At 43.9% G+C, this 57671-nt stretch carries 52 protein-coding genes (2 of these 52 cut by a window edge); 41 read left to right on the forward strand and 11 right to left on the reverse strand.

Annotated elements, in window-relative coordinates:
• The 24 genes from EP13_RS19195 to EP13_RS01585 all read left to right on the forward strand — a co-directional run.
• Nucleotides 1–701 carry the 3' portion of a hypothetical protein gene (locus EP13_RS19195; protein WP_044055652.1) on the forward strand. 145 nt of this gene lie to the left of the window's left edge, so only the last 701 of its 846 coding nucleotides appear in the window; the start codon falls outside the window, past its left edge; its stop codon occupies nucleotides 699–701.
• Nucleotides 698–2632: a 2Fe-2S iron-sulfur cluster-binding protein gene (locus tag EP13_RS01475; protein WP_044055653.1), complete on the forward strand. Its 1935-nt coding sequence runs from the start codon at nucleotides 698–700 to the stop codon at nucleotides 2630–2632. Before EP13_RS19195 ends, EP13_RS01475 begins: the two co-directional genes overlap by 4 nt.
• Complete coding sequence (locus EP13_RS01480) at nucleotides 2632–3390, forward strand: hypothetical protein (protein WP_044055654.1); 759 nt, start codon at nucleotides 2632–2634, stop codon at nucleotides 3388–3390. Before EP13_RS01475 ends, EP13_RS01480 begins: the two co-directional genes overlap by 1 nt.
• The gene (locus EP13_RS01485; RefSeq protein WP_044055655.1) at nucleotides 3387–4181 is read left to right on the forward strand and encodes a cytochrome c3 family protein; all 795 of its coding nucleotides are present in this window, start codon (nucleotides 3387–3389) and stop codon (nucleotides 4179–4181) included. Before EP13_RS01480 ends, EP13_RS01485 begins: the two co-directional genes overlap by 4 nt.
• 12 nt (nucleotides 4182–4193) lie before the next feature.
• Entirely contained in the window at nucleotides 4194–5417 is a 1224-nt protein-coding gene (locus EP13_RS01490) for a hypothetical protein (RefSeq protein ID WP_044055656.1), read from the forward strand.
• 14 nt (nucleotides 5418–5431) lie between these two features.
• Entirely contained in the window at nucleotides 5432–5986 is a 555-nt protein-coding gene (locus EP13_RS01495) for a HyaD/HybD family hydrogenase maturation endopeptidase (RefSeq protein ID WP_044055658.1), read from the forward strand.
• Entirely contained in the window at nucleotides 5983–6417 is a 435-nt protein-coding gene (locus EP13_RS01500) for a hydrogenase expression/formation C-terminal domain-containing protein (protein WP_006991848.1), read from the forward strand. The genes EP13_RS01495 and EP13_RS01500 overlap by 4 nt, the downstream gene beginning before the upstream one ends.
• A 1-nt stretch (nucleotide 6418) precedes the next feature.
• The gene (locus tag EP13_RS01505) at nucleotides 6419–7417 is read left to right on the forward strand and encodes a hydrogenase small subunit (protein ID WP_044055661.1); all 999 of its coding nucleotides are present in this window, start codon (nucleotides 6419–6421) and stop codon (nucleotides 7415–7417) included.
• 17 nt (nucleotides 7418–7434) lie between these two features.
• Nucleotides 7435–9312 carry a nickel-dependent hydrogenase large subunit gene (locus EP13_RS01510; protein ID WP_044055662.1) on the forward strand — a complete coding sequence of 626 codons (1878 nt, stop codon included), beginning with the start codon at nucleotides 7435–7437 and terminating at the stop codon, nucleotides 9310–9312.
• An 18-nt stretch (nucleotides 9313–9330) separates the two neighbouring features.
• A complete protein-coding gene (locus EP13_RS01515) occupies nucleotides 9331–9546 on the forward strand; it encodes a hypothetical protein (protein WP_012516859.1) in 216 nt (71 codons plus the stop codon).
• Nucleotides 9546–9773 (forward strand): HypC/HybG/HupF family hydrogenase formation chaperone, encoded by a 228-nt coding sequence (locus EP13_RS01520; protein WP_012516860.1) that lies wholly within the window; start codon nucleotides 9546–9548, stop codon nucleotides 9771–9773. Before EP13_RS01515 ends, EP13_RS01520 begins: the two co-directional genes overlap by 1 nt.
• Nucleotides 9766–10152: a hydrogenase maturation nickel metallochaperone HypA/HybF gene (locus EP13_RS01525; protein WP_012516861.1), complete on the forward strand. Its 387-nt coding sequence runs from the start codon at nucleotides 9766–9768 to the stop codon at nucleotides 10150–10152. Before EP13_RS01520 ends, EP13_RS01525 begins: the two co-directional genes overlap by 8 nt.
• The gene (gene hypB, locus EP13_RS01530; protein ID WP_020742696.1) at nucleotides 10142–10888 is read left to right on the forward strand and encodes a hydrogenase nickel incorporation protein HypB; all 747 of its coding nucleotides are present in this window, start codon (nucleotides 10142–10144) and stop codon (nucleotides 10886–10888) included. The genes EP13_RS01525 and hypB overlap by 11 nt, the downstream gene beginning before the upstream one ends.
• Before the next feature lie 6 nt (nucleotides 10889–10894).
• Nucleotides 10895–12028, forward strand: a complete 1134-nt coding sequence (gene hypD / locus EP13_RS01535; RefSeq protein WP_012516863.1) for a hydrogenase formation protein HypD — start codon at nucleotides 10895–10897, stop codon at nucleotides 12026–12028.
• Nucleotides 12028–14334, forward strand: a complete 2307-nt coding sequence (hypF, locus tag EP13_RS01540; protein WP_044055665.1) for a carbamoyltransferase HypF — start codon at nucleotides 12028–12030, stop codon at nucleotides 14332–14334. The genes hypD and hypF overlap by 1 nt, the downstream gene beginning before the upstream one ends.
• On the forward strand, nucleotides 14334–15386 hold the full coding sequence (gene hypE, locus EP13_RS01545) for a hydrogenase expression/formation protein HypE (RefSeq protein WP_052364238.1): 1053 nt from the start codon (nucleotides 14334–14336) through the stop codon (nucleotides 15384–15386). The genes hypF and hypE overlap by 1 nt, the downstream gene beginning before the upstream one ends.
• Before the next feature lie 118 nt (nucleotides 15387–15504).
• Nucleotides 15505–15915 (forward strand): MerR family transcriptional regulator, encoded by a 411-nt coding sequence (locus tag EP13_RS01550; RefSeq protein ID WP_044055666.1) that lies wholly within the window; start codon nucleotides 15505–15507, stop codon nucleotides 15913–15915.
• Between the two features lie 24 nt (nucleotides 15916–15939).
• Nucleotides 15940–18288: a heavy metal translocating P-type ATPase gene (locus EP13_RS01555; protein WP_197035941.1), complete on the forward strand. Its 2349-nt coding sequence runs from the start codon at nucleotides 15940–15942 to the stop codon at nucleotides 18286–18288.
• Between the two features lie 9 nt (nucleotides 18289–18297).
• Nucleotides 18298–18654 carry a cupredoxin domain-containing protein gene (locus tag EP13_RS01560; RefSeq protein WP_012516868.1) on the forward strand — a complete coding sequence of 119 codons (357 nt, stop codon included), beginning with the start codon at nucleotides 18298–18300 and terminating at the stop codon, nucleotides 18652–18654.
• 46 nt (nucleotides 18655–18700) lie between these two features.
• Nucleotides 18701–19024 (forward strand): DUF2933 domain-containing protein, encoded by a 324-nt coding sequence (locus EP13_RS01565; protein ID WP_044055667.1) that lies wholly within the window; start codon nucleotides 18701–18703, stop codon nucleotides 19022–19024.
• Nucleotides 19014–19667, forward strand: coding sequence for a methyltransferase family protein (locus EP13_RS01570; RefSeq protein ID WP_044055668.1), 654 nt, complete (start codon nucleotides 19014–19016; stop codon nucleotides 19665–19667). Before EP13_RS01565 ends, EP13_RS01570 begins: the two co-directional genes overlap by 11 nt.
• Before the next feature lie 10 nt (nucleotides 19668–19677).
• Entirely contained in the window at nucleotides 19678–20130 is a 453-nt protein-coding gene (locus EP13_RS01575) for a hypothetical protein (RefSeq protein WP_044055669.1), read from the forward strand.
• Nucleotides 20131–20179: 49 nt separating this feature from the next.
• Entirely contained in the window at nucleotides 20180–20548 is a 369-nt protein-coding gene (locus tag EP13_RS01580) for a hypothetical protein (RefSeq protein WP_044055670.1), read from the forward strand.
• 75 nt (nucleotides 20549–20623) lie between these two features.
• Nucleotides 20624–20806, forward strand: coding sequence for a hypothetical protein (locus EP13_RS01585; protein ID WP_044055672.1), 183 nt, complete (start codon nucleotides 20624–20626; stop codon nucleotides 20804–20806).
• A 187-nt stretch (nucleotides 20807–20993) separates the two neighbouring features.
• Here the strand turns inward: EP13_RS01585 and EP13_RS01590 are convergent, their stop codons facing one another.
• Nucleotides 20994–21359 carry a hypothetical protein gene (locus tag EP13_RS01590; RefSeq protein WP_231497907.1) on the reverse strand — a complete coding sequence of 122 codons (366 nt, stop codon included), beginning with the start codon at nucleotides 21357–21359 and terminating at the stop codon, nucleotides 20994–20996.
• Between the two features lie 61 nt (nucleotides 21360–21420).
• The gene (locus EP13_RS01595) at nucleotides 21421–21792 is read right to left on the reverse strand and encodes a hypothetical protein (protein WP_231497908.1); all 372 of its coding nucleotides are present in this window, start codon (nucleotides 21790–21792) and stop codon (nucleotides 21421–21423) included.
• A gap of 1198 nt (nucleotides 21793–22990) precedes the next feature.
• Between EP13_RS01595 and EP13_RS01600 the strand changes: the two genes are divergently transcribed.
• From EP13_RS01600 to EP13_RS19280, 8 genes are all read left to right on the forward strand, one after another.
• Nucleotides 22991–23347 (forward strand): hypothetical protein, encoded by a 357-nt coding sequence (locus tag EP13_RS01600; RefSeq protein WP_231497909.1) that lies wholly within the window; start codon nucleotides 22991–22993, stop codon nucleotides 23345–23347.
• Between the two features lie 44 nt (nucleotides 23348–23391).
• Nucleotides 23392–24672 carry a TolC family protein gene (locus EP13_RS01605; protein ID WP_014997014.1) on the forward strand — a complete coding sequence of 427 codons (1281 nt, stop codon included), beginning with the start codon at nucleotides 23392–23394 and terminating at the stop codon, nucleotides 24670–24672.
• A gap of 2 nt (nucleotides 24673–24674) precedes the next feature.
• Complete coding sequence (locus EP13_RS01610) at nucleotides 24675–25856, forward strand: efflux RND transporter periplasmic adaptor subunit (RefSeq protein WP_044055673.1); 1182 nt, start codon at nucleotides 24675–24677, stop codon at nucleotides 25854–25856.
• Between the two features lie 15 nt (nucleotides 25857–25871).
• A complete protein-coding gene (locus EP13_RS01615; RefSeq protein ID WP_014997016.1) occupies nucleotides 25872–28979 on the forward strand; it encodes an efflux RND transporter permease subunit in 3108 nt (1035 codons plus the stop codon).
• Between the two features lie 43 nt (nucleotides 28980–29022).
• Complete coding sequence (locus tag EP13_RS01620; RefSeq protein WP_014997017.1) at nucleotides 29023–29901, forward strand: cation diffusion facilitator family transporter; 879 nt, start codon at nucleotides 29023–29025, stop codon at nucleotides 29899–29901.
• Between the two features lie 100 nt (nucleotides 29902–30001).
• The gene (locus EP13_RS19400; RefSeq protein WP_157187942.1) at nucleotides 30002–30091 is read left to right on the forward strand and encodes a hypothetical protein; all 90 of its coding nucleotides are present in this window, start codon (nucleotides 30002–30004) and stop codon (nucleotides 30089–30091) included.
• Nucleotides 30092–30207: 116 nt separating this feature from the next.
• Nucleotides 30208–30423 carry a DUF3955 domain-containing protein gene (locus tag EP13_RS01625; protein WP_014997018.1) on the forward strand — a complete coding sequence of 72 codons (216 nt, stop codon included), beginning with the start codon at nucleotides 30208–30210 and terminating at the stop codon, nucleotides 30421–30423.
• Nucleotides 30424–31169: 746 nt separating this feature from the next.
• On the forward strand, nucleotides 31170–31325 hold the full coding sequence (locus EP13_RS19280; protein ID WP_014997019.1) for a hypothetical protein: 156 nt from the start codon (nucleotides 31170–31172) through the stop codon (nucleotides 31323–31325).
• A 155-nt stretch (nucleotides 31326–31480) separates the two neighbouring features.
• On the opposite strand, the gene EP13_RS01630 is transcribed toward EP13_RS19280, so the two are convergent.
• The 5 genes from EP13_RS01630 to EP13_RS01650 all read right to left on the reverse strand — a co-directional run bounded on the left by EP13_RS01630 (nucleotide 31481) and on the right by EP13_RS01650 (nucleotide 37454).
• Entirely contained in the window at nucleotides 31481–32806 is a 1326-nt protein-coding gene (locus EP13_RS01630; protein WP_044055675.1) for an APC family permease, read from the reverse strand.
• A gap of 157 nt (nucleotides 32807–32963) precedes the next feature.
• Entirely contained in the window at nucleotides 32964–33710 is a 747-nt protein-coding gene (locus tag EP13_RS01635; protein ID WP_044055676.1) for a copper resistance protein B, read from the reverse strand.
• A gap of 9 nt (nucleotides 33711–33719) precedes the next feature.
• A complete protein-coding gene (locus EP13_RS01640; RefSeq protein WP_044055678.1) occupies nucleotides 33720–35534 on the reverse strand; it encodes a copper resistance system multicopper oxidase in 1815 nt (604 codons plus the stop codon).
• Between the two features lie 665 nt (nucleotides 35535–36199).
• A complete protein-coding gene (locus tag EP13_RS01645) occupies nucleotides 36200–36931 on the reverse strand; it encodes a MauE/DoxX family redox-associated membrane protein (protein ID WP_044055680.1) in 732 nt (243 codons plus the stop codon).
• Complete coding sequence (locus tag EP13_RS01650; protein WP_044055682.1) at nucleotides 36924–37454, reverse strand: DUF305 domain-containing protein; 531 nt, start codon at nucleotides 37452–37454, stop codon at nucleotides 36924–36926. Before EP13_RS01650 ends, EP13_RS01645 begins: the two co-directional genes overlap by 8 nt.
• 121 nt (nucleotides 37455–37575) lie before the next feature.
• On the opposite strand from EP13_RS01650, the gene EP13_RS01655 reads away from it, so the two are divergent.
• Nucleotides 37576–37971 (forward strand): ion channel, encoded by a 396-nt coding sequence (locus EP13_RS01655; RefSeq protein WP_044055684.1) that lies wholly within the window; start codon nucleotides 37576–37578, stop codon nucleotides 37969–37971.
• Nucleotides 37972–38594: 623 nt separating this feature from the next.
• Here the strand turns inward: EP13_RS01655 and EP13_RS01660 are convergent.
• On the reverse strand, nucleotides 38595–39884 hold the full coding sequence (locus EP13_RS01660; protein WP_014978046.1) for a tyrosine-type recombinase/integrase: 1290 nt from the start codon (nucleotides 39882–39884) through the stop codon (nucleotides 38595–38597).
• A gap of 474 nt (nucleotides 39885–40358) precedes the next feature.
• Here EP13_RS01660 and EP13_RS01665 point away from each other — a divergent pair, with 474 nt between their 5' ends.
• From EP13_RS01665 to EP13_RS01685, 5 genes are all read left to right on the forward strand, one after another.
• A complete protein-coding gene (locus EP13_RS01665; protein WP_044055686.1) occupies nucleotides 40359–43040 on the forward strand; it encodes a TonB-dependent receptor in 2682 nt (893 codons plus the stop codon).
• A gap of 72 nt (nucleotides 43041–43112) precedes the next feature.
• Nucleotides 43113–44609 (forward strand): CehA/McbA family metallohydrolase domain-containing protein, encoded by a 1497-nt coding sequence (locus tag EP13_RS01670; protein ID WP_197035942.1) that lies wholly within the window; start codon nucleotides 43113–43115, stop codon nucleotides 44607–44609.
• Nucleotides 44599–45126 (forward strand): sigma-70 family RNA polymerase sigma factor, encoded by a 528-nt coding sequence (locus EP13_RS01675; RefSeq protein WP_052364239.1) that lies wholly within the window; start codon nucleotides 44599–44601, stop codon nucleotides 45124–45126. The genes EP13_RS01670 and EP13_RS01675 overlap by 11 nt, the downstream gene beginning before the upstream one ends.
• 3 nt (nucleotides 45127–45129) lie before the next feature.
• The gene (locus EP13_RS01680) at nucleotides 45130–46071 is read left to right on the forward strand and encodes a FecR family protein (RefSeq protein WP_044446006.1); all 942 of its coding nucleotides are present in this window, start codon (nucleotides 45130–45132) and stop codon (nucleotides 46069–46071) included.
• A gap of 6 nt (nucleotides 46072–46077) precedes the next feature.
• A complete protein-coding gene (locus tag EP13_RS01685) occupies nucleotides 46078–49035 on the forward strand; it encodes a TonB-dependent receptor (protein WP_052364240.1) in 2958 nt (985 codons plus the stop codon).
• Nucleotides 49036–49251: 216 nt separating this feature from the next.
• Here EP13_RS01685 and EP13_RS01690 read toward each other — a convergent pair whose 3' ends face one another.
• The 3 genes from EP13_RS01690 to EP13_RS01700 all read right to left on the reverse strand — a co-directional run bounded on the left by EP13_RS01690 (nucleotide 49252) and on the right by EP13_RS01700 (nucleotide 54061).
• Nucleotides 49252–51048, reverse strand: a complete 1797-nt coding sequence (locus EP13_RS01690; protein WP_156026715.1) for a tetratricopeptide repeat protein — start codon at nucleotides 51046–51048, stop codon at nucleotides 49252–49254.
• Nucleotides 51049–51520: 472 nt separating this feature from the next.
• Nucleotides 51521–53317: a polysaccharide lyase family 7 protein gene (locus EP13_RS01695; protein ID WP_044055688.1), complete on the reverse strand. Its 1797-nt coding sequence runs from the start codon at nucleotides 53315–53317 to the stop codon at nucleotides 51521–51523.
• Between the two features lie 357 nt (nucleotides 53318–53674).
• Nucleotides 53675–54061, reverse strand: coding sequence for a VOC family protein (locus tag EP13_RS01700; protein ID WP_044055689.1), 387 nt, complete (start codon nucleotides 54059–54061; stop codon nucleotides 53675–53677).
• A 130-nt stretch (nucleotides 54062–54191) separates the two neighbouring features.
• Here EP13_RS01700 and EP13_RS01705 point away from each other — a divergent pair, with 130 nt between their 5' ends.
• From EP13_RS01705 to EP13_RS01715, 3 genes are all read left to right on the forward strand, one after another.
• Nucleotides 54192–54881: a helix-turn-helix transcriptional regulator gene (locus EP13_RS01705; RefSeq protein WP_044055690.1), complete on the forward strand. Its 690-nt coding sequence runs from the start codon at nucleotides 54192–54194 to the stop codon at nucleotides 54879–54881.
• Nucleotides 54882–54998: 117 nt separating this feature from the next.
• Complete coding sequence (locus EP13_RS01710; RefSeq protein WP_044055691.1) at nucleotides 54999–56129, forward strand: FAD-dependent oxidoreductase; 1131 nt, start codon at nucleotides 54999–55001, stop codon at nucleotides 56127–56129.
• A 138-nt stretch (nucleotides 56130–56267) separates the two neighbouring features.
• Nucleotides 56268–57671 carry the 5' portion of a TonB-dependent receptor domain-containing protein gene (locus EP13_RS01715; RefSeq protein WP_044055692.1) on the forward strand. The gene runs 636 nt beyond the window's last position, so only the first 1404 of its 2040 coding nucleotides appear in the window; the start codon lies at nucleotides 56268–56270; its stop codon lies beyond the right edge, outside the window.

Consider the following 57671-nt stretch of genomic DNA (forward strand, 5'->3'; position numbering starts at 1 on the left):
AAACTCAGCCTGAGTTAAACGTTGATGACTTCGCTAAAATCCAAACCGCTTTGCACTCGTTAGACAATTCATTAGCGACCCAGCCAAAAAGCAATGAGAGTGTAAATCCGAGTGATACCAGTGTTTCACTCAATACATCATCAATGCCACTTTCAGCAACAAACACAATGAAAATGGGAAAGAGTAAGAATAAAGGCATGATGCCAATGCGCGGGAAATCGTGCATGGGAATGATGTGCAAAATGATGATGAAAAACAGCTCAATGATGGGTACACCACCTGAACAAAATAAAACACAGATATCTGGTTCTCCATTAAATGAAAGCTTACCCGGTGTCAGTGGAGCGCTGCATTTATACCACGTTGGAGAGCAAGCTTTTTTCTTAAACCACAAAGAGACACTCGAATTGACCGATGGTCAGTACCAAACGCTTCTCACGATCCGAACTGAATGGGAGTCTACTCAACAAAGCTTTACGCTGCAGCGAAGTGCGTTAGAAGCATCGTTGTGGGAATTGACCGCTCAGGGGCTACCTCAATACGACAATATCAAAGACACCATTGCTGAAATAGAAGCCACAAACAGCGCCTTGCGGTTGCAGTTTATTACATCGGTAGGGAAAGCGGTATCAGTATTAACGCCCTCTCAGATCGCTAAGATAAATAGCCTGTGGATGGCCGAACAAACAGGTGAGTTATGAGCATGTGGTGGCCACACACATCATTTTTTCTGCGTTACGCCGTCATTTTGAACGTTATGCTGTTATTCGCAACGACGAGCAGTTACGCACAGCAACAGCCAGAGGATAGTGAGCATGCGAGCCACCATCCTGAAGCTACCAATGATCCCACTGTCAACGCTAATACGGATGTTTTGCCGACTGCTACACAAGGTAAAGGACCGCTGGGCAATGCTGGCGCCATGATGGGACCCGGTATGGCAAAAGGCATGGATAAAATGATGGAGAAAATGGGTGCACCCAAACCTAAAGATCTCTATCCCACGCTAATGCGCATGCATTCAGCTACACCCGAACAAAGAGAGACTGTTCTGATTAAAGCAACCGCAAGAATGCAACAAGGAAGTGAGCAACTTGCTACAGGTTTTGATTGGCTTGCCCGCGCAGCTGCCACTGATGACTATTCCCAAATGCAAATGGCTGTTGAAACAGTTAAAGAGGGTATAGCCCATTTTGACAGTGGTCTTGCTGCGAAACGTGCCATACAAGACGGGCAAGAACCACGAAGAGTGGCATTAACCTGGTTCAAGTCACAAATGAATTTGCTTCCCAGTGCGCCGGAAAAAGGTACTTCAACCCTATTTGGTATGACACCGTTTCACAGCGCAGTGATGCTCGTTTTACTCATATTTACAATTGTTATGGTGTATGTGTATGGATTTAAGATGCGCAGAGCTGCCGCGCTGCTCGAAGAGCTTAAGTCTACTGACACCGCAAGCACATCTGCGCCAACGACAAAAGTTTCCTCTGTTGTCGAATCTAATCCGGCTGCCCAGCAGCATGCTTCGGCACCTGCGCAAAGTAGCGAGCCAGCATTGTCATCCACTGCCTCATCGCGCAAGGGCACGTTTAGTGGCGATATGGTAGTAACCGCGATTTTTAATGAAACCCATGATGTTAAAACGTTACGTCTAGCCAGCCCAGATGGACAAACCATTCCATTTGATTTCGAACCAGGTCAATTTGTCACGTTCACACTGAACATCGATGGTTTTGAAAAGCCAGTTAAGCGCTCATACACCATTGCATCATCGCCCACTGAACAGTATTACTTTGAAGTTACGATAAAGCGAGAGGAGTTCGGTGTGGTTTCTCGTTATATGCATGACGCGGTTGAGGTAGGAAATACGCTTTCAATTAAAGCCCCCGGCGGTAAATTTTATTTCAATGGTCATGGTTCAAACAGCGTGGTGTTGATTTCTGGGGGAGTGGGGATCACACCGATGATGAGCGCTGTCCGCTACTTAACGACGACGTGCTGGGACGGTGATATTTATTTTCTGTTTTGTACGCGAACGTCCAACGACTTTATTTTTGAACAGGAATTAAAATATCTGCAAGCACGTCATCCTCGGTTAAAAGTACTGGTCAGTATGACTCAAGCAGAGGGTACATCCTGGATGGGGCCCCAAGGCCGCTTCTCATCCGCAATGATAAACGAATTTGTGCCAGATATTGCCTCAAAAACTGCGCATATTTGTGGGCCTCCTGCAATGATGGATGCTACGAAAAAAATGCTAGCCGAATTGGGTATGCCTAACACGCATATTAAAACCGAAGCGTTTGGGGCTGCTAAACCAGAGCCCGCTCCCGTTAAACCTCAATTAGCCACTAACACCAACGCAGGCGACAACAGACAAGTACGGTTTAGTCTTTCAGACGTCGAAGCCCACGCGGGTCCGGATGAGACCGTATTAGACGTCGCTGATGGACTCGATGTAGATATAGAGAATTCATGCAGAGCGGGTTCGTGCGGGAGTTGTAAGGTGAAACTGCTACGTGGTGACGTCGATATGGAGGTTGATGATGGGCTGGAACCTGAAGATAAGCTCAGTGGGTATATTCTGGCGTGCCAAGCTATCCCTAAATCTGATGTGGAGGTTGAGGCTTAATGAATTCTCAAGAGCGCACAATTGTAAGCAGCTTGGTTGTCCTAATGATCCTGCTATGGCTAGGTTTTGTATGGCATAGAGACCCAGCATTCCCAGGCAGTTTTATTGGATTTGGCGTGGGTTTAAGCGCTTCGGTATTAATGCTTATCCCATTGGTATACATGATCATTAAGCGTAACAAATCACTTAAGAAAGTCGTGACGAAGCACATCGCTATGCCAACGCTCCTGCGTATACATATCTATGCTGGTGTGCTGGGGCCTATTCTAGCGCTGATCCATAGCGCCCATCGTTTTGATAGTGCTACCGGAGTTTCGCTTGTTATCTTTATGATGGTCGTTGTGATCAGTGGGTTTGTGGGTCGATATGTACTCGGTCTTATTTCATCGAATTTGAAAGAGAAAAAGCGCCAAGTAAATGAACTCCACGTTGCGCTTTCTAACGCAAAACAGGCGTTGAAAGACGCAGTCTGTGATGTCAGATATTCGACGTTTGCCCAAACATCCGCACGACATATTCCTTACATCACGTTAAATGTGCCTACTTCAGCACAAAGTAAATTGTTCAAACAAGAAAGCCAGGTTCTTTCCATCATTGATACAATTTCCGATGTTGAGTACAGCATTCTCATTCATGACACCGCGAAGGTGTGGTTTGCTCGCTGGTTAAAATTTCACATCGTGATTTCAATGACACTTTATGTAGTCCTGTTTTTTCACATTTTCAGTGCAGTTTACTTTGGACTGCGCTGGTTATGATGAAATGGATAATAATCGTTCTTGGCTTAGTTGCTGCTGGCTTTGGCGTCAGTCATTTCATTCATATGCCTGAAGATAGCGCACAAATTCCATGGGAAAAAATGGTTGAACCCGGTTCACTCAATAAAGCACATGCCTTTCTCGCGGATGACTGTTTGAGTTGTCACACACCGGTGAAGGGCGTTGAGCGTGACAAATGTGTGGCGTGTCATGCAAATGATACGCATATCGTTGCGCGTCAACCCACTGCATTTCATACCGACATCAAAGAATGTGCAAGTTGCCATGTAGAGCACAAAGGTGAATCGGCCAACATTTCGCTCATGAGCCATATAGCGTTAGTCGACATTGGTTTCAATATGCTCCCCAACCCAAATGTCCCGTTTGACGAGGGCGCTGCCACCATGGCGTTTTTGGAGAACATACTAGCGAATAAACAGACTCCTGATCCCTTGTTTGTGCACCCTGAGGTCAGTGATAAAGAAGCCTTATTAAATTGTACGCAATGTCACAGCAACGATGATCGCCATTTAGGTCTATTTGGAGAGGATTGCGTGCAGTGTCACAGCACAGACAAATGGTCACTGCCAAAGTTTATTCACCCGTCGAGTCAATCACGTGATTGCAATCAATGTCATGAAGCGCCGCCCAGTCACTATATGCAGCATTTTAAAATGATTTCCGCCAAAGTGGCAGGCGAGCCTAAAGCTAAAGTTGAGGAATGCTATGCCTGTCATCAATCTACGTCCTGGAACGATATTAAGCGTGCCGGATGGTATAAACACCATTAAGGGGTACAAACTGTGATCACAAATTCCATTGCGCTCGCAACCTCGGTGCTGATCGCAATAGTATTGTTTCTGCCTCGCTTACGACAATCTGTCCAATGGCGGGCAACAGTCACACCGTTGGCTTCCATTATTGGTAGCGGCTTTTTGATCATTGCACCACTGCTGCATTCGGTAATGGGGAAATGGGCACTGCTTGGAATAGCGTTGTTGTCCATTCTGGCATATGCGCTGGGGTCGGTTATTCGCTTCAATATACGCCATGCAGAACCTGAGCTAGCTAGCAATCAACAAAGCAGTATTGTGACGCTTGAAAAAGCAAGTCAATGGGCGCTTGGTGCGGCATATGCCATTTCCGTGGCGTTTTATATTAGTTTGTTTGCAGCGTTTGTTTTTGATCGTTTATCAATCTCTGATACGACGTACATCAAACTGTTTACCAGTGGGTTGCTTGTCATCATTATGGTGGTCGCTTGGCTCCGTGGTGCTAGGGGGCTAGAGACCATTGAGCTATTCGCCGTGACAATAAAGTTGGCTATTATAGTAGGTGTGCTCGCAGCGCTGGCAACCTACGACATACAAGTACAAAGTGCTTGGTTTCAACATGAAGCGATACAGGCATTGAGCCATTTTGAAACGGTTAGCATGCTCGCAGGCATGCTCATGGTAACGCAAGGGTTCGAGACAACCCGTTTTATGGGGAATAACTACACGCCAGAACAGCGCATTAAAGCGAGTCGTTATGCTCAGTGGATCGCTATTTTTCTCTATGTTGTTTTTATCGGTCTAACGTGTCCTATTTTTCTGGATTTTCCGATCACGGGATTAAACGAAACAACGATTAGTTACACCCTAGGGCAAGCAATATGGGTATTGCCGATTTTATTACTGGTTGCCGCCACGGCAAGTCAATTAAGTGCAGCATTAGCCGATACTATCGGTGGCGGAGGCCTCTTAAAAGAGCTTTTCCATTTACCTATCTCCCCGCAATTTTACTACGTTTTAGTCATCGCCATCGCAGGTATATTAGTTTGGTCATCCAACGTATTTGAAATTATTAATCTCGCTTCAAAAGGGTTTGCACTTTATTACCTGATCCAAACAATAATCGCGGTCAAACTCGTGATGCGTCAAAGCACAGGTCAACGCATTAGGTCAACAAAATTACTTGGTCTATCGGTGATCGTTCTCTGTTTATTCTTTGTGATTGGCTGGTCAATTCCAGCACCTCATAGCTAATAAGGAAAATACCGATGCTATCAGTAGAAACTACACCACCAATTGACCAAATCAAAAACGCGGCTAAGCGCTACGCTATCATTGGTGTTGGAAATCTATTGCAGCGAGATGATGGCGTTGGTGTGCACGCGGTTCGTGCTATGCAACCCCTGCTAAAGTCTTATTCAAATGTATCTTGCATTGACGCTGGGACACTGAGCTATGAACTTTTGGAGTGGGTCGCGAGTTCCGATCATACGATAGTCATCGACGCGGCCTACATGCGCTGTTCGCCTGGTACGGTGAGAGTGTTTGAGGACGAGGCAATTGCGGATCAGTTTAAGCAAGCGACGACCCATTCCGTTCACCAGATCACGTTACGCGATACATTGTTGACCAGCCAAACGTTATATTCTAAACCTTCTGCGGTGACGTTAATTGGCGTAGAGCCTGAGGCGATAGAGTGGGGAACCTCTTTGAGTCCAAAGGTAAATGCAGCGTTATCATCGATCATCGATATCGTATTTGCTTGCTTATCAAGCGATGACGTTCAGGCCTATAAACCGGCAACCCAAAAGGAGGCACGATGACCGAAGAACTCATTTTTATGACATCCAATGCTGAAAAAACGGGCAACGTAATGCCGCTTTTGCATCAGATACGTCATGCGTTGTCTCAGTTAATTGAACGACAAGAACAAACCACGATTGATCTGCGACGATTGCCTTTAAGCGCTAGCGAAGAAGCGCAGTTAGAAGCCTTTCTTGGGCATGGAGAGGTTAAAGCTGATATTCAGGCGCTGGGTGATACGGTGCTAATCGAATCACGCTACGCAGGCGTTTGGCTTGAAATTCACTATAACGAAGATGTGGAGATCATGGGCAAATACGTTCATATCTGTACCTGTCCACCAATCATAAAATCTCAGCCAGAAGATATGGTGTTATCGCTCAGTAATATAGTGTCTGACATCCATTCGTTGTCTCATCAATCTTCTGATGAAACGGCTAAGGAGGATTGAAATGGCGCTACCAACATTAAACAAGCAGTTACAAGCGTCCGGTATCTCAAGACGCACATTTCTTAAGTTTTGCGCTACAACGGCGTCTTTACTGGCATTGCCGCAAAGCGCTGTTGCCGATTTGGCGACTGCCCTTGGCAATGCGAGAAGACCCTCTGTGATTTGGCTGCCCTTTCAAGAGTGCACAGGGTGTACCGAAGCAATATTACGCTCTCATGCTCCCACATTGGAAAGCCTTATTTTCGATCATATTTCGTTGGACTATCAGCATACGATAATGGCTGCTGCGGGAGAGCAAGCTGAAGACGCTAGGCGTGCGGCGATGAAGGCGCACAAAGGGCAATATTTGTTGTTGGTTGATGGTTCGGTTCCGATGGGTAACCCAGGATACTCAACGATCAGTGGCATGAGTAATGTCGATATGTTGCGTGAATCGGCAAAAGACGCTGCGGGTATTATTGCCATCGGTACCTGCGCGTCTTTTGGCGGGATCCCTAAAGCAAACCCAAATCCGACGGGGGCAGTGGCAGTAAGCGACATTATTACAGACAAGCCAATCGTAAACATTTCAGGCTGTCCGCCACTGCCTATCGCGATTACAGCTGTGTTGGTTCATTACCTGACGTTTAAGCGTTTCCCTGATCTCGACGAATTACAACGCCCACTCGCTTTTTTTGGTGAAAGCATCCATGACAGATGTTATCGACGCCCATTTTTTGAACAACGTAAATTTGCAAAATCGTTTGATGATGAGGGGGCAAAAAATGGGTGGTGTTTGTTCGAACTTGGTTGTAAAGGGCCCGAAACCTTTAACGCATGTGCAACGGTTAAATGGAATCAAGGCACGAGTTTTCCTATCGAATCTGGTCATCCGTGTCTTGGTTGCTCTGAGCCCGATTTCTGGGATAAAAGCAGCTTTTACCAAGCCTTGGGTCCATGGGAGTGGTACAAATCAAAACCCGGCAAAGGTGCACAGAAGCATGCTGGGAAAAACTCATAAGATAATAGGCAAGGCTCATGGAAAATACAGCAAGTAACAACCGGTTAGTCGTCGATCCTATCACTCGAATTGAAGGGCATCTTCGAATAGAAGCTGAAATGGATGGGAATACCATCAAACAGGCGTTCTCATCAGGCACATCTGTTCGGGGAATTGAACTGATTTTACAAGGCAGAGATCCGCGTGACGCTTGGGCTTTTGCGCAACGTATCTGTGGCGTCTGCACGCTGGTGCATGGTATGGCATCGGTGCGTGCTGTCGAAGATGCAATTAGAAAAGCTTGGCGGTCAAACGCAAAATTAGGGGTTGCCATTGGAAAGCCCTCCATGACATCTATGCCAAAAGGACCGATGCAACATGGTAAAAAAGGGCACCGACAGTCACGTACTTCAATAGGCGTACTGAGTGAAGCAGAAATGGCTATCCCTCAAAATGCACAACTGATAAGAAACATCATGATTGCAACCCAATATGTGCATGATCACGTGATGCATTTTTATCACTTGCATGCCCTAGATTGGGTTGACGTTGTTTCTGCACTAGATGCAGATCCAACGAGAACCGCTGCGCTCGCCGGTCAATTGAGTGATTATCCTCGTTCATCGCCGGGATATTTCAAAGATATGAAGCAAAAAGTCAAAACGCTGGTTGAGTCTGGACAGCTAGGGATATTCAGTAACGCGTATTGGGGGCATCCTGGCTATAAACTGCCACCTGAAGTTAACTTGATGGCATTAGCACATTATTTAGATGCGCTAACGTGGCAGCGTGAAGTTGTAAAAGTTCACACCATATTTGGAGGGAAAAACCCTCATCCTAATTTTGTCGTTGGCGGCGTGCCTTCACCGATTAATCTCAATGCGTCAACGGGTATTAACACGAGTCGATTAGTGCAACTACAAGATGCTATCACGCAAATGAAGAGCTTTGTCGATCAGGTGTATTACCCCGATATTGTGGCGATTGCGGGTTATTACAAAGAGTGGGGGACACGAGGGGAAGGGCTGGGTAACTTTCTTACCTATGGAGACTTACCCATGACATCAATGGATGACCCTGATTCTTTCTTGTTTCCACGAGGTGCAATACTTGGTCGAGACTTGAGTAAAGTGCATGACCTTGATCTAGATGATCCCTCTGAAATTCAAGAATTCGTCTCTTCCTCCTGGTATCGATATAGTGGAGGGAACGCAAGTGGTTTACACCCTTTTAATGGACAAACAACACTCGAGTATACTGGTCCGAAACCGCCTTACAAGCACCTAAATGTAGGGGCTGAATATTCATGGTTGAAAAGTCCGCGTTGGAAAGGCCATGCGATGGAGGTGGGACCGCTGGCTCGCGTGCTAATGATGTATGCTAAAAAAGATGCCGCTGCGCAAGACATCGTTAATCGATCTCTTTCTATCTTGGATTTAGAGACCTCTGCACTTTTCTCCACACTCGGTAGGACGCTCGCCAGAGCAGTGGAAACAAAAATTGTGGTTAACCAGCTACAGTCTTGGTATGACCAACTATTGGATAATATCGCAAAGGGCGATACCGATACGTTTAACCCTCTGTATTTTGACCCTACCAATTGGCCAATTAAAGGCCAGGGGGTAGGCGTGATGGAAGCGCCTCGTGGCGCGTTGGGGCATTGGTTGGTCATGCAAAATGGCAAAATTGAGAATTACCAATGTGTCGTGCCTACGACATGGAACGCTGGACCTCGAGATCCCAACTCACAGGCAGGTGCTTATGAAGCCGCTCTGCAAGATAAACATACGCTACATGATCCTGACCAACCTTTAGAGATTTTGCGAACACTTCATAGTTTTGACCCCTGCTTAGCATGTGCCGTGCACGTAATGGACGAAACAGGGGAAGAGCGTTTGCGTCTAAAAGTTCGTTAACCTTACTTGAGGAATATTATGAAAATCAAAAATAGTATTAGAAAGTCAGTTACTTCTTTAATTGCCTTTTTTTATCTGGTGGTAGGTTCACCCGTTAGTTATGCGCACCCGGGTCATCAAGGCGATCATTCACTACTTTTGGGATCGCTGGTGTCAACAATCGTGCTTGTCACCGTTGCGCTGTTTATTTATCGAGCTAGAGCAAGTAGGCCCTATCAACGGGTAAAACAGTAATGTGTCTCGCTATCCCCATGAAAGTCATTGCAATTAAAGGCTTTAACGCAACGTGTGAAGCGAAAGGTGTCTCTCGCGAGGTGAGTTTACATTTAGTGCAAGGGCTAGAGGTCAAAGTTGGCGACTATGTGATGGTACATGTTGGTTATGCTCTCCAAGTGATCACCTATGATGAAGCGCAGGTGACATGGGAGATGCTCGATCAGGTCATTGCTTACGATGCATGAAATTAGTCTTTGCTATAGCTTGCTTGACACAGTCGCTGTTCACCAGCGAGCAAACATGAATAAGTCTGTCAGTCTGGTTCACGTCAAAGTCGGCCCACTGTCAGGTGTTGAGCCTGACTTGCTGCACCATGCGTTCTTGGCGTGTAGAACTCACACCATTGGCGATCAGGCAACGCTTAGAATTGACACAAGCGCTATCAAGATACGCTGTAAATTGTGTGGCGAATTCAGCCGAGTTTCGGTGAATAGCATCCTATGTGCAAGTTGCGGTGCTTGGCAAACCGACCTCATTGAGGGCGATGAATTTATATTGCAACGAATAGAGTTTATCGCACCTGACAATTTTACAGAATCAAAGGAGAGAAAACATGTGCGGTAACTGTGGTTGCGAAACGCAAGTAAAATCAGAGAAAACTGACAAGCCATCAGCAAATATCGTTGAGGTTCACGCAAATTTAAAAAGCAACAATGACAGCCAAGCGATAGCAAACCGTGCTTTATTTGACGCACATAATGTACTAGTGATTAATTTGATGTCATCCCCAGGCAGTGGAAAAACCCGGCTACTCGAAGAAACGATACGTGCGCTTAAGTCGCAATACGCGATGGCGGTGATTGAAGGCGACCTCGAAACTGAAAATGACGCAAATAGAATTAGACGTCATGGTGTGCAGGCGGAGCAAATCGCCACGGGCCAAGGGTGTCACTTGGACGCCAGTATGGTGCAAAAGGTACTTGGAAGATTTAGCTTACAAAAACTAGACGTTTTGTTTATAGAGAATGTTGGCAATTTGATTTGTCCAGCGTGTTTTGATTTAGGACAGCACTTAAACATTATTTTGCTGTCCGTGCCAGAAGGTGATGATAAGCCTGAAAAGTACCCAGTGATGTTTCGTGCCGCGGACGTCATGCTTATTTCTAAGACCGATTACTTGCAATTTCACGATGAATTCAATGTACCCCGCGCGATTGAATCATTTCGTAAAGTGGGCAACGATGCGCCCGTTCTCGAAGTGTCTTCATTGAAAAGTCAACATCTAGAGCGTTGGTTTTCTTATTTTACGCACGCCATTACAGCTCATCAGTCTCAGTCGTTACAAAATAGCGGAGTCTAAAGTCTTATGTACAGTGTTGAATCGTTGCTAAGAGACATTAAGAATACCTCGCTTTCAAAACCGTTTCGTATTCTTAATGTTTGCGGTGGCCATGAGCGTGCGATTACGCGCGCTGGATTTAGAACGTTGTTTCAGCACAATATTCATCTGATACCTGGGCCAGGGTGCCCCGTTTGTATTTGCCCCGAAGAGGATATTGCATACGCGATACACTTAGCCATTAACGAAAATGTCGTTATCGTTAGTTTTGGTGACATGCTCCGCGTCCCAGTCGAACACGAAATGGGTGGCTGTAGCTCATTGATAGACGCAAAAAATCAAGGGGCCGATATCCGTCCGATATCTTCTCCTCAAGAAGCGGTATCTATAGCATTGGAAGAACCTCGTAAGGTTATTGTGTTTTTTGCTGTTGGTTTTGAAACGACTATGGCACCGATTGCAGCAACACTGCTTAATGATTTACCCAATAACTTTAAAGTTTTATTGTCTGGACGACTTACTTGGCCAGCAGTTGCCCATGTGCTTGAGAGTCAACCGAATACTTTTGATGCACTGATTGCGCCAGGCCACGTTGCGACAATTATGGGTAGTGAAGAATGGCAGTTTGCAATCGACCATCATAATTTGCCTGTCAGTATTGCTGGTTTTCATCCAGAAAGTTTGCTGTTGTCGCTCCAAACGCTGCTCGGTAATTGTTCAAATAAAGTCGTCACACTGAGTAACCGCTATCCCGAAGTGGTAAAGCAAAACGGCAATGCAGCAGCTAAAGCAATAATCAATAAAGCGTTCACTATCGTTGACGCACATTGGCGAGGAATTGGTGTTATTCCTGGTTCTGGATTTTCCTTTGCTTCGAGACTATCGCACCTAGACGCCACAAACGATTATGCGCCAGTCGATTTCCCTTCGCAATGTGCGCAAAACGTTCCTGAAACCACATCGCCCTGTGAAAAAGTGATCCTCGGAAAAATGGCACCTGATGCGTGCCCGTTTTTTGGTCAGGAATGCAAACCAGCATCCCCTAAAGGCGCATGTATGGTGTCTGATGAGGGGGCTTGCCGAATTTGGTATAGCTCTGGTGAGCGCTCGATAACAAATGTTATCAAAAAGGGGAATACGCTAAAGGTGGAGATGAAGTGATGACAACTGCCCGCACATATGTTGCCAATACGAATAAGAGTAAAACTATCGCCTATGAGTTGAACATTACTGGAGTCATCCAGGGGGTTGGGTTCAGACCGTTAGTTTACTGCTTAGCGTATGAAAAAAGTATTGTTGGTTGGGTACAAAACGACTGTGGATGTGTGCGAATACACGCTGAAGGCACTGAGCTAGACGTTGAACAATTTGTATTCGACTTACTGAACAATGGGTCGCTAGTTTCCATATCCTTGCTGGAAAAGAAGCAGGTTAAACTGAGTAATGTAGACTCGTTCACGATAAAAGAAAGCGGTCATGATATAGCGTGCGGGGCGATATCAATCCCCAAAGATGTCTATTTGTGTGGAGCGTGTAAAGCTGAGTTACTGTCAAATACTAACCGGCGTGGCACTTATAGCTTTATCGCTTGCAGTGAATGTGGTCCACGATTTTCTATGCTGCGAGCAATGCCATACGACAGAAAGAACATGAGTATGTCAGCATTTCCAATGTGTGAGTTATGTCGTAAAGAATATCAATCGCCAACTGATAGGCGCTTTCATGCTCAACCAATAAGCTGTCGCGTATGCGGGCCTGAAGTATTTTGTTCAACTGTCGGCGGGCGCGTGGTCTCGCAAGGCGATGTTGATGTTGTAGCAACGGTTGTCGCGTATTTGAATCAAGGCAAAATTGTCGCGTTAAAAAGTATAGGCGGTTATCACTTGCTCTGTGACGCACAAAGCACTGAAGCGGTAGACCTTTTACGCCAGCGTAAAAATAGACCAGATAAACCTTTCGCGGTCATGCTCCCAGAGCCTCGTGCAGACGAAACAAGTGAGGATTGGTTAGATAAATGCGTTGCTGTAGACAGTCATCAAAGAGCGCTCTTACTAAGCCCCGTGCGACCCATTTTACTTGCAAAAAAGCAATCGAATGTACCCATTGCGGATAACGTAGCGCCCATGCTTCGTGATTTGGGGGTGATGTTGCCGTGCAGCGGACTGCATTTACTCATTATGCAGCAATTCAATCGCCCCATGGTGGCTACGTCAGGAAATATGTACGGTGAACCGATGGTCACATCGACGTCATCTGCACAGCAACACCTTACGATGGTGGCAGACATCTTCGTGCACCATAATCGAGACATTTTTCACAAACTGGATGATTCTGTGCTGCGAACGCTTAAGTCAGGCACCATTCCAATTCGCCTGGGGCGGGGTATAAGTCCGATAGAATTATCATTGCCATATACCGTGCAGGAACCAATGCTTGCTGTTGGCGCGAATCAGAAAAATACAGTCGCAATAGCTTTGAACAATCGACTTATCGTAACACCGCATATTGGCGACCTCGATTCTCCGATAATGCAAGCGCACTTTGAAAAATGTATCAGTGACTTTCAAGCTCTCTATCATGTTCATCCACAGCGTATTCTTTGCGATAGCCATCCTGGCTATATCAGTTCCCGTTGGGCCAAAGGCAGCGAACTACCGACTACTAAAGTTTTACATCACCACGCTCACGCATCAGCGTGGGCATTAGCTGCTGAAATATCGACACCAAGCTTAGTTTTCGTGTGGGATGGAACGGGATTAGGCGAGAATGGCGAGATGTGGGGAGGGGAAGTTTTTTGGGGGACGCCGGGCAATTGGAAACGCGTTGCCTCATTAGCGCCTATGAAGTTGCAAGGCGGCAACAAGGTTCCAAATCAACCATGGCGAAGTGCAGCATCACTAGTGTGGGGTACTAATTTCACCGGCATTGATTTTAAACCATTTGATCCACAACAATTAAGCTACAACGCATGGCAAAACGAACTCAATTGTCATGTTAGTAGTTCAATGGGAAGACTGTTCGACGCGGCGGCATTTGCCTGCTGTGAACAGAGCGAAGTCTCTTATGAAGGGCAGGCGCCCATGATGTTGGAAAGCGTTGCGTCGACGCCCTCTAAGGTTATGCCGTTATCGTTGGTCCAGAAAAACGACGAATTTATTCAAATGGATTGGCGAACACTGGTACCGGAACTATTTGATTTCAAAGTGTCTCCTCAAACTCGTGCTGCAAATTTCCACGCTTCGTTAATTGAAACGGTATGGGAGGTGACCCTACATTGCCGTAAAAAGTTTAATTTTGATCACATTGGATTGGCAGGAGGCGTCTTCCAAAATCGCATTTTGTGTGACGGAATATCACAACGGTTTTTACAATCAGACATTCCTGTGGTTATTCCAAGTAGTTTGCCATTAAACGATGCCGCCATAAGCGTTGGGCAAATCCACGAATACTGTTCACGGAGGTCATAATGAAAAGCGCAGAGGGCAATAATCATCCATCATCAGAGCCGTTGGGCACGGAATCTATTCAATTAGCTCAGGGGAACGGCGGAACACTGACAAAAAGGCTCATTGATCATGTTTTTAAAAATAAAGCGAACAAAGATCTAGATCTGCTTCATGATGCCGCCACAGTAACTTTTGATGGTCCTTATCTGAGTATAACAACGGATAGCTTCGTTGTATCCCCCCCAACATTTCCAGGCGGCAATGTAGGCGCGTTGAGTGTTTACGGTACCGTCAATGATCTAGCAGTCGTTGGGGCAACACCACGGTACATCAGTACTGCATTTATTATTGAAGAAGGCTTTTCCCTTTCAACATTGAAACAAATCGTTAATGGAATGCATCAAGCTGCCGCAGAAACGAAGGTCGCCATTGTAACAGGTGATACGAAAGTTGTCCCGAAAGGCAGTGGTGGCGGCGTTTATATCAATACAACGGGTGTTGGAGACAGCCAAGATGCGCCGATTTGGGATACCAGTCTTATAAAGGCAGGCGATCATGTACTGGTTAGTGGTTCTGTAGGTGATCACGGTGCGTGTGTCCTGCTTGCTCGCGAGGACTATGGTTTGCAAGGTCAGCTAAAGTCTGATTGTGGAAGCGTTGTTCCTCTTATTGATCCAATCAAGCATTTGGAAGGTGTTCGTTTTGTGCGTGACCCAACTCGTGGAGGGTTGTCAGTATTACTCCATGACGTTGCTAATGAAACAGGCTTCGATATCGAGTTAATTGAAAATAATATTCCGGTGCGACCTGAAGTGGCAAGCGTGTGTGAAATATTAGGCTTTGATCCGTTTGTTTTAGCGTGTGAGGGACGCATTGTTGCTGTTGTTGCCCCTGACATAAGCGGTAAGGTGCTAGAACACTGGCGGAGCATTCGAAACGGGGAGCAGGCCGAACACATTGGTGTAATAGTAAAAAACACCGAATCAAAAGGGCGCGTGACCATTGTTACGCCAATGGGAGGAAGACGTTTCATGAATGAACTCGAAGATGAGCCGCTTCCAAGGATCTGCTGAAAGAATAGGTGTTGACCTGTGAGCAACACATAGGTTTACCCTAGTAACGTGAGAGTAGAACATAGGATTAAAGGCGTGCTTAACCGCATATCTATGTTGCTAAAAGAGGAGCGTTAAAATGCGCGTTAAACAAATTGCAGATGCACTAGAGATTAGCGCGGACAGCGTACGGTATTACACGCGCATTGGGTTTTTGGTGCCAAGTAAATCGCACAATGGTTACAAGTATTACAGGCCCGCTGATGTGACACGACTACGGTTTATTTTAAGCGCGCGTTCATTAGGTTTCTCTATCAATGATATTAAGGAAATTCTGTTCACGTCATCACAAACCAACGCGCCATGCCCGACGGTTCGGCGCCTTATTGAACAAAGGTTGAAAGAAACTGAACAGCGGTATCAGGACATGCATGAGCTAAGACTGCGCATGCGAAAAGCAATCTCAGAATGGGAAAATACACCGGATCAGCATCCAACGGCCGATACGATTTGCCATTTGATTGAAGGTTTCACAGCACTTAAATCATAACATTATTTAGAGAGGGAGTGGCTCATGAATTCAAAAACTGACGATGCGAAAATTCATTCGTGTTGTGGCGGTGACAAAAAAGTATCAACCGCTAGTAAGGCGGTCGAGAGCGAAACACATACTGAGCAAGTCTCTGCGTCTTCGGGTGAGCTACAACTCAATATCCAAGGTGCAAGTTGCGCCAGTTGTGTGTCTAAAATTGAAGCGGCCTTAAAACAGGTCTCGGGTGTCACCAATGCTGAGATGAATTTTGCTGAACGCTCGGTGTTGGTGTTGGGCAGTTCATCCTCCCACGCATTGATTAAGGCGGTAGAGCAAGCTGGGTATAACGCAACATTAGCGAATACGGATTCAGATGAGGCTGCCATTGAAGAAAAGGAACAGGCGGACTGGGCATATTATAAAAAACTAATGCGAGACATGGTCATTGCATTATCTCTGGGTGTGCCACTGATGCTTTATGGCTTGGTGACGGGGGAAATGAGCGTCAACACGACCACTGAGCGGATCGTGTGGTTGATTGTAGGGATCATGACATTGGGTGTTATGGTGTTTTCTGGTCGGCATTTTTATGTAGGTGCTTGGAACTCCTTTAAAAATCACGCCGCGAACATGGATACTTTGATTGCATTGGGGACAGGAACAGCCTGGTTGTACTCTATGGTCGTTGTGTTTTTCCCCGGATATGTGCCTGAAATGGCGCGGCATGTCTATTTTGAAGCAACAGCCATGATAATTGGTCTCATTAATTTAGGCTTAGCGCTTGAGATAAAAGCACGCGGTAAAACGTCCGAGGCAATTAAACGACTGATTGGTTTACAAGCCAAAACAGCTCGCGTCATTCGTGATGGGCATGATATAGATATTCCGATTGAAGATGTTCTGCTAAATGATCTTATCCGGGTTCGCCCTGGGGAACGAATCTCTGTTGATGGCTTAGTTGTCGAGGGCCAGACAAGTATTGATGAATCAATGCTAACGGGTGAACCCATGCCCATAGAAAAACGAAAAGACGATGAGGTCGTTGCCGGCACGATAAACAAATCAGGCTCTATCGTCTTTCGAGCAGAGCGCGTGGGAAAAGATACCGCGCTTGCTCAAATTATTAACATGGTAAAACGCGCACAAAATTCTAAACCGCCTATTGGTCGATTAGCGGATATGATTTCCGCCTATTTTGTACCGGTCGTCATGATCATTGCCGTGATCAGTGCGCTGGCCTGGCTGAATTATGGTCCATCTCCTGAAGTAGCTTTTGCAATCGTTTCTGCGACCACAGTACTGATTATTGCCTGCCCTTGCGCCTTGGGTTTGGCCACACCGATGTCGGTGATGGTCGGTGTGGGAAAGGCGGCTGAAGCGGGGGTTCTTATCCGAAACGGCGAAGCGCTGCAATCTGCATCAAAAATAACCACTATGGTTCTAGATAAAACAGGCACTATTACTGAGGGGGCCCCTAAAGTAACAGATGTCGTTATAGCTTCAGATCATAGTCACAACGATGTGCTTTCTTTGGCGGCTAGCCTTGAGTCTGGTTCTGAGCATCCACTTGCCATGGCGATCGTTGAATCTGCAAAGGAGCAAGGTGTGCCGATCCATTCCGTTACTGATTTTCAGTCCATTGCGGGGAAGGGGGTTGAAGCCATGCTAAATTCTCAACGCCTGCTATTTGGAAATGAAAAATTGATGATAGACCAAGGGATCGAGCTTCATCATTACATCGACAAAGCGCAGAGGTTAGCAGCGGATGCAAAGACCCCTATGTATTTTGCTATTGATTCTACATTAGTTGCCGTAATTGCCGTCGCTGACCCAATAAAATCTGACTCAATAGATGCGATAAAGCGGCTACAGCATAACGGGATACGAGTTGTGATGTTAACCGGGGATAATCGACTGACCGCAAAAGCCGTCGCCCGAAAAGCGGGGATTGCAGATTATGTTGCCGAAGTGATGCCGGAAGATAAGGCAAACAAAATACTTGAGCTTCAACGTGAAGGCGAAATTGTGGGTATGACAGGTGATGGCATAAATGACGCACCGGCCCTTGCTCATGCCAACGTCGGCTTTGCGATTGGGACTGGGACTGATGTAGCGATAGAAAGTGCGGATATAACGTTGATGCGCGGCTCCCTACATGGGTTAGCGGATGCAATTGCCGTGAGCAAAGCAACACTGCGTAACATCAAGCAAAACCTCTTAGGCGCATTTATTTATAATGTCGCCGGAATACCATTTGCGGCAGGCGTCTTTTATCCATTCTTAGGGATACTGCTTAACCCAGTCATTGCTGGTGCAGCGATGGCATTCTCATCACTAACGGTGGTGACCAATGCTAACCGATTACGTCTATTTAAAGCGAAAGAGCACTAGGAGAAGACAATGATGATATGGATTAATTTAGCAGGGCTTATCCTGATTGGGCTTATTGTTTGGTGGTTTTGGCTTTACAAAGCACAATCAACCCAGATAAAAGACGGCAGTATCAAAGTCCTTGTAAAAGACGGCGTGTATCAGCCTGCCAATATCACGGTGCCGGCGCATCAGTCCGTTCAGCTTATGTTCGTCAGAGAAGATGCAACGCCCTGTGCAGAAACGTTATTGATCCCGGAGTTGGATATCAATGAAACATTAGCGCTTAACAAGCGAGTGACGGTCACTATTCCTGCTTCCAGTGCCGGCGTTTACCCATTTCATTGTCAGATGCAAATGTATCGTGGCACGTTGGTGATCAAGTGATTAAACGCTTTTTATTAACGTAAAAGATACCAAAGCGAGGTGTATTATGAATAAACAAAAAGCCCCCTTTTGGCGCACACCCAGTGGTTGGTCTGCCATAGGCCTTATTACCGCCGCGAGCTACTTCTTGCTGGTTGAGCATGGTGAGCATGTGTTTAGGTATTTACCTTACTTGATCTTGTTGTTGTGCCCTGTCATGCACATTTTTATGCACGGCAGTCATGGCAAAGGACATGAAACACATGATCACACCGAAAAGACATTTAAAGAACAAACCGAGGACAATGAGCAATATCGAAAAGGCTATATCGAAGGGTTAGAGCAGGCCCGTAAAGGAAAACATAAAACGGAGAATAATAATGCACGGTGATTCTGATTATGGGCTCTGGGTACTAGTCATCATAAACTCAGCCATTTTTATCTTTTTTGCGTTTAGTTTCATCAAGCCGAAGTCGAAAACAGATTGGCGAAGCTTAGGTGTATTTTCCGCTTTTATCGTGGCCTTATTTACCGAAATGTATGGTTTCCCCCTGACAATATACTTTTTGTCAGGGTGGTTAGCGGAAAGTTATCCAGGGGTAGACTTTTTAGCGCATGAAAACGGTCATTTGTGGCATACCTTGCTGGGGCTATCCGGCGATGCTCACTGGGATGTATTACACATCTTAAGCAATGTGATCATCATTTTAGGTTTCTTTTTATTATCCGCTTCTTGGAGCGTCCTTCACCACGCGCAAAAGTCGCATAGTTTAGCCACTACAGGATGGTACGCGCGCTGCCGGCATCCTCAATATGTTGCATTTATACTGATCATGTTTGGCTTTTTATTGCAATGGCCAACACTGCCAACCTTACTTATGTTTCCAATTCTTATTGTTGTTTATGTTCGACTCGCCACACGAGAAGAGCAGCAAGCTGAATCCGAGTTTGGTGATAGCTACAGACACTATAAACAAACGACGCCCGGTTGGTTTCCCCGTATGGGTATTTCAAACGTTTCAAGTACTAATTAAGGATTACAAAATGAACAAAGTACTACTGTCATTAATGTTCGTCGGAGGGTTGTTACCCGCGACATTTGCTGCTGCTCAAACGTCGATGAGCGCGGATGATATGCTGCGAAGTAACGAGCGTGTCATGGATGCACTAATGCAACGCATACAACGGATCAACGACGTCTCTGAAAGGCAAACTCTCATCGTTGAGCATATGAAGATGATGGAAATTTATTTAACGAATATTGAGAAGAGGCTCCAAAGTGAAACGGATCTGCAACACAAAGCACATTTGGAAGAAAGGTACACAAATGGCCTTCAACGAAGTCTCGTTCTTATTGACAGCGGTATAGCAGGGGGCGACTTTGTAGTCATGGGAAATTCGGTAGACGAACATTTGTTTTATCTTGAACAAAGAATGTCAATTTTACAATCGTTAATGAAGCAGCATCTCGGTGCCAATAGCGTTTTGAATAATTAAAGAAATGACGAACACAAACAAGTTAACAATCGATTTATAGGAGGAAAAGATGAGCGATCTAGATCACAGAGTCGGTGTATCAGAGGCGAATTTAGTCGTACGGCATTTAAAGTTGGTTGGCATTACCGAAGATAACATAGAAGCAATTATTGCTGGCATTGACGGGACCTTTGGAATCGATGCGGTTTCATTTGAGGACGCCAAAAGTACCCTGCATATAGGCTACGATGCAACCCACTGCAATTTAGATGGCATTGAGACAATCATTCGTGACAACGGGGCAGACATTTCGGACGACTTTTGGATGAAAATGAAAGAGGGCTATTACCAATTCGTTGACGAAAACATTCGTGAAAATGCAAAACACAAACCCTGGAGTTGCCACCGTGTTCCACCTGGGCAAACCCATAAAAAGTAATTGTTTCAATAGCAACGATCAGACTTACGTTACGCCTGATCGTACAGCCATAACAAACAAAAACAGGACAACACTGTGGTACATAGTAAAAACGAAGCGCACAGAATTAAGTTATTTAACTTGGGAATAATTGAAAGAAACCCAGCTGAGCATGAATTCCATCAAGCGGTACAAGAATTCACAGGTTCCGTTATGCCTAACGCAAAATATTCACTGGAAAAAGCATTAAAAGCGTTTTCTTCAAGCAAAGACGAATAGAAGCGTGGCAAGTTTTAGCCGCTGGAAGGGGCAATTTTTCTATTACCGGCACATGGGTAAATAAAGTGTTAGTGAGTACTTCAATAGGGGCTTTGGTAGCTGTTTTAATAATAGGATTGGCGAAGTTAAATAAATTCGATAAAGACCGAAGTTTTTATCCAACGCTCACTGTTTTGATCGCGAGTTACTATCCATTGTTTGGCTTGTTAATAGGATCCCACAATGGGAGATTCGCACCTTCGCTATTTTTGTACGCTTCGCTGAAATTGTCGTTCATGGCTTGTTGCACAAACCCCTCGTAGTGAGAAGGGGAGGAAGGAGGCAAAATAGCGTCGAGAGATTCAGGAACATTAGGATTTGAGCCTAACCAAATTACATCAACTGATTCGGCATTGAGCTTACTTAATACTTTTGCTGTCTCGATTTCACCGAAGATAGAGCCTCTAAACGGTATCGAATAAGAGCCTGTACCTCTCTTGAGCGCTTTATTTTCTTGGTTTTCTACAAAGTCAGAAATGCTATTGTTTATTACTTCAAATATATTCAACGTCATGTCCCTATGATTTGCTTGCGTATTCTTTACTGAGCGAATTTTTAACTTTTTCGTAAGCTTTTTATGAACTAAAGATACGGTAATACTTGTCTAGCTTCCAAGTACATTGACTCGGTATTAGATTAAATTTATCACATACCAAGGTTTGAAGCTCAACGCTCTGTACCACTTTTCTGTCTGCATATATTTTAAAGAACTTTGAGTTTCCAGAGTAGATTACTCTACCCCTGCTGATTTCTTGATATTCAACAGCAATGAGCTCAGGAAAACACGGAAGGTATATTCTATGCTCTTCCCACTCTACTAAATGGCTGAAGTCACAGTCATAGAGTGAAAGGCTATCAGGCTCTGCACTATTCAAAGGCATTGCTTTAGCAAGTACAGTCGACTTGTAGACCCAAAAAATACCAATATGAGGCAGCTTAGTTTTCATCTTGTATATCTCCAACACGTTGATGTCACCCAACTGTCTTGGCAGAGATTTACAACCCTTTAATTATTTTAAATTTGCTGCTGAAGTGAGCGCTAATCGCTTGCATGACATATCGTAGTCAAAAGCGGAAGGCTAACTTCTTATCTTTACTCGAATAGGTAACGTTAATATGCATTAACATGAACTATTTAACATGAAAGTAACTCTGCTACGGTTCTAGATCAGAAAGAGAATTATCACAATTATTATAGTGCCCCTTCATAGATTTCAGTCATCTGTGGATCCTCTTCAGATTTTTAGGAAACCTCCCCTAAAGAAGCTTGCTATGCCAGGAATGAGTGGTTGTTAACAAACAAAGTATACTTCAGAATTCATACTCGAAGCGGTATTACTCTGCTAGAAACCTGATATTATTGGTCGTCAGATTGCTTTAGATATTAGTATTTTTCTTAGTCTACCTAACTGCTGAAAACATCATGCTGCGCAATCTAAAGATAAAACACGTAAGAGCAGTGATCCCCGTTGTGACGCGGGGATAGTAGATTAAAACATGAACTTGCCAAGGTCAAAAAATGACCGGTATTTTTACGCGAAGCGACAACGTTTTTAGCCAAAAATTTACAGTAAGGTATCTAGCGATATCGAGTTTCCGATATGCCTTTCTACTAGTCTATTGTACCGTTTATTCGAAAATGGAGCCTTAGATGATTTGGTGAACTCAAAGAAACGATGCGAACCAACTTCATGCTCATAAGCATAGCATCACGGTTATAGCATGAGCCAGATAATATTTACTTTGTTGTTCATTGATGCGCTCACTGTAAGGAGATCAGATAGCAATTGGAAAAGCTACCTCTTGGGTCAACGGTGATTTTATCTTTCAGTATTGGACTTGCTTTTACACTTGTTTTAGGGGGTATTACAGGTTTTGGTACGAGCGAGACGCAATAACTGTGACAGGCTTATTGAAATTGCATGTTGTATTCTCCTATTCCTTCGGTGTACTTATTTTACATTGCCGGATTATGTATGAGCAGGCTTTGCAGTAGATTTCTGTTTTTCTGACAAGATTTAGCAACTTAATTGAAATACATGGCTTTTTAATACAGAGTTCCTCTTGTGAATCAGAAAGCTGACCATTTAGGCATTGACTACAATCATATTTTAAGAGACCATGGATTGCCAATAGAGGAATCTTGTGTTGAAAACGAATTACCGCATTAGCAAAAATCTAAAAGTGGTCTTAGCCGCTTTTTTGTTGTGCGCACAATTTTTGTTGATTGTGACTGACGCGTTTTCTATTGAACAAGACCACTTGTTTAGCAATGAATTATGTACTGAAAATACATTAATCGAACTGTCCGATGCTTACGATTTAGATGCGGGAAGTGATTGTGACCATTGTTGTTCTTGTCATGGTCATTTTACACACATAGCTTTTTACTTTGATATTGAAAGCTCGTTTCTAAAAAAGTCTCCCAATTTAGTCTCAGTTTATAGTGAAGCTACACCTAATCGTTTCATTAACCAAATAGAGCGTCCTCCAAGAATTTAATCCCTGTCGTTTTTCGTTTTTTCAACTGACTAGGATTATATATCATGAAAATTTCACAGTTTCCTGTGCGCAAACTTACGCGCGCCGGAATATTGACTAGTGCATTGATGCTATCTCAAGCCAATGCATTGGCAGAACAAGTAACTTTAGATGATGCAGTTCAACTTACTCTCAACCGTCATCCAAGCTTGTTGAAATTCAGACCTCTTACTAGAGCTCTTGAGGGAGATCGCCAACAAGCTTTGCTTTCTCCAGCTTACACCGTAGGTGCTAATCTAGAAAATGTGATGGGCACAAGTTCTACTTCGGGAGTTCAAGCAGCAGAAGCAACCATCTCTCTATCTTCAGTATATGAACTGGGTGGTAAAAAGAGTGCAAGAACAAAGGTTGTGGATGCCAGAGTTGCCCTTTTAGATTCAGAACAATATTCAGTGTCTCTCTCACTACTTGGTGGGCTTACTCGGCAGTATATTAGTTCTCTGGCACAGCAGGAGCGTCTGCACATTGCTGAGCGTAGTGTTAGCTTAGCTGAAGATGCTCTTAGTGTAATCACTAATAGAATAAAAAGTGGTGCAACAAATGAAGCTGAGTGGTTCAGAGCTAAATCTGCTTTAAATCAAGCGAAACTAGAGCTCGCAAAGGCAAAGGTTAACGAAGAGGTAGCTCGGCAATCTCTTGCACTATTCTGGCAGGGCAATTATGAAGATATCACGCTTACTGGTTCTTTAAATTCGCCAGCTACAAATTATTCCTACGATACACTTTTTAAACAATTCTTATCGTCATCAAATGCGGAGTTGCTAATTAGGTCTCTTGATCTGAAAGATGCTGAATTTCAGTTAGCCAAGTCTGATAATACTGCAGACTTATCTTGGTCTGTGGGCGTTAGAAGAAATCAGGGAATTCAAGATACATCGTTAGTTTTTGGTGCCTCAATTCCACTATTCGCTGAAGAGAGGAATTCTGGTGCTGTAAAGTCTGCAATTGCTAATAAGGAGGTTGCGTTATTAGAGCGAGACAGCAAATATCTCGATGTAAAAGCGATTCTATTTAAAGCAACGAAAAGAATAAATTTTAGTTCACAGGCAGCATTGCACCTGGAAAAAGAAGTAATGCCAGATTTGAAAAGAGCATTGGAGCTGACCAAGGAGGGCTATCAAAAGGGAATTTACACTTATCAAGAATGGTTTGCTTCACGTGATGCACTTCTCCAATCTCAACGGAGTCTCATCAACTATCGCGAAGCCACCCTGCTCAATGAAGCACTTATCGAACAATGGACAGGGCAATCTCTGAAATCATTCACTTTCAATCTCCAGGATTAATTATGCTAAAGCAAATTTTATTTTTATTTCTTATCGGCACTGTGACATCTATCGCGACCGCAAGTGAAGATGTCACCAATTCAAATGACAACCAAAATATATTCCAGAAAGATAACATCAAAATAGAAGTAAGTATTGATGAAAGCCCCGAGGGTTCTGTGATTATTGCATCGACTTTTGAAGATGGAAAAGCATTTATTCCCGACTATTTTTCTATAGAACTACAGAAGCTAGGTTCAACCGTAGAAGAATTTGAGTTTCAATCTTCTAAAGGGGTTTTACGATCTACAAGAGCTCTATCAGAACCCCATTCTTTCAATGCCACTATTTATTTGACTGACAAAAAGCGAAAGTATTCTTGGGAGTGGGAAAACCTCGAAGGAAGAACACAAATAGCAAAAAAATTAATTGAAAAGTCTCAACTAGCCACTTCTGAAGTTCAGAGTGGGACCATTGAAAGACATGTCGAATTGCTGGGTACTCTTGTAATTCCACCCAAGAACAAGGCCGAAGTTAATGCGCGGTTCTCGGGAGTTGTAGAAACTCTTGTTGCGGATGTTGGTGACAGCGTAAATGCTGGCGATGTTATTGCGAAAATTCAGTCAAATGACAGCTTACAAACCTACATCGTGAAAGCTCCAATTTCAGGTACGGTAGTAAGTCGAAATGTTAATGTGGGGCAATTGGTAGCCGGTGAAACGCTTTATGACATAGTCGACGCTAACACGCTTTGGGCAGAACTGAAAGTGTTTCCTTCCAAGCGGGATACGATAAAACCAGGTTCCTATGTCCACATAAAAAAAGGTTCTCAACAGCAAGATGCACAGGTCAAAGTTCTCATTCCGTCGAGCTCACAGTCTCCTTATCAGATTGCGATTGTTGAAATCGATAATATTGAAGGAGTGTTTTCTCCAGGCGATATGGTGACAGGTGTTGTTGACGCTCAGAAGATAGCTGTATCGCTTCGCGTTGAGAATGAAGCCATTCAATCAATGGATGGCAACTCAATCGTCTTTTTACATTACGGTAATATGTTTCAAGCTGTCCCAGTTAAGCTAGGTATAAAAGATGATAACTTCACTGAAATAAAGCATGGCTTAGAAATTGGTCAAGTTTACGTTTCGAAAAATAGCTTTTTGATAAAAGCAGATCTTGAAAAATCCGGCGCTTCTCACGCTCACTAATCCTGGAGACGATAAATGATTGATAAGATTGTTCGTCTTTCAGTAGAAAGACGCTTTTTGTTCCTTTTTCTTGCACTAATCTTTATTGGGGTCGGCGTTTGGAGTTTCCAGCGATTACCTATTGATGCTGTACCAGATATTACAAATGTACAGGTACAGATTAATACTAAAGCACCAGGGTACTCACCACTAGAAGCTGAACAACGAATTACATTTCCTGTCGAAACAGCACTTTATGGCTTGCCTAATTTATCCTACACACGTTCTATATCGAGATATGGTCTTTCACAGATTACTGTTATTTTCGAAGAAGGGACGGATATCTTTTTTGCCCGAAATCTAATAGACGAAAGGCTTGCTAACCTTAAAAGTGTTTTACCTGATGGCCTTGAGCCAGAAATGGGGCCAATCGCAACAGGGCTTGGCGAAATTTTCGTATATACACTGGAAGGGAAAGATGGAGCAACGTTACCCGATGGCTCGCCGGTCACACCTATGGCTTTAAGAGAGGTACAAGATTGGATCATTCGACCACAGTTAGCCCAGGTTCCGGGAGTAGTAGAAGTAAACACTATTGGAGGTTATGACAAGCAATATCACGTCAATCCCGACCCTGTAAAAATGCTGGAGATGGGAGTCTCGCTTAAAGACATTTCTGAAGCACTATATTTAAACAATGATAATGCTGGAGCAGGCTATATTGAGAAAAATGGCGAGCAACTTCTTGTTCGCTCTCCAGGTCAATTGACAGGGATAAAGGATATCGAAAATGTCGTAGTAGGAAAAAAAGGATCTGTTCCTGTTCTAATAAAAGATATTGCAACTGTAGGCCTGGGTAAGCAGCTGAGAACCGGAGCTGCTACAAGAAATGGAAAAGAGACTGTGATGGGAACAGTCATGATGTTACTGGGAGAAAACTCAAGGGAAGTTGCAGCTTTAACTGCCAGTAAATTAACTGAAATTCAAAGATCGTTACCAAGCTGGGTAGCTATTGAACCCGCCTATGATCGAACTACACTAGTCGACAAAGCGATAAACACTGTGCAGAAGAACCTGCTGGAAGGAGCATTACTCGTAATTGTCATATTATTTTTACTACTAGGCAATATTCGAGCGGCTCTTATTACGGCTGCGATCATACCTATTGCTATGATGATGACAATCACTGGAATGGTCCAGAGAGGTGTTTCGGCAAATCTGATGAGTTTGGGGGCTTTGGATTTTGGTCTGATTGTCGATGGCGCTGTCATCATTGTTGAAAACTGTATTAGGCGCTTATCTGAAGCGCAACAGCATCACGGCAGACTTCTTCAACTCAAGGAACGTCTAGAAGAAGTGAAAATAGCAACGATTGAAGTAATCAGGCCCAGCTTATTTGGAGTCGGGATCATAACCGCTGTTTATCTGCCTATTTTTACTTTAACAGGCGTAGAGGGAAAGATGTTTCATCCCATGGCAATAACAGTTGTTATCGCTCTTATTGCGGCAATGATTTTGTCACTGACGGTAGTGCCTGCAGCGATCGCAATTTTCATGGGGGGAAAAATCAGTGAAAAGGAGAGTTTTTTAATACGTTGGGTGAAACTGGCTTACGAACCAGCACTTAGGGCTATTCTTAAATTTAAAGCTGCTGCTCTTGGGGCTGCACTAGCGTTTGTTGTCTTCTGCGGATGGTTGGCAACAACACTTGGGTCTGAATTTATTCCTCAACTGGATGAAGGTGATGTCGCTTTACAGGCTTTACGCATAACGGGTACCGGTCTAAACCAATCAATTCAAATGCAAGAATTACTTGAAGATGCGCTGTTAGAAATTCCCGAGGTAGCGGTAGTCTTTGCGAAAATAGGTACACCAGAAGTCGCTACAGACCCAATGCCTCCTAATGTAGCCGATAGTTTTGTAATACTTAAACCTCGCTCAGAATGGCCTGATCCAGCTAAATCTAAATCGGATCTAGTGGCTGAAATTGAATCAGTCGCCTCAAAGCTTCCCGGTAATAACTATGAATTTACCCAACCAATTCAAATGAGATTTAATGAATTGATTTCCGGCGTAAGGGCTGATGTTGCAGTCAAGGTTTTCGGTGATGACTTAGAGCAATTGTTGGATTCTGCAAATAAGGTTGCTGAGATCGCTGAGTCGATACAAGGTGCCTCAGACACCCGAGTTGAGCAAGTTGCCGGCCTTCCTATGTTGTCCATATTACCAAAACGAGATGCTCTCGCAAGGTACGGTCTTAACGTAGCAGACATTCAAGCACTCGTTTCAACAAGCATAGGGGGTAAGGAATCAGGCATAATCTATGAAGGCGATCGTCGGTTTAAAATTGTAATCAGATTATCTGAAGAGTTGCGTACAAATATTGACAAATTAGAGAGCTTACCTGTTCGTGTCGGCAATAGTTTTGTACCGCTTGAAGAGGTAGCCACTCTCGAGTTAAAGCCGGCGCCTGCACAGATCAGCCGAGAGAATGGAAAGCGCAGAGTTGTCGTAACGACTAACGTACGAGGAACCGACCTAGGAGGATTTGTCGTTGATTTACAAAAAAGACTTAAATCCGATTTAAAAATGAAGGAAGGATATTGGTTAGAGTTTGGTGGTACCTTTGAACAACTGGAATCCGCCAGCAAACGGCTGACTTTAGTCGTTCCGGTTACGCTTGCGTTAATAGTTGGCATACTCATTATGGCGTTTGGGTCTGTTAAAGACGCATTGATAATTTTCACTGGTGTACCACTAGCCTTGACTGGAGGAGTACTGGCACTCTGGATTAGAGATATGCCTCTTTCAATTTCTGCGGGAGTAGGCTTTATCGCTTTGTCCGGGGTCGCGGTTTTGAATGGACTAGTGATGGTCGCATTCATCAGACAACTCTGGCAGGAAAATGGTGATATTTATACTTCAGTAATTCGAGGGGCCATAATCCGGCTTCGACCTGTTTTGATGACTGCGTTAGTGGCCAGCTTAGGCTTTGTTCCCATGGCACTTAATACAGGAACAGGTGCTGAAGTACAAAGACCGCTCGCCACTGTAGTCATTGGGGGAATTATATCGTCAACTTTACTGACACTGTTTATATTACCTGCGCTTTATCAGCTCGCACATAACAAACGCAACTCTTAATCAAATTTTACGCCCGGTATGTTCCGGGCGCACCGGAGCCTCTATGACTCATAATCATTCAAATAGCTCAAACAAAATTGGGTGGGCTTTTCTATTAAATTTCAGCTTCACAATTATTGAATTTATTGGCGGCTGGCTAACGAACAGCACTGCTATAATGGCAGATGCTGTTCATGATCTCGGCGATTCAGTTTCTATTGGAAGCGCCTGGTGTCTCAATAAGTTAGGAGAGAGAGAGGCCGATGAAAATTTCACATATGGGTACAAGCGACTCAGCCTGTTAGGGGCATTTATTAACGGAGCCGTACTTATCCTTGGCTCAATCTGGGTATTATCAGAAGCCATTCCTCGAGTATTAGACCCGGTCGTTCCAAATACAGAAGGCATGATATTACTTGCGATTCTAGGTGTCGCTGTAAACGGCTTTGCTGTGTATAAACTCCAGGGAGGAAATACCCTAAACGAGAGAGTGTTGAACTGGCATTTATTGGAGGACGTTTTAGGCTGGGTTGCTGTATTAATTATTGCCATAGTAATGCAATTTGTCGACTGGCCAATTTTAGACCCCCTACTTTCGATTGGCTTTACGCTTTTTATAATGTTTAATGTAATTCGAAACTTATTAGCAACCTTAAAATTATTTTTGCAAGGTGTTCCAGAGAAAAACTTATACAAACAAGTGTTAGATGAACTCCGGAGTGTTGATCGAGTTGAATATATCCATGACTTAAAAATTTGGTCACTTGACGGAGAACACAATGTTATTACTATACGCGTTGGCAGTGCCTTAAAGACAGTTGAAGAATACAAGTTATTGAAGCTTGATATTTATGATAGCTTGGCTATGTTTGAATTCAGTTACAGCACAGTTGAAATAGAGTTTATTGACGGGCATTCTACAATTAATGAGAAGGTGACATGAAATTCCATCATTCTTTAACAATGATAGAATTTCAAGTTTTAACCCTAAGCTAAAATTTTATTTGTGACATATTGTCTACAATCATGACTATAGATTTTCATTGAACTTTTTAGTTTGTTCCCCCATGATAAATTTTTCGTTAAACTATAAGGAGAGTGTGATAGAGACTAATGCCCAAATAAAGTGGTAAGAGGCAAGATTGAACACGTTCCTTCGTCATCATCGTTCCTGACGTTATCAAGCAGGAATTTTGCTTGATATATTCGTGCTCTTCCGAGATATTGAAAATATAATATAGAGAAATTGATGAAATTTATCAGTAACTATAAGATAAGCTTCTTATTTTTTATTAGCGGCATTTTGTGTTTAATCGCTTATAACACAAAAGGCTCAAAGATAGATGAAAATGGTTTTTTGGTAGAATCATTTGGCTTCATTCCGATGTTTTGGCTGTTTGAGTTATTGGCATTTCTGGCTCTTGCTTTCACCTTCATTAAACATAGAAAAAATCAGCAAAAGTAAAATCACTCGAAAAAATTTTTTCAACCGATAACTATTGCCTTAATGAATTAATGTAAGTCTTCTAAATATGTTACAATATAGTTTCACACTTCGAATTTAATTTATCTATTCTTCTGGCAACTTTGCTTTGCGATTTTCTTTGTAAGTCCAGGCAGATAATTGATTACTGAACCCAAGGATTGTTGTGTATTGCTTTTTAATTGTATCAGACTTTAACTTCTTATATTAAAGCTCGCTAATTATTGGCTTTCTATTTTTTATACACATTAATGCACTACATAGATGTACTCATGTCAGTACGCTCCCTCATCGGTGAGTCAACAGGCTCAAATTAAAAATACCTACAGAATATACCTAACTACAGCAGTGATGAAATTGAGATTATCACTAAAACACCCGCTGAGCCTAAGTCTTTCGCTAAGCCTGACCTTTCCCCTGAATTAGCACCAACCTCTCGATGAGATTTTTCACATTAAGCTGCCAGACACGATGTTAACGGTGACTGTTAATATGAAACATACAGACTGGCAAGATATAGGATAGAACGTGTCTTTATTGGGTGTAGTGATAGGCGGAGCTTTATGGGCTTTGTTCACAGGTGTACTGGGTTGACTTATTGCCAGTATTTACAATAGGTAGCTGTAGTAGTGAGGGCTAAATGAACAGTCAGTATTCGTCCTTTTAGCACAGGTACGATATTTGCTGATATCTACTGCCACATAAATTTAAACTAACGGTGAGATATTATGATAACCAGTAATTCAGAATTAGCCTTACAGCAAGCCATGCAACTACCCAGTCAAACCAATACAGAGAAGCAGGGTTGTAGCCAGCCACCTGAGTCAAAAGGACAGGAGTTTGCTGAAATAATGGATACACTGAAGCAGCAAAAAAGCGGTTAAAGTGTGCCACGAGTAAAAATAACCGGCACGCTAATGCCGGTTAATTCCTTTCCTATTCATAACAACTGCGCTTACCTTTTAGGCTGCTACTCTGCCTACGCTGAATATTGTCTTACTCCGTCGATGTAGTTCATGAACAGCCTCAATGATTTGCATCAGTTATAATTTTTATCATCATCATCATACGCATGGAGCTTTAGAAACCATTTCTCAGCCGCGAATACGATAAGAAGTCCAGCCACAGAAATCCCAACAATGAAGATATCTGATTTTGCTTTCACCCACATAAAAGATAGAAGAACAATGATATCGAGAATAATTGCACTGACTAGTACCCAAGCTTTAGCTTGCACATCATCTCGTAAATGCTTGAACACTCCCCAGTGGATGAAGATATCCATTACTATATAAAAAACTACACCGATGGAGGCTATGCGGCTCAAATCGAAGAATATGGTAAGAAATATTGCGATGACTAACGTATAAATTAAGGAATGTCTTCTTATATCTCCCGGTAATGAAAAATGACGGTGAGGCACAAGTTGCATTGATGTAAGCATCGATAGCATTCTTGAAACAGCGAAGATGCTGGCAACGACACCGGAAGATGTGGCAATAATCGCGAAAGCTATCGTAAACCAAGCACCATACTGGCCGAATGCCGGTCGAGATGCTTCAGCAAGCGAATAATCTTTTGCCTGTATTATTTCGCCAATTGATAAATTTGCTCCGACTGCAACTGCGACAAAAACATAAAGTACCACACAAATCGATATAGAAATGACTATGGCTCTTCCTACATTTTTTTCTGGTTGTTTGAGCTCGCCTCCGCTGTTTGTGATTGTAGTGAATCCTTTGTATCCCAAAATACCAAGTGCCACGGCTCCGAGAAAACCGGTTGCGCTGGTATCTTGCGGTTGAGCTGAAACGCTCTCAAACGACAAACCGGTTGCCCACAGCCCACCAATTGCCAAAACTGCAAGTCCTGCTATTTTGATAAAAGCCATAATAAATGAGAGGGTCTGGATGAATTGATTACTCAAAATATTAACAATGAATGCCACAATAAGAAGACTCACGCCAAGCGCTGGTATAAGCCACTCAGCGCCCTGAGAGTCAAACAATTGTAGGACATAAGTGCCAAAAGTGCGGGCTACCAAACTTTCATTGATAACCATGGAAAAAAACATTAGCAATGCACAGGCACCAGTCAGCAGACCTCTACCATAGGCTTTTTTCAGAAACATGGCGATACCACCTGCAGAGGGGTATTTCTGTGCCATTTTGACGTAACTGTATGAACTAAACCCTGCAATTATCGCTGCAACTAAAAACGCAAAAGGAAACCATGTGCCTGCCAGCTCCGCTATTTGCCCGGTTAAAGCAAATATACCAGCACCTATCATTACACCAGTTCCCATCGATACCGCGCCCCAGAGGCTTAACGAATCTTTCCTGTTTGAATGCTCGTGATCATTCATATTGGTTACTCCTTTATGTCATATGAGCCTGAGTAACAACAAAAGCAACCTGCAGCAAATATAAGGACACAGGCCCATTTCAAAACAAATTCGAAGACGTGTAGAAAGAAATAACTGGCAATGGCATACCAGTTATTTCATTTTTAGCGTAGGGCGTTTAAAACCAAATCCTTGCACCTAACACTACACCAGTCTCACTGGTTGACTTGCCTTCAGCCTTTAATGCATCAGCTGTATTTCCCAAAGCTTTGCTGTAATAAACACCGACATAAGGTGCTACTTCCCTCACTATTTCATGCCGATATCGCAAACCAATACGAACATTACTCAGCCCGCTTTGACGGTCATACTTTTCAGAATCGGTGAGGTTGGCAACAACTTCTAATCGCGGTTGCAGATAGGAAACTTGACTTAGTTGCCAGTCATATTCGGTTTCATTGATGAACTGCATGTCACCGTCTTCGTTAATACGCAGTGAATTTTCCATTTCAAACCAGTAAGGCGCTAGACCTTGATAACTGACCACCGCATAGTTCTCCATATCCGCTTCGGATGACAGCTCTCCCTTTGTGCCCACACCAAATTGTATAGACCAAAAAGAAGAAACGAGATAACCGTACAACAGTTCTGCTCGTTCCAGATCAGTAGGCATTCCATCGTTTTGTGTATTTTCGCCTTCGCTTTTAAAAACAAGACGATGGTAATCTCCGCCATACCACGCCTGCATGTCCCAGACCCCTATATTTTGCTGCTCATCAGTGCGAGTATATTCAAGCCGGTCAAATAGAACTTGGCCAAAATATTCATTAGGAATAGGAGATGGCCAGTCATCTCTTGATTGAGCCAGAGCATTGTCAACGCTCAAAGTTAATGTTATTAGGCCTGCTATTAATATCTGTTTCATTTTAATCTCCTATGCGACCTGTACAACACGAAACATACCTGCTTCCATGTGGTATAGCAGGTGACAATGAAACGCCCACTCACCGGGGGCATCTGCGCTGATTTGTAACGAGACCTTCTCTCCAGGCTTGAGGCTGATCGTGTGTTTACGAGGTCTTGGATATTGGCCGTTTTCAAGTTCCATCCACATACCATGTAAATGAATAGGGTGATCCATCATAGTGTCATTAACCAAGATCAGACGTAGTCTCTCGCCATAATTGAAACGCACATATCCGTCTACTTCACTAAACTTTTTGCCATCGAACGACCACATGTACCTTTCCATATTGCCCGTTAAGTGAAGCTCAATTTGACGTTCCGGCTCTCTTTCGTCAGGCCAAGGACTCTCACCGACTAAATCTGTATAAACAAGGACACGATGTGGGCTGTCTTCCAAACCGATCCCAGGTTCATCCAACCTAGAGCTTGGATTTTTAGCAATCATCGCTGCACCAGCGCCGTGCCCGTCTTCGCTGTGGACAATGTCTATGCTTTCTACTGGGAGCTTTTTGGAGGGGGTCATTTCTCCTTCCATTTGGGTGCCATGCATTTTATGGGCGCTATGCTGCCCCATTCCTTTCATATCACCTTTTGGAGCAGCCATTGCCGAGCTGTCGACCTTGGACTTATCCATATTCATGCCTTTCATACCAGACATATCCATTCCCATCGCCGCCATGCCACGCTCTGTGATAACTCGCTGTGGGGGAACCTCTGCAGTAAGACCAATTGACGGGGTTAGGGTGCCACGCGCATATCCACTTCTATCAAAACTTTCCGCAAAAAAGGTATAAGCTTTTCGCTCTTTTGGCTGAACGATTACGTCATAAGTTTCCGCTACTGCAATTCGAAATTCATCCACATTTACTGGTTTAACAGGCTGACCATCTGCAGCTACAACCGTCATTTCAAGCCCTGGGATGCGAAAGTCGAAATAAGTCATCGCAGAACCATTTATAATCCTCAACCGGATTTTTTCGCCTACTTTAAACAGGGCCTGCCAGTTGTCCTGTGGTGTCCGGCCATTCATTAAGTATGTATATGTACTGCCTGTAACGTCAGCTATATCGCGAGGGCTCATACGCATTGCACCCCACATAGCACGCTCTTCCCATGTATCGGCAAACCCTTTTTTCTTTACGTCTTCTAACGTGTCGAAAATAGTTCGCTTTTGATAATTGTAATAACCTTCCGCTACCTTCAGTTTTCGCATAACTTCATGGGGGTCTGAAAACGTCCAATCGCTTAAAATAATTGTATGTTCCCTATCAGCCCCAATGTCTCCATTTGCAGGGTCGATCACAAGAGGTCCTAAATGGCCCAACTGTTCTTGAAGGCCTGAATGACTGTGGTACCAGTAGGTGCCGTTTTGCTCGACATCGAATGCATATTTAAATGTTTCGCCAGGTTTTATTCCGGCAAAGGAAACTCCCGGAACGCCATCCATATCTGGTGGTAAAATAATCCCGTGCCAGTGTATTGAAGTATCTTGGTTAAGGTGGTTACTTACATTGAGGTGCGCTCGCTGTCCTTCTTTCAATCTAATCAACGGGCCCGGCATTTGACCGTTGATCGTTATAGGTGAGCCCATATTTGAGCCTATTGGCAATTGCGCTTTTGACACATTGAGATTTTTAATATCACCAGTCAAAACTTGATCTTTAAAATGGCGACCAACAGGTGCTGCCCATAGAGGACTAACGTTGGTTAACGCAGCCGCAGCGCTCGAGGTTAGGGCACCGAGCACAAATCTTCTGCGACCGTTGTCGATAGAATTTTTCATAGTTTTTAGCCTTTGAATTGATACTAACTGGACGAAGGAAGTTCATCCATTTAAAAAGTATTACTAACTAAGTCAGTGCCTTAGGCTATCGGTGGACGAAAAGGTGGAGTGAAAATTTTGAAGGGAACAGCTAGAGCGATAATGTCATACTGCTCAGCAAACGTTGTTTCAAATTGACGAATGGGAACGTAAAAAAGACTTGTAAAGTGGTAGCAATTGGTAGCTATACACATACATCCATCATTGCAGCAACCTGATTTACCCGAATGCGAGGGGTGTCCATCAGTGTGAGCGCTTTGATGCTTAGAACTAGGTGAACTGCTACGTTTCTTCTCATGAGCGTCTGCGAATTTGTGAGAAACCTTAGTTAATGAGCTATGTTCATCCATTTTCATTTCACACGCATAAACTGGCACGGTAAACAGTACCAATAAATATCCAATGCATAGTGTGAAAAAAATAGATCTCATAACTTTGTATTTGCTCTCAACCTTTACGCGACGTTATTCCCTTAGACAAGATAAGTCTTAAGGACACTTTAATCAATGACATTTGCTTGTAACTAAGATAAACAGCTTCCTATGTAGTTAAACAAGCAGTCTTTTCAATCTTAAAAGCTGATAGAGTTACTTTTATTAAGTTTAGTCGATAAGCAACTCTTGTAACTAAAAAGATAACATTAGTAATGCGCCTGCTATCATAAAAATGTTTTCTGATAGTGAAACAAAACCTAACGGCACGTTACTGTCCCCACCGACACAAGCACATTTGAGCTCCCGTTTATCCACGTATACTGCTTTAAAGACAGAAATTGCCCCAACGGTTCCTATAAATAGTGAAAATGGCGCAACAGTTATGGCAGGCAGTTGCGCTACCATTCCTATCCCAGCGTAGGCTTCTATTAAAGGATAGATGTAACCATATCGGAGCCACCTCATTGCCAACAAGTCGTAGGTTATGAACGAATTTGTAAAACTATACAAATCCTTCAATTTTTGAACTGCAAGTAATGTCATTGAGAAAGCAATAAAGAGAACCAATGTTCTTATAGATATGAAGTCTTCAGAAACAAAGAACTGGAATGCTAACGATAGCAGAGCTGCCACAGAAAAAATCGCAATAACAGGTGCATAAGTAGTTCCGTTCTGCCCCGCTTCTCCTTTCCCGAAGTATTTACGAAGCTCATCATATCCACCAATTCGCTTTTCTTCGATGAATGTTTGAGGTGTGGTTTCCACACCATGCTTTTGCTTGAAATCATCGGTCTCATTACGTGAAGTAAGATGATTGTCTTCTACTGAATAGCCTTCTCGCTCTAGTAAGTCCTTTGACCTTAAACCGTAAGGGCAAATGTGCTCTTTAGTAACCATTCTATATAGGATAGCTTTCTTACTCATTTTCCGTTCCTTTATTCAATTTACCTTCAAATTGAGGAATTGGACGCTGTTCGGCCTGTTCCTGAGTTGTTACCTTGCCATTACTATTAATGTCCGCTATCAACCACTCCATTTCCTTTATTTCCTTTCGCTGAGCTTTAATAATGCCGTTTGCTAATTCTCGTACGCGAACGTCTTCAAGGTTAGAACGCTCACTAGTCAAAATAGCTATAGAGTGATGAGGAATCATTGCTTTCATGTAAGCGGTATCTGAAATGGTACTTTGTGAACGAACAAGATAGATACACAAGGCGAAAGTAAGTGCCGCTATTATAAAAATGGCTGTATTGAGTTTTTTGTTGCTATACATACCTAACATGAAAGCTAACATTATAATCGCCATGCCTGCCCCCATATAGAGTGCCATATAAGTCCTTGTCTCACTGAACCAGACATGCGAGATAGCGTAGGTATTTAAGTACATCATTAAAAACATCGCTACAGTTGAAGTTATTATCATTGCAGCGAACTTAGAGTATTTCATATGTAATCCTTACTTAAGAAATAGTTAATATTTGTAAATCTTTCTAACAAAAGAAAGCTTGAGAGAGGTTACAAACCAATCAATCTTAACTAGTCAAGTTTTGTACCAACAAGGAAATATTATGTTTTTGTCTATATTAATAGTTTTAGCTGCACTGTTGATCTGCGTAGGGCTGCATCTTTTTAATATTTCAGTAGTCGCGGACAATATCAGCGAGAGATTGAAGGGAGCTTGGATAAAAACACTGTCGGTAGTCGTTATTGCCATTTCGAGCCAACTTTTACTAGCAGTCATTTTTACTCTGGCGTATGAAATTGGACTTTATTTCGAGCTCGGCGATTTTAAGCAACCTGCCACTTCCATGGATATTTTTTACTTTTCACTAACTACGATTACTACATTGGGTCTTGGAAGTATCGAGCCGGACGGACATCTACGAATGATAGCAGGAGTTGAATCGGCTACAGGGTTTCTACTAATAAGCTGTTCAGCATCGAAAGTGTTCAAGCATATGTAATGTAAAAACTGTAACCTGAGAAGATGTAAACCTCACCCGTCAGGACTAGTTTTTAATGAAACAATGTTTCGCAAATTATTGTCTTTTTAGATACTAAAAAGCGAACAATAGAGCACTCTTTGCTTCTCTCTTAAAGAAGTTTGAGGGTAAGGCTTAGCAAACGTTTCAGAACCAAAAGCACGGTTGAAAGCTGACTTTATTATCTCAAAAGTGATTTAAATCTGGGCTATGATCTTGGCGCTTTTATTCGAGTCGCTTATGCAGATATATTTGGGATTACTATAGGAGCATACGCACAACTTCGGTAATTCCTTCATCCCTGATAACTCTAGTTTCCAAAAGCAGTTACAGCTTGAGTTCAAACAGATGAACATACGAGCTGCGCTGTGCTATTTACTTCTCTTACGGACATTTTTGCGGGTTTTGAGGTTCTTCCTGCAGACTTTCGAAGATTATGAATCAATACTAGTAATTGAATTTTTTACTGAGTTATGATTTTCGTTTGGTTTTAGAGCGCATTGATTAAATTTACATATCTTCAATAACTATTCTTTATTTTTAAAAGCAACCGAAGAAGCCACCGTTAAACGACAAAAAAGTAACCTTATCTCCTATATGGTGGACTAAATACACCCACGCCTTTTATACTCTTCTACCCATTCCTTGAAGCGTTTTTCATCGCGCTCTGCGGTCTTTGCGCGTCTATGTAAGGTTTTCTTAGACAATGCTTTTGGTTCTTCTTTATCAAAAGTAACTCCAGATAATGCATCTGCAAACATCTCGGGTTTTACATGACTGTAATGCTGCTCGATCATTTCTGTACTGGTTCCACATTGACGCGTAATTACGTCTATGCTGGTTCCGTTGAGAAGCTGCCACGTAATGTAAGTGTGTCGGAGAGAGTACAGCGTTCGAGGTCCTCTGGGTGACTCTTTTAATCCGGAACTTTGAAGAGCTTTCTCAAATGCCTTACCTAATTGCCTTGTGGGCTCGCCACTTGCTAGCAAAAATAGCTTTTGATTGGGTGTGCGCAATGGAAAGCGTTCTCGTAGGTTCGTTAGGGCTCCTATCACATCACGTTTGCAAACTACTTTACGCGGTCCCGTATATTTTGTTGTTTTACCCTTAGAGACATTGATGAAAAATTGAGCTTTTGAACCTTGAGTTTTAATCTCGATATCTTTCCAAGTTAGGTGTTCCATCTCCGTGCCGGGCCTAATTCCGGTATTAACTGCTATTTCACAGTAATCGTATAGTAACTCACGAATTTGACGGGTCTTTTCACTATGAGCGTTTTGCTCACCTTCATATATTTCGTTGAGGATAACATCATACTCTTCTTCAGAAAAAGCCGCACGACGTGTGCCTGTTCCACCTTTCGAAGAAAGAACAGGTACTTGAGCGGCGATCATCCATTTTTGCTCAATAGCTTCTTTAAAAACGAGCTGAAGAGCAGCATTGTGAGTTAATAATGTAGAGGAGGCTGGAGACTTCTTCATTCGTCCCTTACGCCACTCATCAAACTTAGATATTTCTTCTTGGTCAATTGAGGTGATAAACGTACGCGAAAAGTAGGGGATGTGGTAGTTTTCTAACGCTCGAATATAGTCTTTATAGGTGCGTTTACCGCCCCCGTGTTCTAGTTGCTCTTCAAGCTTTTCGATGACGCGGTCAGCTACGTCTTTGAATCGCTTACTTTGGACTAGTGTGTTATTTTCGTGTCTAATTTGGTGGTCTAAGAAGATTCGATGTGCCATGGCGATAGCTTCGTCTTTATCTTTCTTCTTAGTTGATTTACAGAGCCATTTTTTGTGATTGGTTAGTATAAATCGCGCATACCAGCGCTCACTGTTATCTTGTTTAAAGATATACAGCTCGTCGTTTATGTCGTGTCTTTCAGTCTGTTTTGCCATAGCGCCAGTAAAACAGAAAAGAGCTCTCTTTGCAAAGAATTTGCAAAGAAATTAAAAGTTGCATATTTTCAATGCTTTAGAGTGGTGATTTGCATTGAAAATCCGCGTGTCCCTGGTTCGATCCCGGGTCGAGGCACCATTCTTAAAAGCCCTTGCAGAAATGCGAGGGCTTTTTTGATCTGGCGTATTCTTGCGGCTGTACCGCGTTACAATCCCGGGTTGAGTTACCATTATTCAATCGTCTCCACTTTCGCGACAAAGCTGTCTCCTTATACATAACCAATCCCGCTATCGAAATTTATTATTGCAATAACAATGCATACACATACTTTTGTGTAAAAGCCTTTCCTATTAGTTTCGTCACAAAAGTTTCATCAAAAAGTCTGTCTACTTTTTTCAGCTACTGACTCATTACATGTGTTAACCGTGCGCACCGGAACATCTCACTCTAAATTTGCACTACTAGGATCACACATGAAAAATCAATTTGCCAAAACCACACTCTCATTGGGTGTGTTGGCTGGATTAACGGGTGTTACGCCTGTAACAGCACAGCAGTCATCAGTTGCTGATGAAAACGTTGAAGTAATTGAAGTCACTTCTTTTCGTAGCTCACTAATTAGAGCGAAAGATTTGAAAAAAGATGCCATTATCTCCCGCGATACAATCTTGGCAGAAGATATCGCAGACTTTCCAGACCTTAATTTGGCCGACTCTCTGCAGCGAGTACCCGGGATTACCATTACCCGAGAAGGTGGCGAAGGCCGCCAAATTTCATTACGCGGCCTAGGTCCCGATTTTACACGTGTTCAAGTAAACGGTATGGAAGCAATGGGCACGTCTTCATCACCCATGGATGCCCGCGGCGGTGTAAGTCGCACTCGTGGTTTTGACTTTAATGTTTTCGCATCTGAGTTGTTCAATCGAATCGACATTAGCAAAACCTACTCAGCCGATCAGGAAGAGGGCGGCATTGGCGGAACGGTCGGGCTATTTACCGCAAAACCATTTGATTATGACGGGTTCAAAAGTGCGTTGTCGGTACGAGGCGGCTACAACACGAATAGCGAAGAAACTAACCCTCGTATGGCTGGGCTTATTTCGAATGTCTGGAACAAATTCGGCGCTTTGGTTTCCGTAGCTTACAGTGAACGTGAAACTGCAGAGTATGGAACCAATACTACACGCTGGCGCCGAGAAGGTGGAAAAACTGCTGCGGATCCAGCAGATACCGACCTGCAAGCTGAGTTAGATTCAGGTGAACTTTGGTTTCCTCGTGGTCATCGCTTTTCTCGCTGGAACAATACTCAAGATCGCTTAGGTGTCACTGCCGCATTCCAATACAAACTGTCTGATTCTTTTTCACTAACGTTAGACATCATGCATGCAGAGTTAGAAAACAATACCGATGAACATCACTCTGCAGTGAAAGACAACAAGGTTGTATCTGATCTTATATGGGAAGAAAACGACGGGCAAAAAGAAGTCGTTTACGCCTTGTATGAGAATGCAACGTGGCGTAACGAGAACTCTCGTCGTTACAATGAGTCGGAATTTAACCAATATACGCTTAGTATGGACTGGACAATAAACCCTGAGTTCTATGCCAGTGCCGTTATCGGAACAAGTTCATCTGACTTTGATCAGCCTGAAGTTATAAAATCGAATATTCATGCCAAAGGCATCGTGGATATCGCTACAGACTTCAGACAAGATCGCTTCTACGGTATTAGCACTTCGTCTGACTTCGATACTACGCAACTCGATGGCTACGAGATGAAAGATATCTACCTGCAGGAAAACTACATTACTAATGATTTTGACACAGCAAAAGTCGATTTCACCTACCTCGTGGGCGATACAGGAGAACTCCAATTTGGAGTGAACTATAAAAAATTCGAGAATTCTGCTTACCAATTAACCCAAAGCAATGCGCAAAATATTGCACCTGAAAATACCGGTGTCACCACACTCAATGATGCTCTGGTTGAAGTGTATAGTGAACATCCCAACACCAGCTGGCTTCAAGGTGATTTAGACGCATTGCTAAACTTTTATGGGCTTAATGGCTATAACATTGATGACAGTGAGCTTACACGCAATGACAAATCGCCAGTAACAGAAGAAACGTTGGCAATGTACGTGCAATACGGCTGGGAGAGCGAGTTTGCAGGTAAGCCGCTGCGAGTAAGTGCTGGGTTACGATATTTTGAAACAGATATTACGGCGGCCGGTAAATCATCGGGTGCCGCCATAGAGACCACCCGTTCGTACTCAGATGTTTTGCCTACTATCAACCTCGTTTATGAGTTGCAAGAAAACGTGTTATGGCGTGCATCGGCGAGCAAAAATATAACCCGACCGTCGTTGGGGGCGCTAAGCTATAACGCGTCAGTCTCGCAAACCTCGGGGGATGCGATTACCAGCGTGACGATGGGAAATCCAATGTTGGAACCCTTTGAATCGAACAATTTGGATACCGCGTTTGAGTGGTATTTCGATGACGTTGGTTATGCCGCAGCTGCCATTTTTTATAAAGATATCGATAATTTCATTGTCGATACTACCAGTGAAGTAGTGTATTCATCATTGGGCTTACCGGCAGAATTGCTACCTGTAGATAAAACTGTCGACAGTATTTTTTATTTACAGCGTCCAGAGAATATGGACGCATCGAAAATTAAAGGGGTGGAGTTAACTTTCTCTCGCGATTTAGATTTTCTTCCTGCTCCATTTAATCATTTAGGTGTTATTGCAAACTATACCTATGCAGATGGTGATGCTCTGTATCGTAATATCTATGGCGAAGAGGGTAATGACCAAGAAAAAGCGTTCACGGGATTATCGAAAAATAGTTATAACTTTACGCTGTACTACGAGCAGGAAGGCTGGGGCGCTAGAGTGTCAGCGGCATACCGTAGTGCATACCTTACTGGCGCGTCTTCCAGTGGCGATCAGGATGAATCAGGTTATCACGGTACAACATTCATCGATTTCTCTTCATTCTACCAACTAACCGACACTATTAAACTGAGCTTTGAAGGCATTAACCTCACCGATGAGCGTCAGGAGTTATATAGCGATTCTCACGATCGTGCATACAATACCACGACCAGTGGACGTACTTATATGCTTGGTGGAACCATGCAATTTTAAACTAAGTAGCATACCAGGCTAGCCTGGTATGCTTTTCCAATGGACGTTTAAACAGTAATGAAAAAAGTTTTAATGATAACGTTTACGAGCGGATTACTTGTCTTGTCTGCTTGTGTATCGGTAAACCAGCAACACAATGAAAGCCGTGCTTTTGTGCCTGAAGATGGAAAAACCTGGCTAGCCGGTGACCACCATATTCACGGTAAATATAGCGCACGATGGAACTGGAAGACTCAACCCCCATCGCCGCTCTTATTTGGTGACGCCCATTATTTCACTGCATTGAACGCCAAAATGGCAGAATTTCATCAATTAGATTGGATGGTAACAACCGACCATGGTGGTCCAAATCACAGTGCAGTAAACCGAAATTCAGCGTACCCGGAACTGGTTGCCTCCAGAGCCGCCATTCCAGAAATTATGCAGTTTTATGGTATGGAGTTCGACACCCCAGGCGCGCGACACAGTACGCTGATTATTCCAAAAAGTGAGAAAGAAGCCGACCAACTTTTTGAGTTGGAAAGTCAGTACAACCGCAGAGAAATTTACCCTGATGAATCTCCCAGAGACACGCAGGCTTTTATGCTTAGTGCGTTAGAAGCTATGCAGAAGATGTCACCACAACCGGTGTTGTTAGTGAATCACCCCGCCCGAAAGGCTACTGACTTGAATGTGTACCAAAAGGTTACACCGCAAAAAATGCGGGAGTGGCAGGATATTGCGCCAGACGTGGTCACCGGTATGACCGCGATTCCCGGGCATCAAGCTGCATCAATCAATCCTGACGGTACGAATAATCCGAGAGCGCCTCGCGCAGAGTATTTTGGCTATCCAACTCATGGCGGCACTGACCAAATGTCGGCCATTGTTGGAGGAGTTTGGGATAAATTACTGGCTGAAGGCAGAAAATGGACGGTCACCGCTGTTTCTGATAGCCATGCACATTATACCGAAGGGCGTACAGATTTTTGGCCAGGAGAATACGCCAAAACGTATGTACGAGCGGCACGAGACTACGACAGCGTACTAGATGGTCTGCGCGAAGGAAATGTATTTATTGTTACCGGTGATTTGATTGACGAACTGTATGTGAGTGTTGAACACGGAGCCAAGCGCGTCAATATCGGTGGTACGTTAGCTTTAGATGTCAATAATAAGGCGCCTATAACCGTTACCGTCGCGTTTCACGACCCGCAAGGCGCTAATTTCAATCGTCAGTATCCGACGGTAGAGCGATTAGATATAATCTATGGAGATGTGGTTGGCAAATACCCTCAAACAGAAAAAGCGCCTGTGAAGGTGATTCACCGTTTTTTTCAGCAAGATTGGGAAAGACAGGGAGCCTATAATGTTGTGCAATTTTCTTTGCCCGCACCTGACAACAATGCATACATACGAGTACGCGGGACCAACTTAAAAGAAGAATTGGAGCCAGAGGTTGATCCCAAAGGCGAAAATCCGTGGGATGATCTCTGGTTTTACAGCAATCCCGTATATCTACACCACCCCAATCATCACACTTCTCGTTACTGCAATGAATTTGTCACAGGCGAGTGCGATGATAAGTGACCATCATATTAATACAGCAGTATCGTCGTTAGACATGCCAGAAGAAACCCCCAGCTCTTCACTTCAAACGCTGATAAATTCAAAAGTCCTTAAGCAATACTTGCATAGGCATTCCGTTAACAGTGAAGAGGCGGCAGACCTTTATCAAGAGTCCATCGCTCGCGTTTTAGAGCAATCTAAAGCAACCGTTATTGATAACCCTCTCGCATACGCGTTTCGCGTAGCGAGAAATCTGCTTTCAAAACGCAAGCTTCTAGACACTGACAATGTTGATGAACAACAATGCTACCGACAAAATCCAGAGCTACACCTTGAAACACAACAACGAATCGAGCTCATTGCGCAAGTGATTAATGCGATGCCAGTCCAACGCCGGCGTGTTTTTGAAATGCGCCGTATTGAAGGCCAAAGCCGTCAAGCCATAGCGTCTAGCTTGAATATTTCGGCAGAAGCAGTAACAAAGCATATTTCGCGTGCAATGGCAGATATTCAACTGCATCTGGATAAAAGCAGGTAGATAATGACAAGCCAACAAGAAAAGACATACTTAGAGGCAGGTGAGTGGATTGATCGGCTCGCAGACGGCGATTTAGATGCGTTAAATAAACGCCGATTTATCCGTTGGTTAGATGAAAGTGAGCGACATCAAGAAGTGTTAGAAAGGATGATAGCAACTTGGGAAGACCCAGCCGTTCATGCTGCTTATTTAAACGCCCAAAAGTCGTCGAAAATCGCAAACCGAAGACGTTCACTTGTGACATGGGGAAGTGCCATTGCTGCGTCATTACTTGTGATTGCGCTAGTATTTTCACGCTATCACGTCATAACACCCTCAACCTCATCCCAATTAATTACTTCCGCGCACGAGGCACTAAGTGATGGTAGTGAGGTGCAACTACAACCCAAAAGTGAGCTAATCGTTCTATTTTCTGACGATACCCGCGCTTTGAACTTGAAAAAGGGACAGGTGTATTTTGATGTGGCGAAAGACCGGGCTCGCCCGTTTGTAGTAAAGGCCGGGCTGTCTTCAGTGACGGCTGTTGGCACGGCGTTTAACATCGATAGGCAAGGGCAGCGTGTTGACGTGGTAGTACACGAGGGCATTGTAGAAGTTCGAGGTAAGGTCGATAGCGCGCCTGTATTGCTCAAGGCAGGCGAGAAAATAACAATTAATAGGGGAGTTGCAGAACCGGTGCAGCGTGTTAATTTGTCACAAGTGGTAGATTGGCGCACAGGTTGGATAGAAGTAGATGATGAATCTCTAACTTATTTGTTGGAACGATTGAACCGTTATTCAGATAAGCCTATTTTGATGATAGATAGCACTATTGGGAAACACCGGGTGGCTGGTCGCTTTAAACTAGAAGATACTACGCAAACGTTAGCGGTACTTAGTTCCCTCTATCAACTGGAGGTTGCGGATACTCGTTCAGGTTTCGAAATACGTCGACAAGTAAACTAAATTGGCATGATAAACCGAAGAAGCAAAAAGTCAGTGGTCATTGCGGGTCACGTTTTTTGGTTAATATCGGTCGGTTTATCGCCTGCTTGTTTTGCTGCTCAAGAAGGGTTAGCAGACAAAACGATCAATACTATTCCCTTATCACAGCTTGTCACTGAATTTAGTCGTGACGCCGGCGAAACCATTGCATTTGACCCCACCTTGCTTAAGGGGTTAACCATAACGCCTGCACAATGGCGCACGACTAACGCCAGTGATTTATCTGCACTACTGCAACCTTTTTCACTTTGTTTAGCGCCTGTTCAAAATGGCTGGGTTATTCATCGGTGCGACACACAACAAAACGAAAACACTAGCAAAACAACCCAAACAGAAAGCAATGCTATTACTCGTACTCACCCAACTGTTGAAATAGAAGTCACTGGATTTCGCCAATCTCTTATTCGTGCCAGAGAGATAAAGCGCCTTGCCATGGTCACTCAAGAATCGATTTTGTCAGAAGACATTACTGATTTCCCCGATTTGAATTTGGCTGATTCATTACAACGTATACCGGGCATTACTATCACCCGTGAAGGAGGCGAAGGGCGACAGATTTCACTTCGGGGACTAGGTCCTGACTTTACCCGCGTAAAGGTAAATGGTATGGAAGCGATGGCAATGACATCATCGGCGATGGACGCCAGAGGAAGTGTGAGTCGTACCCGGGCCTTTGACTTCACTCTGTTTGCATCAGAGATTTTTAATCGCATTGATGTAAGTAAATCGTATTCGGTGGAACAAGATGAAGGCGGTATTGGTGGCACAGTTATGTTGTATACGCCAAAACCCTTCGATTTTGTGGATGACATAAATACCTTTACCGTGAAACAAAGTTACAACGAAAACAGTAAACAGCTCGACCCAAGTATTATTGGGTTGGTCAGCCGACGAAATGATAAACTCGGAGGTCTTGTTTCCGCCGTATACAGTCAGCGACACACTACTGAGTTTGGTACTAATACTACGCGGTGGCGACAGGAGAAAAAACGTTACAGCGGAGAAGAAGATAGTGTGTTGCAGCACGAATTAGCACAAGGCGTATTCTGGTTTCCCAGAGGCCATCGATATTCTCTTTGGAATAATAATCAACGTCGATTAGGGGTAACAGCCTCACTGCAATACGCGCCAAACGATAAGTGGCAAGTTGCATTTAACAGCATTGCCAGCCGTTTACATAATAGTCTTGATGAGCATCATATTGCAGTGAAAGACAATGACAATGTTACGCTACTAGCATGGGAACAAAATAAAAATGACAAAGAAATATTGTTTGCGAAATATACCGATGCAACATGGCGTATCGAAACTCGGGAAGATGAAAATACGTCAACGTTTTATCAATTGAGTATGGAAAGTCAGTGGCAGCCCATTTCTGCACTAAGCCTTAACGTTAGCCTTGGCAGCAGTGCCAGTGATTACTCGCAGCCTAAAGTAAATAAAGTCAACATTCGTAAAACTGGGGTGGATATTGTTACGGACTTTCGTGAAGACCGTTTTTACGGCGAGAGTTATTCTACTAATATGGATACGGCATCTCTAACCGGACTAACCGTGAAAGATCTTTACTTTCAGGAAAATGAAATACGTACTTCGTACAACAATGTGAAGGCATCACTTCGCTATTTATTTAGTAACGGTGATGCCGTGTCGGCGGGTGCACATTATAAATCCTTTGAAAACACAGGGATGGATCGCGCTAGAAGTGTGTACCCAGCTCTTGATGATAATACTCTGTCTAAAGCGCACGTATCTCTGTTCAGTCAGCACCCAGATAAAACATGGATGCAGGGCAACCTTAATGCTATTCAAACGCATTTTGGCTTGGGTAACGTACAACTTACCGCCGAAGATACAGTAGATAGTTCCAACTTTAAGGTTAAAGAAAACACACTCGCGCTCTACGCGATGTACGATAGCGTAGGACATTGGCTGGGTAAGCCACTTTATACGCAAGGGGGGATTCGGTATTTCAATACGCAGTTTACGTCTTCAGGTATTCAAAAGGGATTGCCGTCAGCCGTCACCAAAACTTATGACGATGTGCTTTTTAGCGTTAATACCGTACTTGAACTCAACGACAATTGGTTATGGCGTGCCAGCGTAGATGAGAATATCACGCGCCCGTCTATTCAAGATTTGGCTATTACCGCCGAGGTGTCGCAAGCATCCCGGAATGAAGGCGACATTGGGCAAGTATTTTTAGGAAATCCTTATTTAAAGCCCCTAAAGTCATTGAATGTAGAAACCGGTGTTGAGTGGTATTTCGAAGACGGCGGTATTATGGCTCTCTCTAGCTTCTTCAAGCAGATAAATAATTTCGTAGTGGAAGATGTTGAAGCTATACCGTATCGCGAACTGGGGCTCCCCGCTAGCTTGCTACAAGATGGGGATAGTGTCGATGATGTTTTTTATGTCAGTACACCCGAGAATACCGATACAACCACATTTAAAGGTTTTGAAGTCACTTATTCCCGTGATTTAGCATTTCTTCCTTCCCCTTTTGATCTTCTTGGGGTTAATACCAACTTTACTTACGCCGAGGGACAAACCCTTTACCGAGATGTACAAGGAACGGGAGAAAATCAGGTTAAAACGTTCGCGGGGCTGTCTAGACGTAGTTATAATTTTACGGTGTATTACGAGAAATCGCATTGGTCGGCCCGCGTGTCAGCTGTCTATCGCAGTCCTTATATATTATCAGTCCAGCCGGGAAACACAGACCAAGACGAATCAGGCTATCATGCAACAACTTACATTGATGCATCGGCGAGCATGCAACTTAGTCAATCATTAAGAGTGACGATAGAAGGTCTAAATTTAACTGATGTTAGAGAGGAGCTATACAGCGATTCAAACGACCGAGCTTATAATACTACATTGAGTGGGCGTACTTTTTTAATAGGGTTTTCATTTGAGATTTAACCGCGAAATAAAGAATGAATCGATTTAGTTTGAGTATCTTTGGCAAACTGATTGTTGTAGATTCAAGTGAAATTAAGGATATCCCTACATAGTTTTTTACCCAATACGTCAATTGAGCTAATAAATTGGTTCTTTATGCGTGACGTTTTTTCATATTGTCACAACATTTTGTGGCAAGTAAGCGGCGCTACAGGCCGCTAAAATCAATAACAGTCACTAACCACTATTCGCCGCCGTTAACATAGTATCAGTTGCAGAAATTATGGAGCCAGAGATATCAATCTCAGCGTGTTCCCAGGCTTTTTCAAATCGGCGCTGTACTATTTTTGCCTCGTCAGTTTTACCTTGCAACCTTAACGCTTCAGCCAGTCCGCGTAAGGCCCAGCCATTATCGACCATAATCTCAAGGTCGCGTTGGTAGGTTGCTTCGGCAGCAGCAAATTCACCGGCTGAAATTTGTACGGCGCCTAGCGCATGGCGTACCGGGAAGTACCATTCTGGTGGTTCTGTATAGGGCAGAGAGTCTTCCATTATCACGGCAGCCTTTAATAGTGATATCGCGTTTTGTAACTCGCCTGCATTTGTTGCAATGGAGCTTCTCATTACTGTCTCTGCGATTTCTAGTAAGACCGGGGCACCTTCGCGGTTAAAAAACATGAGAGATTGTACTTCGGGCATGCTGCGTAGCGCGGCCAATTGCGCTAATTCTTGCTGGGCTTTCACTGGCGCATCAAGGCCAATATATGCCTGTCCTCTGGCGTAGTGCCAGATTCCCCGCGCATAAAGAAGATCGTGCGCTGGCTGTGGGGTATTTAGAATGCCTTGCCAATCGGCAAACCTCACTTTTGCGTAAAGTGGCTGGGAATAATAATGTTGTGCAACGGCCATACCTGGCGCTCGAAGCAATTCTTCACTTAATGACGCTGCGGTACCTTCTGCTAACTCGTAGGCTTTGCTTTTCCAGCCACTAATCGCCGCGGTTACCCAACCAAAATGCCAATTGTGGGGAATGTATCCGGCAAGATAAATTGGACTATTCGAGCGACAAGCTTGGATAAATTCACTATCTGCCGCCGCGGCTTGCATATTGATTAGCGTGGCGTCGTGGTAACGGCCCACACGCATATAAATATGCGCTGGCATATGCACCAGATGTCCGGCCGCTGGAGCAAGGTCGGCCAGCGTGTCTGCGTAGTGTTCAGCCCGTTCTGGGTTTGTTGATTGCTCTACCGCATGAATATAAAGGTGTATCGCGCCAATATGCTGTTTATCAAGGGCTAAAGCGGTTTCGATAGTGTCGGTAATTTCTTTTGTCCAAGGGCGCGTAACGCCTTCTGCGTCCCAAAAATCCCAAGGATGGACATCCATCATCGACTCGGCAGTAAGTGCGATAATATCCGCATCGTCAGGAAAGGTGTTCATTACATCGCGCATGCTATCGGCGTAAGCTTCGTTAAGTGAGCTTCTGTCTGCTGGCTCTGTGGCTAAATATCGCTGTTGCAACGCATTGATGAGCATGCGCTCCTTAGTGCTAACGTTCTCGCTCAGATCTTTTGCCAATGTGGCCAAACTAAAGGCGCGATTGGCATTGTCAGGAAACATTGGGGCGTTCACATTAGGGCCTAGTACTAGTGCGCTGCCCCAATAGCACATAGCGCAGTCAGGATCATAAATGGTGGCTTCGTTAAATGCGAAATCTGCTGCCGCATGATTAAACGCATACGACAATGCAAGCCCTTGATTAAAGTACTGCTGTGCAATTTCTGAGTTAGTGGTGATAGGAAAGTTTACCGCCCCTAATCCACTAAATAGCGGTTGCCGCCAGTTGCTTTCAGCGAGGGCTAATTCTGTGGGCTGTTCAGCGATAATACCAGTGCTGCTATCGCTACTGCCGCCACAACCGCCCAGTATTATTAATGTAGCTAACGTCATGGTTATCTTTAGCTTAAGGCGGCTATTTAATCGCCATTGGGTAAGGTTGCTGCTACGACTAAAACGTAAAAAATTCATCACTCTGTATTCCTTTGGTTTATGTTGTTTCATCAATGTCCCCGCCAACATTCGATCGTGATTAACCCAATTAGTGGTTTGGAATACTGTCAATAGCGTCAAATTATTGTTTAACGTCGCAGTGCAATAGCGCCAGGTGAGCTGTTTATGCTGGTCATAGAGATAACCAGTGGTGGCGTTTAAAATACTTTTATACGAGGGATGTATTGGCTACTTAATCACTGTGGGCCAGAAAACCGATTTGGTCAATGTTACAAGTGAGATAACTTAAAATGATGATGGTTTCCTTTCATTTTCATGAGACAGGTTGACGGCCATTCGCTAAAAGGTCAGCTTTGAGATACGAGTATTGTGCAGAATAAGAACATAGTGCAGACCAAACCTATGGATACCCTGCGCTCGATAAAGGCACCACGAATTAAAAAGCCCCATACTCAATACGGGGCTTTTTGGTTGGGTCTATATCTGGGTATTTTTAGTCGTGAGTAACCTCTAGTGCATAAAATGTGGCTTGCACATAATCGTCGCCATCACCAGTATTGTTCTGATTGTACACACCGGCTTTGAAGTACATGTACTCGTCGGCAACATCGTAACCGCTGTTACTCATGTCTACGGTTTCGGTTACAGTGGCTTTGCCTTCGCGAAGAATCTTCACGGTGAGCGTATCGCCTTGAACGTCAATTTCGTAGCTAAATACTTCATTTAGCGCAATGCCGTCAGAGGGTTCAGAGGCCGAGCTTGAGCGAGATCCAATCATCTCATACCATTGTTCTGCATTTCCATTGCCCGGCTCGTGAGCAAAGTAAATAGAGCCTTTGTCATGACCAGGGAGCAAACGGTAATACAAGCGCACTGGCTCATCGCTAGAAGCATGAATTTGACCAATAATGACGCGGCCAACTTGTCCACTGTCACCCGTAGACGTCACGTGATTTACCGCCACAGTGGCTTTCATATTTCCGTCTACTCCACCCGCTGCATTTTGTGCAGCGCTAGGCGCGGAACTGAATACCCAGTTATTTTCATTCACGCCAGAGGTATCAATTGAGGTATCGCCTGCTCTTAACATTTCACGTAATTCAGAGCGTGTATAACTCGTGTTGGTAGACGTTTTATAACCATCAATTTCACTTTTAAACGTCATGCCACCATCATTTGCCGTATAAAAGAATCGGCTATCTTCAAAGCCAGCATTAAGTTCATCTTCTTTAATTGAGTCAGCTTTACCATCGCCATTGTCATCAGTTTGAATACTCAAATACCAGCGAGATAAATCAAAGTTATCAGACGGTGGGGCACTCGGGTCTAACGTGGGGTTAGTGGTAGGTGGTGTAACACTTCCGCCACCGTATACCTCTACTTCAGTAATGTTCGTCCAGGTGGTATTTGCCGTGTTGGAAAAGGTTTTTATTCTTATTTGTTGAGCTGCAATATCATCAATATCAAATACTTCAATGTCTGCTGTCGTGCCTGAGCTCACGTCGTCATACACTTTGGTCCAACTGCCGCTGGTGCCCGGGCGGGCATATATTTCAAAAGTATAGGCGCGGCTATCGCCTCTACCCCATGCCACACCCACACTTGAAATGTCGGTGGTTTCATTAAGTTGAACCGTTAAATTAACGGGGGAGCCACTGCCTGCCCATCGCGAAGCAAAATCTGTGTTTCCATCAATGACGTTCGTGGCAGGGTAGCTCCCATGGCCACTCCCATCATCAAAGGCGGTGTTGATAGAAAGGGCGTTACCTGCATTGTTATTCGATGAATCGCTGTTATCGTCAGTGCGCGTTAAGTCCCACTGTTGATTAACATTGCTATCACTCGATGACCACAGGTAAATAGACTGACGTTGCGCTGCTCCGCCGTTTCCATCAATGGAGTAGCCAGAAGCATTGCGTTTTTGAAAGCGGTAAATTTCAGTGCCGCTAAGCACTTTTATTTTTTCCCAATGCTGATCGTAGTTGCCAGCATCACAGATTTCTAAGGTGACGGGCTGGCCATTTGTACCGCCAGAACCGCCGTCCCAACACAAGTTGGTATCTTGCTTTTTATAGGAGTAATAGCCATCTCCGTGACTAATCTGTACCCATTGTTGGTTTACGTTGCTGGTGTTTGTGTTCCATAAATAAAGCTGTTGACCTTCGATGGCACCGCCATTTCCGTCTATTGAAAATGCAGTATTGTTTTTTTCCATCACAAATGTTGCGGCCTGAGAGGCTGGGGCTGCAATAACAAGCGCAGCGCAAGATAGAGCGTAGGCAATTTTCATGTTGTTTTTCCAAGTGGATTGAAAGACCTCTATTACCAATTTGGTAATAGCTCCCATGCTCATTTGTAAAACAACTAGTTTACAAATGGTTTACATACCCTATCATTTTGGTCTTAAAGTTGAACAGATCTGAATGGTATTGATAATGATTATTGGTTATAGAAAGTCGTCTTGAATTATTTCGAATTAGTGTCTAAAGCGCGGTATCGCCTTTTGCGGTGTGGGTTGTTCATCGCGAGGGTAAAGGGGTTTATGTGAGTGTAGGGGGCTTTATTGGTAAGGCCAATTCTAGGGGCGGGCAACTGAATGATGCTGCCTAGCCCCTTAAAGCACGTATCTAGGTTGTTAGCGTCTTTCTTACTCTACCATGCAGAAGGCATTCAACTTATTGCCGTCTAAATCTCTGAAATAGCCTGCGTAAAAACCAGAGGTAGCATCTTGGGGGCGAAACCCAGGTTGACCTTCACAAGTGGCGCCAAGTTCAATGGCTTTGTCGTAAAAGGCGTTCACCTGCTCTGGTGTCTCAAAGTACATCGCCACCATTACGCCGTTACCTACCGTGGCAGGTTTTTGATCAAAGGGCTTGGTGACAGATAGCGCGGCTTGGTCTTCATCTTTAGACCACGCAATAAAGTAATCCGGTTCTTCCATAAAGCGGGTAGCGCCAATAGTACCGAGCAGGGCGTCGTAAAATGCTGCTGCTTTTTCTAAATCTGCCGTTCCAAGGGTTATATAGCCAATCATGGGTTTCTCCTTTCTTTCCGTTTGGGAATGTTTGTTGGTGCAAATTCATACTAGTCGTTGACTACTGACAGTTAATGTCAGTAGTGTTTACCCACAATGAAAAAAATGACTGGCTAGCGGACAAACCACCATGCGTAGAGCTGAAAGGTTGAATGATATTGTTCATCATTTACGAAGAATGCACCATGCGATAACGGCACAAACGCTAGCAGACGCATTTGAGGTAAGCCTTCGTACCATCTACCGAGACATTCAAGATCTCATCGATTCTGGCGTGCCCATATTGGGTGAGGCTGGCGTCGGCTACATCATTGATAAAAAATATCACCTGCCGCCTATTATGTTTGATGCTGATGAATTAGAGGCGATTGCGTTAGGGATTGGTATGGTTAGCAATTGGACAGACGATAAGTTCGCGGCAAAAGCGAAAAGTGCCTACCTTAAAATTCAGGCGACCTTGCCAGCGACACTGTTAAACGAATTGCATCAGATCAGTACTTTTTCTGCGCCAAGCCACTACAAAATTCCTTGGCAGGTAGAGTTTACCGAAGTAAGGGAATGTATTCGTCGTAAACAGAGAGTGGGTTTTACCTATCTTGATTTAAATAACAAGAAAACGCAGAGAAGTATTCGCCCCATCGCACTGATTTCTTTTAGCCCTATTTGGTTGTTGGCAGGCTGGTGTGAATTGCGGCAGGAATTCAGAAACTTTCGGTTAGATAGAATATCTAATTTCAACGCCCTACCCAGCCACTTCACTGATGAAAAAGATAAGAGCCTAACTACCTATTTGAAATTAGTGAAACAGGAGCAACTTTGATACAGCTGGTTAATGGCAAATGTTTTGCTTACCGCTGTATATGGCTGTGCAGCGCTAGGTGCAAAGGCTAAAGGCTAAGCGGTGAGTTAGAAAGCATAACAATAGGGAGTGGTAAGAGTGAATGACAGTGAAGCGCGTCGAGATTTTTTAAAACGCATGGGGGCGGGCGGTTTGGCGGCGAGCGTTGCAGGTTGCGCGCTACCTAGTGAGAAAGTAGGGTTTACTCGTCCATTTTCACGCCAGCCGTTACTGGCTCCCAGAATCGACAAAAACAATATCATTACCGAAGTGGTTGGGCATCGCCCGTACCGCGCTAAGGGCTTCGTGGTTCGTCGGGAAGCCATGGGGCAGAAAACCTTGGTGCACAATTATGGGCATGGCGGCGGGGGAATTTCACTATGTTGGGGCTCCTCTACACTTGCAGTTGAAGAAGTTGCTGATGCCAGTACAAAACACGCTGCCATTATTGGCAGTGGGGTAATGGGGTTAACTACCGCGCGTTTGCTTCAAGAAGCTGGGTGGAAGGTGACCCTGTATACTAAAGCTATGCCGCGCCATACTACGTCACATGTCGCCGGCGGTGAGTGGGGACCTTACAGCGTTCACGACCCAGACGTTTCAAGCCCTGAGTTTAAACAACAATTACAAAGGGCGGCAGAAATATCGCATTCCACCTTTGCCAAAATGGTAGGGAAAGATTATGGCATTGAATGGAAAGAGCTCTATTCCCTAAGCAAGACTCCAAGAGACGACAATGCCGAATTTCGTCAGTTTTACCCGTTTACGCAGCAATATGGGCCAAACCAGCACCCTTTTCCTGCCAACTATTGTACGGTGTCTGCCACTATGCTGGTGGAAACAAGCACGTTTTTGCGCCGCCTCACTCAAGATATCCAATTAGCGGGTGGACAGTTCGTCATTCGTAACATAGAAAATAAAAAGGCGTTACTCACCTTAAATGAGCCTGTTATTTTCAATTGCACTGGATTAGGCTCGAATGCCTTATTCGACGACAAAGCCATTATTCCAGCCAAAGGCCAGCTTATATTACTGCCTCCTGATGCGGGTATTGATTATTTAACCGTAGGCGGAGGTAATACATCAGCCCCCTTGTATATGTTCTCGCGCAATGACTATATGATCCTTGGTGGCAGCTTCGTCCCAGGAGATTGGAGTACAACCCCCGACCCCGAAGAAACGTCAAGAATATTAAAAGAAAGCCAGGCTTTGTTTTCCCGTATGACTTAACACGCCTATAAGCGGTGGTGACATTCATCCTTGAGGCGCAGTGGCTAAATGTAACAATTGTAAAATAACTATTCTTTTGTCTAAAACTTAATGAGAATGTTTCGCGTTTAGAGTCACAACACTCAATGGGAGCATTTTTTGAAGAAGTCAGTATTTATTGGCGCGGTTTGCGCGTTATCTAGCACCGCAGTACATGCACAAGCAACAAATGTAGAAGACACACAGGATATTGAACGGGTTTCAATAGTCGGGGCTTCTACCAACTTAAGTGTTACCGCTGAAGACATTGAGCAGTTTCAGGCCAATGATTTGGCTGATATTTTTCGTGAGTCACCATCGGTAAGTGTGGGTGGCTCGGTAGGCGTTGCGCAGAAAATTTTCGTGCGCGGCTTAGAAGATGCTTATCTAAACATTACGGTTGATGGCGCTCAGCAAACCTCAACCCTATTTCACCATATTGGTCGTGTAACCTTAGATCCTGACTTGTTAAAGCAAATTGATGTGCAAGCTGGAGCCGGTGAGGCAACCAGTGGCCCTGGTGCTATTGGCGGTGCTATTCGTTTTAAAACGAAAGATGCGAGCGATCTTCTGCGCGACGATGAACGTTTTGGTGGCCGTGTAAAAGCCAGTTACTTTAGTAACGACGGCACCCGATACAGTGGCAGTGTTTATGGCAAGCTAAATGAAGATTGGGGCGTGCTAGGTTATTACAGCACCTCAGATAGAGACAACATGGAAGACGGCGACGGCAATGAAATTTATGGTACCGCTGCCGACCAAGACTTGTTATTCGTAAAAGCCAGCGGCAACCTCTCTGAAAACCAATATGCGTCACTAAGCTATGAAAAGCGTGATGAAGAAGGTGAATTTTCGGCAAGGCCTAATTGGGTTGTGCTAGAAGGCGCAGCGCTGTATCCCAGTGAAGCTGAGCGTGACACTTTAGTAGCAAATTACCGTTTAGACTATAGCGCTATGGTGTACTTAGAAGCCACAGCGTACAACACCTCTTCGTCATTTAGAGGAGGTCGCTTTGATTGGTTGGCAAACATCGACACTTATGGTTTTGATATTCGCAACACCAGTGAAACGACAAACCATGTATTTACCTACGGCGTAGATTACCGCAATGACGAAGTGGAAAGCGGCCCGGCTGAGGGGGCTGTAGAAAATGCAGAAGAGGGCAGTGTGCTAGGAGTCTATGCCCAAGCCCATAGCGCGATAAACCCAGAACTCACATTAAGCTATGGTGTGCGCTTCGATGACTATGACTTCCAGCAAGACATATTACTTGATGAATATTACGGCGACCCGGTCACCGATGAGCCTTCCGGGTTAAATGACAGCGAAGTAAGCATGAATGTTGGGCTTACCTATCAACTGTCAAAGGCCTGGAAATTAGCCCTTGGTTATGCCGAAGCAGCCCGAGGAAAGGAAATTGGCGACGGGTTTACCATTGACGAATACTTGTATGACGGTAGCGATGTTCCGGTTGTGGGTAATAATGTGGTGCCGGAAACCGTGGCCAATATTGAAGGGGCAATT

The organism is Alteromonas australica, from assembly GCF_000730385.1.
GTDB classification, from domain to species: Bacteria; Pseudomonadota; Gammaproteobacteria; order Enterobacterales; family Alteromonadaceae; genus Alteromonas; species Alteromonas australica.

Bases quoted from the DNA above. Each gene is read 5' to 3' on its own strand.
- EP13_RS01475 (WP_044055653.1), top strand. From the start codon at position 698: ATGAGCATGTGGTGGCCACACACATCATTTTTTCTGCGTTACGCCGTC.
- EP13_RS01480 (WP_044055654.1), top strand. From the start codon at position 2,632: ATGAATTCTCAAGAGCGCACAATTGTAAGCAGCTTGGTTGTCCTAATG.
- EP13_RS01485 (WP_044055655.1), top strand. From the start codon at position 3,387: ATGATGAAATGGATAATAATCGTTCTTGGCTTAGTTGCTGCTGGCTTT.
- EP13_RS01495 (WP_044055658.1), top strand. From the start codon at position 5,432: ATGCTATCAGTAGAAACTACACCACCAATTGACCAAATCAAAAACGCG.
- EP13_RS01500 (WP_006991848.1), top strand. From the start codon at position 5,983: ATGACCGAAGAACTCATTTTTATGACATCCAATGCTGAAAAAACGGGC.
- EP13_RS01505 (WP_044055661.1), top strand. From the start codon at position 6,419: ATGGCGCTACCAACATTAAACAAGCAGTTACAAGCGTCCGGTATCTCA.
- EP13_RS01510 (WP_044055662.1), top strand. From the start codon at position 7,435: ATGGAAAATACAGCAAGTAACAACCGGTTAGTCGTCGATCCTATCACT.
- EP13_RS01515 (WP_012516859.1), top strand. From the start codon at position 9,331: ATGAAAATCAAAAATAGTATTAGAAAGTCAGTTACTTCTTTAATTGCC.
- EP13_RS01520 (WP_012516860.1), top strand. From the start codon at position 9,546: ATGTGTCTCGCTATCCCCATGAAAGTCATTGCAATTAAAGGCTTTAAC.
- EP13_RS01525 (WP_012516861.1), top strand. From the start codon at position 9,766: ATGCATGAAATTAGTCTTTGCTATAGCTTGCTTGACACAGTCGCTGTT.
- hypB (WP_020742696.1), top strand. From the start codon at position 10,142: ATGTGCGGTAACTGTGGTTGCGAAACGCAAGTAAAATCAGAGAAAACT.
- hypD (WP_012516863.1), top strand. From the start codon at position 10,895: ATGTACAGTGTTGAATCGTTGCTAAGAGACATTAAGAATACCTCGCTT.
- hypF (WP_044055665.1), top strand. From the start codon at position 12,028: ATGACAACTGCCCGCACATATGTTGCCAATACGAATAAGAGTAAAACT.
- hypE (WP_052364238.1), top strand. From the start codon at position 14,334: ATGAAAAGCGCAGAGGGCAATAATCATCCATCATCAGAGCCGTTGGGC.
- EP13_RS01550 (WP_044055666.1), top strand. From the start codon at position 15,505: ATGCGCGTTAAACAAATTGCAGATGCACTAGAGATTAGCGCGGACAGC.
- EP13_RS01555 (WP_197035941.1), top strand. From the start codon at position 15,940: ATGAATTCAAAAACTGACGATGCGAAAATTCATTCGTGTTGTGGCGGT.
- EP13_RS01560 (WP_012516868.1), top strand. From the start codon at position 18,298: ATGATGATATGGATTAATTTAGCAGGGCTTATCCTGATTGGGCTTATT.
- EP13_RS01565 (WP_044055667.1), top strand. From the start codon at position 18,701: ATGAATAAACAAAAAGCCCCCTTTTGGCGCACACCCAGTGGTTGGTCT.
- EP13_RS01570 (WP_044055668.1), top strand. From the start codon at position 19,014: ATGCACGGTGATTCTGATTATGGGCTCTGGGTACTAGTCATCATAAAC.
- EP13_RS01575 (WP_044055669.1), top strand. From the start codon at position 19,678: ATGAACAAAGTACTACTGTCATTAATGTTCGTCGGAGGGTTGTTACCC.
- EP13_RS01580 (WP_044055670.1), top strand. From the start codon at position 20,180: ATGAGCGATCTAGATCACAGAGTCGGTGTATCAGAGGCGAATTTAGTC.
- EP13_RS01590 (WP_231497907.1), bottom strand. From the start codon at position 21,359: ATGACGTTGAATATATTTGAAGTAATAAACAATAGCATTTCTGACTTT.
- EP13_RS01595 (WP_231497908.1), bottom strand. From the start codon at position 21,792: ATGAAAACTAAGCTGCCTCATATTGGTATTTTTTGGGTCTACAAGTCG.
- EP13_RS01605 (WP_014997014.1), top strand. From the start codon at position 23,392: ATGAAAATTTCACAGTTTCCTGTGCGCAAACTTACGCGCGCCGGAATA.
- EP13_RS01610 (WP_044055673.1), top strand. From the start codon at position 24,675: ATGCTAAAGCAAATTTTATTTTTATTTCTTATCGGCACTGTGACATCT.
- EP13_RS01615 (WP_014997016.1), top strand. From the start codon at position 25,872: ATGATTGATAAGATTGTTCGTCTTTCAGTAGAAAGACGCTTTTTGTTC.
- EP13_RS01620 (WP_014997017.1), top strand. From the start codon at position 29,023: ATGACTCATAATCATTCAAATAGCTCAAACAAAATTGGGTGGGCTTTT.
- EP13_RS01625 (WP_014997018.1), top strand. From the start codon at position 30,208: ATGAAATTTATCAGTAACTATAAGATAAGCTTCTTATTTTTTATTAGC.
- EP13_RS19280 (WP_014997019.1), top strand. From the start codon at position 31,170: ATGATAACCAGTAATTCAGAATTAGCCTTACAGCAAGCCATGCAACTA.
- EP13_RS01630 (WP_044055675.1), bottom strand. From the start codon at position 32,806: ATGAATGATCACGAGCATTCAAACAGGAAAGATTCGTTAAGCCTCTGG.
- EP13_RS01635 (WP_044055676.1), bottom strand. From the start codon at position 33,710: ATGAAACAGATATTAATAGCAGGCCTAATAACATTAACTTTGAGCGTT.
- EP13_RS01640 (WP_044055678.1), bottom strand. From the start codon at position 35,534: ATGAAAAATTCTATCGACAACGGTCGCAGAAGATTTGTGCTCGGTGCC.
- EP13_RS01645 (WP_044055680.1), bottom strand. From the start codon at position 36,931: ATGAGTAAGAAAGCTATCCTATATAGAATGGTTACTAAAGAGCACATT.
- EP13_RS01650 (WP_044055682.1), bottom strand. From the start codon at position 37,454: ATGAAATACTCTAAGTTCGCTGCAATGATAATAACTTCAACTGTAGCG.
- EP13_RS01655 (WP_044055684.1), top strand. From the start codon at position 37,576: ATGTTTTTGTCTATATTAATAGTTTTAGCTGCACTGTTGATCTGCGTA.
- EP13_RS01660 (WP_014978046.1), bottom strand. From the start codon at position 39,884: ATGGCAAAACAGACTGAAAGACACGACATAAACGACGAGCTGTATATC.
- EP13_RS01665 (WP_044055686.1), top strand. From the start codon at position 40,359: ATGAAAAATCAATTTGCCAAAACCACACTCTCATTGGGTGTGTTGGCT.
- EP13_RS01670 (WP_197035942.1), top strand. From the start codon at position 43,113: ATGATAACGTTTACGAGCGGATTACTTGTCTTGTCTGCTTGTGTATCG.
- EP13_RS01675 (WP_052364239.1), top strand. From the start codon at position 44,599: ATGATAAGTGACCATCATATTAATACAGCAGTATCGTCGTTAGACATG.
- EP13_RS01680 (WP_044446006.1), top strand. From the start codon at position 45,130: ATGACAAGCCAACAAGAAAAGACATACTTAGAGGCAGGTGAGTGGATT.
- EP13_RS01685 (WP_052364240.1), top strand. From the start codon at position 46,078: ATGATAAACCGAAGAAGCAAAAAGTCAGTGGTCATTGCGGGTCACGTT.
- EP13_RS01695 (WP_044055688.1), bottom strand. From the start codon at position 53,317: ATGAAAATTGCCTACGCTCTATCTTGCGCTGCGCTTGTTATTGCAGCC.
- EP13_RS01700 (WP_044055689.1), bottom strand. From the start codon at position 54,061: ATGATTGGCTATATAACCCTTGGAACGGCAGATTTAGAAAAAGCAGCA.
- EP13_RS01705 (WP_044055690.1), top strand. From the start codon at position 54,192: ATGCGTAGAGCTGAAAGGTTGAATGATATTGTTCATCATTTACGAAGA.